The sequence below is a fragment of the Geobacillus jurassicus NBRC 107829 genome, assembly GCF_001544315.1.
GTDB lineage: Bacteria > Bacillota > Bacilli > Bacillales > Anoxybacillaceae > Geobacillus > Geobacillus jurassicus.
In genome coordinates this window covers 1-57,671 of the sequence record NZ_BCQG01000014.1, presented here as the reverse complement: position 1 = coordinate 57,671, position 57,671 = coordinate 1, and the positions used below count along the sequence as shown (strand labels likewise).

Annotated in this window: 49 protein-coding genes, 11 tRNA genes, 3 pseudogenes and 1 riboswitch (1 of these 64 running past the window's edge); of the genes and pseudogenes, 54 read left to right on the top strand and 9 right to left on the bottom strand. The window is 52.6% G+C overall.

Annotation, left to right across the window (positions count from 1 at the left end; genetic code table 11):
- The 4 genes from GJ1_RS05590 to GJ1_RS05575 all read left to right on the top strand — a co-directional run.
- Positions 1-831, top strand: the 3' portion of a protein-coding gene (locus GJ1_RS05590) for an amino acid permease (RefSeq protein WP_066229576.1). Its footprint begins 582 nt before the window's first position; the window shows 831 of its 1,413 coding nt (coding positions 583-1,413); its start codon lies beyond the left edge, outside the window; the stop codon is at positions 829-831.
- A 98-nt stretch (positions 832-929) separates the two neighbouring features.
- The gene (pruA, locus tag GJ1_RS05585; RefSeq protein WP_066229574.1) at positions 930-2,477 is read left to right on the top strand and encodes an L-glutamate gamma-semialdehyde dehydrogenase; all 1,548 of its coding nucleotides are present in this window, start codon (positions 930-932) and stop codon (positions 2,475-2,477) included.
- A gap of 58 nt (positions 2,478-2,535) precedes the next feature.
- On the top strand, positions 2,536-3,735 hold the full coding sequence (locus tag GJ1_RS05580) for an ornithine--oxo-acid transaminase (protein WP_066229571.1): 1,200 nt from the start codon (positions 2,536-2,538) through the stop codon (positions 3,733-3,735).
- A 244-nt stretch (positions 3,736-3,979) separates the two neighbouring features.
- Positions 3,980-4,588, top strand: a complete 609-nt coding sequence (locus GJ1_RS05575) for a DedA family protein (RefSeq protein ID WP_066229568.1) — start codon at positions 3,980-3,982, stop codon at positions 4,586-4,588.
- 22 nt (positions 4,589-4,610) lie between these two features.
- On the opposite strand, the gene GJ1_RS05570 is transcribed toward GJ1_RS05575, so the two are convergent.
- The gene (locus GJ1_RS05570) at positions 4,611-5,600 is read right to left on the bottom strand and encodes a FecCD family ABC transporter permease (protein WP_066229566.1); all 990 of its coding nucleotides are present in this window, start codon (positions 5,598-5,600) and stop codon (positions 4,611-4,613) included.
- 246 nt (positions 5,601-5,846) lie between these two features.
- Here GJ1_RS05570 and GJ1_RS05565 point away from each other — a divergent pair, with 246 nt between their 5' ends.
- From GJ1_RS05565 to GJ1_RS05545, 5 genes are all read left to right on the top strand, one after another.
- Positions 5,847-7,910, top strand: a complete 2,064-nt coding sequence (locus tag GJ1_RS05565) for a sigma-54-dependent Fis family transcriptional regulator (RefSeq protein WP_066229620.1) — start codon at positions 5,847-5,849, stop codon at positions 7,908-7,910.
- A complete protein-coding gene (locus tag GJ1_RS05560) occupies positions 7,882-9,042 on the top strand; it encodes an acyl-CoA dehydrogenase family protein (RefSeq protein ID WP_066229563.1) in 1,161 nt (386 codons plus the stop codon). The genes GJ1_RS05565 and GJ1_RS05560 overlap by 29 nt, the downstream gene beginning before the upstream one ends.
- A gap of 515 nt (positions 9,043-9,557) precedes the next feature.
- A complete protein-coding gene (locus GJ1_RS05555) occupies positions 9,558-10,454 on the top strand; it encodes a R2-like ligand-binding oxidase (RefSeq protein WP_167346093.1) in 897 nt (298 codons plus the stop codon).
- A 36-nt stretch (positions 10,455-10,490) separates the two neighbouring features.
- Positions 10,491-12,032 (top strand): aldehyde dehydrogenase family protein, encoded by a 1,542-nt coding sequence (locus tag GJ1_RS05550; RefSeq protein ID WP_066229558.1) that lies wholly within the window; start codon positions 10,491-10,493, stop codon positions 12,030-12,032.
- Between the two features lie 15 nt (positions 12,033-12,047).
- The gene (locus GJ1_RS05545; protein WP_066229556.1) at positions 12,048-13,259 is read left to right on the top strand and encodes an iron-containing alcohol dehydrogenase; all 1,212 of its coding nucleotides are present in this window, start codon (positions 12,048-12,050) and stop codon (positions 13,257-13,259) included.
- Positions 13,260-13,374: 115 nt separating this feature from the next.
- On the opposite strand, the pseudogene GJ1_RS05540 reads toward GJ1_RS05545, so the two are convergent.
- Positions 13,375-13,777: pseudogene (locus tag GJ1_RS05540) on the bottom strand (DoxX family protein).
- Positions 13,778-13,932: 155 nt separating this feature from the next.
- Between GJ1_RS05540 and GJ1_RS05535 the strand changes: the two are divergent.
- Positions 13,933-14,640: a DsbA family oxidoreductase gene (locus GJ1_RS05535; RefSeq protein ID WP_066229553.1), complete on the top strand. Its 708-nt coding sequence runs from the start codon at positions 13,933-13,935 to the stop codon at positions 14,638-14,640.
- Positions 14,641-14,748: 108 nt separating this feature from the next.
- On the opposite strand, the gene GJ1_RS05530 is transcribed toward GJ1_RS05535, so the two are convergent.
- On the bottom strand, positions 14,749-15,213 hold the full coding sequence (locus GJ1_RS05530; RefSeq protein ID WP_066229551.1) for a DinB family protein: 465 nt from the start codon (positions 15,211-15,213) through the stop codon (positions 14,749-14,751).
- A gap of 244 nt (positions 15,214-15,457) precedes the next feature.
- Here GJ1_RS05530 and GJ1_RS19340 point away from each other — a divergent pair.
- The 4 genes and pseudogenes from GJ1_RS19340 to GJ1_RS05515 all read left to right on the top strand — a co-directional run.
- Positions 15,458-15,642: pseudogene (locus GJ1_RS19340) on the top strand (response regulator transcription factor); the annotation flags it as partial.
- Positions 15,623-15,976, top strand: a complete 354-nt coding sequence (locus GJ1_RS18990; protein WP_306302406.1) for an ABC transporter permease — start codon at positions 15,623-15,625, stop codon at positions 15,974-15,976. The pseudogene GJ1_RS19340 and the gene GJ1_RS18990, both read left to right, overlap by 20 nt.
- 229 nt (positions 15,977-16,205) lie before the next feature.
- On the top strand, positions 16,206-16,877 hold the full coding sequence (locus tag GJ1_RS05520; protein ID WP_066229545.1) for an N-acetylmuramoyl-L-alanine amidase family protein: 672 nt from the start codon (positions 16,206-16,208) through the stop codon (positions 16,875-16,877).
- A 127-nt stretch (positions 16,878-17,004) separates the two neighbouring features.
- Positions 17,005-18,333 (top strand): S8 family peptidase, encoded by a 1,329-nt coding sequence (locus tag GJ1_RS05515; RefSeq protein ID WP_066229541.1) that lies wholly within the window; start codon positions 17,005-17,007, stop codon positions 18,331-18,333.
- An 18-nt stretch (positions 18,334-18,351) separates the two neighbouring features.
- Here the strand turns inward: GJ1_RS05515 and ltaS are convergent, their stop codons facing one another.
- Complete coding sequence (ltaS, locus tag GJ1_RS05510) at positions 18,352-20,307, bottom strand: lipoteichoic acid synthase (RefSeq protein WP_066229537.1); 1,956 nt, start codon at positions 20,305-20,307, stop codon at positions 18,352-18,354.
- 423 nt (positions 20,308-20,730) lie between these two features.
- On the opposite strand from ltaS, the gene GJ1_RS05505 reads away from it, so the two are divergent.
- From GJ1_RS05505 to GJ1_RS05475, 7 genes are all read left to right on the top strand, one after another.
- Positions 20,731-22,068 (top strand): TrkH family potassium uptake protein, encoded by a 1,338-nt coding sequence (locus GJ1_RS05505; RefSeq protein ID WP_066229534.1) that lies wholly within the window; start codon positions 20,731-20,733, stop codon positions 22,066-22,068.
- A gap of 159 nt (positions 22,069-22,227) precedes the next feature.
- Positions 22,228-22,367, top strand: a riboswitch (cyclic di-AMP (ydaO/yuaA leader).
- 361 nt (positions 22,368-22,728) lie between these two features.
- Positions 22,729-24,564 (top strand): APC family permease, encoded by a 1,836-nt coding sequence (locus GJ1_RS05500; protein WP_066229530.1) that lies wholly within the window; start codon positions 22,729-22,731, stop codon positions 24,562-24,564.
- A gap of 107 nt (positions 24,565-24,671) precedes the next feature.
- Positions 24,672-25,310 carry a sporulation membrane protein YtaF gene (ytaF, locus tag GJ1_RS05495; RefSeq protein WP_066229528.1) on the top strand — a complete coding sequence of 213 codons (639 nt, stop codon included), beginning with the start codon at positions 24,672-24,674 and terminating at the stop codon, positions 25,308-25,310.
- 67 nt (positions 25,311-25,377) lie between these two features.
- Entirely contained in the window at positions 25,378-26,361 is a 984-nt protein-coding gene (locus GJ1_RS05490; protein ID WP_066229525.1) for a sporulation protein, read from the top strand.
- A 147-nt stretch (positions 26,362-26,508) separates the two neighbouring features.
- Positions 26,509-27,015: a spore coat protein gene (locus GJ1_RS05485; protein ID WP_083509951.1), complete on the top strand. Its 507-nt coding sequence runs from the start codon at positions 26,509-26,511 to the stop codon at positions 27,013-27,015.
- 219 nt (positions 27,016-27,234) lie between these two features.
- On the top strand, positions 27,235-28,173 hold the full coding sequence (locus GJ1_RS05480) for an ROK family protein (RefSeq protein WP_066229522.1): 939 nt from the start codon (positions 27,235-27,237) through the stop codon (positions 28,171-28,173).
- 183 nt (positions 28,174-28,356) lie between these two features.
- Complete coding sequence (locus tag GJ1_RS05475) at positions 28,357-29,178, top strand: undecaprenyl-diphosphate phosphatase (protein ID WP_066229519.1); 822 nt, start codon at positions 28,357-28,359, stop codon at positions 29,176-29,178.
- Positions 29,179-29,484: 306 nt separating this feature from the next.
- Here GJ1_RS05475 and GJ1_RS05470 read toward each other — a convergent pair whose 3' ends face one another.
- Positions 29,485-30,087 carry a response regulator transcription factor gene (locus tag GJ1_RS05470; protein WP_083509949.1) on the bottom strand — a complete coding sequence of 201 codons (603 nt, stop codon included), beginning with the start codon at positions 30,085-30,087 and terminating at the stop codon, positions 29,485-29,487.
- Positions 30,088-30,436: 349 nt separating this feature from the next.
- On the opposite strand from GJ1_RS05470, the gene GJ1_RS05465 reads away from it, so the two are divergent.
- The 4 genes from GJ1_RS05465 (at position 30,437) to GJ1_RS05450 (ending at position 33,961) form a co-directional block, all read left to right on the top strand.
- Positions 30,437-30,808, top strand: coding sequence for a lactococcin 972 family bacteriocin (locus GJ1_RS05465; protein ID WP_066229515.1), 372 nt, complete (start codon positions 30,437-30,439; stop codon positions 30,806-30,808).
- Between the two features lie 115 nt (positions 30,809-30,923).
- Positions 30,924-32,891: a bacteriocin-associated integral membrane family protein gene (locus tag GJ1_RS05460; protein ID WP_245629339.1), complete on the top strand. Its 1,968-nt coding sequence runs from the start codon at positions 30,924-30,926 to the stop codon at positions 32,889-32,891.
- Positions 32,892-32,916: 25 nt separating this feature from the next.
- Complete coding sequence (locus GJ1_RS05455; RefSeq protein WP_044736529.1) at positions 32,917-33,570, top strand: ABC transporter ATP-binding protein; 654 nt, start codon at positions 32,917-32,919, stop codon at positions 33,568-33,570.
- A 22-nt stretch (positions 33,571-33,592) separates the two neighbouring features.
- Entirely contained in the window at positions 33,593-33,961 is a 369-nt protein-coding gene (locus GJ1_RS05450; RefSeq protein WP_066229606.1) for a hypothetical protein, read from the top strand.
- A gap of 490 nt (positions 33,962-34,451) precedes the next feature.
- Here the strand turns inward: GJ1_RS05450 and murG are convergent, their stop codons facing one another.
- The gene (gene murG / locus GJ1_RS05445; protein WP_066229507.1) at positions 34,452-35,525 is read right to left on the bottom strand and encodes an undecaprenyldiphospho-muramoylpentapeptide beta-N-acetylglucosaminyltransferase; all 1,074 of its coding nucleotides are present in this window, start codon (positions 35,523-35,525) and stop codon (positions 34,452-34,454) included.
- Positions 35,526-35,964: 439 nt separating this feature from the next.
- Between murG and GJ1_RS05440 the strand changes: the two genes are divergently transcribed.
- The 8 genes and pseudogenes from GJ1_RS05440 (at position 35,965) to GJ1_RS05405 (ending at position 44,578) form a co-directional block, all read left to right on the top strand.
- The gene (locus GJ1_RS05440; protein ID WP_066229503.1) at positions 35,965-36,693 is read left to right on the top strand and encodes a polysaccharide deacetylase family protein; all 729 of its coding nucleotides are present in this window, start codon (positions 35,965-35,967) and stop codon (positions 36,691-36,693) included.
- Between the two features lie 10 nt (positions 36,694-36,703).
- A complete protein-coding gene (locus GJ1_RS05435; RefSeq protein ID WP_066229500.1) occupies positions 36,704-37,300 on the top strand; it encodes a DedA family protein in 597 nt (198 codons plus the stop codon).
- 12 nt (positions 37,301-37,312) lie between these two features.
- Positions 37,313-38,455, top strand: a complete 1,143-nt coding sequence (locus GJ1_RS05430) for an MGDG synthase family glycosyltransferase (RefSeq protein WP_066229497.1) — start codon at positions 37,313-37,315, stop codon at positions 38,453-38,455.
- 253 nt (positions 38,456-38,708) lie between these two features.
- Positions 38,709-39,812 carry a D-alanine--D-alanine ligase gene (locus tag GJ1_RS05425; protein ID WP_066229495.1) on the top strand — a complete coding sequence of 368 codons (1,104 nt, stop codon included), beginning with the start codon at positions 38,709-38,711 and terminating at the stop codon, positions 39,810-39,812.
- A 6-nt stretch (positions 39,813-39,818) separates the two neighbouring features.
- Entirely contained in the window at positions 39,819-41,201 is a 1,383-nt protein-coding gene (locus GJ1_RS05420) for a UDP-N-acetylmuramoyl-tripeptide--D-alanyl-D-alanine ligase (protein WP_066229492.1), read from the top strand.
- 65 nt (positions 41,202-41,266) lie between these two features.
- Positions 41,267-41,359: pseudogene (locus GJ1_RS17685) on the top strand (carboxylesterase); the annotation flags it as partial.
- A 99-nt stretch (positions 41,360-41,458) separates the two neighbouring features.
- Positions 41,459-43,117: an IS1634 family transposase gene (locus GJ1_RS05410; RefSeq protein ID WP_066229486.1), complete on the top strand. Its 1,659-nt coding sequence runs from the start codon at positions 41,459-41,461 to the stop codon at positions 43,115-43,117.
- A gap of 405 nt (positions 43,118-43,522) precedes the next feature.
- Positions 43,523-44,578 carry an RNA-guided endonuclease TnpB family protein gene (locus GJ1_RS05405; RefSeq protein WP_066229483.1) on the top strand — a complete coding sequence of 352 codons (1,056 nt, stop codon included), beginning with the start codon at positions 43,523-43,525 and terminating at the stop codon, positions 44,576-44,578.
- Position 44,579: 1 nt separating this feature from the next.
- On the opposite strand, the gene GJ1_RS05400 is transcribed toward GJ1_RS05405, so the two are convergent.
- Positions 44,580-46,043 carry a transposase gene (locus tag GJ1_RS05400; RefSeq protein ID WP_083509948.1) on the bottom strand — a complete coding sequence of 488 codons (1,464 nt, stop codon included), beginning with the start codon at positions 46,041-46,043 and terminating at the stop codon, positions 44,580-44,582.
- Between the two features lie 222 nt (positions 46,044-46,265).
- Between GJ1_RS05400 and GJ1_RS17680 the strand changes: the two genes are divergently transcribed.
- The 3 genes from GJ1_RS17680 (at position 46,266) to cshA (ending at position 48,451) form a co-directional block, all read left to right on the top strand.
- Positions 46,266-46,496 (top strand): alpha/beta hydrolase, encoded by a 231-nt coding sequence (locus tag GJ1_RS17680; RefSeq protein ID WP_373278028.1) that lies wholly within the window; start codon positions 46,266-46,268, stop codon positions 46,494-46,496.
- 93 nt (positions 46,497-46,589) lie between these two features.
- Complete coding sequence (locus GJ1_RS05395) at positions 46,590-47,048, top strand: helix-turn-helix domain-containing protein (RefSeq protein ID WP_245629338.1); 459 nt, start codon at positions 46,590-46,592, stop codon at positions 47,046-47,048.
- A 2-nt stretch (positions 47,049-47,050) separates the two neighbouring features.
- On the top strand, positions 47,051-48,451 hold the full coding sequence (gene cshA / locus GJ1_RS05390; RefSeq protein ID WP_066229480.1) for a degradosome RNA helicase CshA: 1,401 nt from the start codon (positions 47,051-47,053) through the stop codon (positions 48,449-48,451).
- An 11-nt stretch (positions 48,452-48,462) separates the two neighbouring features.
- Here the strand turns inward: cshA and GJ1_RS05385 are convergent, their stop codons facing one another.
- Positions 48,463-49,080 carry a rhomboid family intramembrane serine protease gene (locus GJ1_RS05385; protein ID WP_066229476.1) on the bottom strand — a complete coding sequence of 206 codons (618 nt, stop codon included), beginning with the start codon at positions 49,078-49,080 and terminating at the stop codon, positions 48,463-48,465.
- A gap of 112 nt (positions 49,081-49,192) precedes the next feature.
- On the opposite strand from GJ1_RS05385, the gene acpS reads away from it, so the two are divergent.
- The 6 genes from acpS to GJ1_RS05355 all read left to right on the top strand — a co-directional run bounded on the left by acpS (position 49,193) and on the right by GJ1_RS05355 (position 55,274).
- Complete coding sequence (gene acpS / locus GJ1_RS05380) at positions 49,193-49,582, top strand: holo-ACP synthase (protein WP_066229473.1); 390 nt, start codon at positions 49,193-49,195, stop codon at positions 49,580-49,582.
- Between the two features lie 79 nt (positions 49,583-49,661).
- Complete coding sequence (locus tag GJ1_RS05375) at positions 49,662-50,675, top strand: LolA family protein (protein WP_066229470.1); 1,014 nt, start codon at positions 49,662-49,664, stop codon at positions 50,673-50,675.
- 246 nt (positions 50,676-50,921) lie between these two features.
- Positions 50,922-52,076: an alanine racemase gene (gene alr, locus GJ1_RS05370; protein WP_066229468.1), complete on the top strand. Its 1,155-nt coding sequence runs from the start codon at positions 50,922-50,924 to the stop codon at positions 52,074-52,076.
- Between the two features lie 126 nt (positions 52,077-52,202).
- Positions 52,203-52,484 (top strand): CopG family ribbon-helix-helix protein, encoded by a 282-nt coding sequence (locus GJ1_RS05365; RefSeq protein WP_013144044.1) that lies wholly within the window; start codon positions 52,203-52,205, stop codon positions 52,482-52,484.
- A 4-nt stretch (positions 52,485-52,488) separates the two neighbouring features.
- Complete coding sequence (gene ndoA / locus GJ1_RS05360; RefSeq protein ID WP_003253417.1) at positions 52,489-52,839, top strand: type II toxin-antitoxin system endoribonuclease NdoA; 351 nt, start codon at positions 52,489-52,491, stop codon at positions 52,837-52,839.
- A gap of 269 nt (positions 52,840-53,108) precedes the next feature.
- On the top strand, positions 53,109-55,274 hold the full coding sequence (locus GJ1_RS05355) for a Tex family protein (RefSeq protein WP_066229466.1): 2,166 nt from the start codon (positions 53,109-53,111) through the stop codon (positions 55,272-55,274).
- Positions 55,275-55,292: 18 nt separating this feature from the next.
- Here the strand turns inward: GJ1_RS05355 and cmpA are convergent, their stop codons facing one another.
- Positions 55,293-55,406 (bottom strand): cortex morphogenetic protein CmpA, encoded by a 114-nt coding sequence (gene cmpA, locus GJ1_RS18290; protein WP_157068359.1) that lies wholly within the window; start codon positions 55,404-55,406, stop codon positions 55,293-55,295.
- Positions 55,407-55,500: 94 nt separating this feature from the next.
- On the opposite strand from cmpA, the gene GJ1_RS05350 reads away from it, so the two are divergent.
- From GJ1_RS05350 to GJ1_RS05295, 12 genes are all read left to right on the top strand, one after another.
- Entirely contained in the window at positions 55,501-55,965 is a 465-nt protein-coding gene (locus GJ1_RS05350) for a SprT family protein (RefSeq protein ID WP_066229462.1), read from the top strand.
- Positions 55,966-56,239: 274 nt separating this feature from the next.
- Positions 56,240-56,314: transfer RNA gene (locus GJ1_RS05345), tRNA-Asn, on the top strand.
- A gap of 7 nt (positions 56,315-56,321) precedes the next feature.
- Positions 56,322-56,414 (top strand) — tRNA-Ser (locus tag GJ1_RS05340).
- A 16-nt stretch (positions 56,415-56,430) separates the two neighbouring features.
- Positions 56,431-56,502, top strand: a tRNA-Glu gene (locus GJ1_RS05335).
- A gap of 30 nt (positions 56,503-56,532) precedes the next feature.
- Positions 56,533-56,608, top strand: a tRNA-Asp gene (locus GJ1_RS05330).
- Between the two features lie 14 nt (positions 56,609-56,622).
- Positions 56,623-56,697: transfer RNA gene (locus tag GJ1_RS05325), tRNA-Gln, on the top strand.
- A 142-nt stretch (positions 56,698-56,839) separates the two neighbouring features.
- A tRNA-Lys gene (locus GJ1_RS05320) sits at positions 56,840-56,915 on the top strand.
- Positions 56,916-56,920: 5 nt separating this feature from the next.
- Positions 56,921-57,002, top strand: a tRNA-Leu gene (locus GJ1_RS05315).
- A 14-nt stretch (positions 57,003-57,016) separates the two neighbouring features.
- Positions 57,017-57,099 (top strand) — tRNA-Leu (locus tag GJ1_RS05310).
- Between the two features lie 78 nt (positions 57,100-57,177).
- Positions 57,178-57,254, top strand: a tRNA-Arg gene (locus tag GJ1_RS05305).
- Positions 57,255-57,258: 4 nt separating this feature from the next.
- A tRNA-Pro gene (locus GJ1_RS05300) sits at positions 57,259-57,332 on the top strand.
- Between the two features lie 167 nt (positions 57,333-57,499).
- A tRNA-Gly gene (locus GJ1_RS05295) sits at positions 57,500-57,573 on the top strand.
- The last annotated feature ends 98 nt before the right edge of the window (positions 57,574-57,671 follow it).

The following is a 57,671-nucleotide window of genomic DNA, read 5'->3' as shown; positions in this document are numbered from 1 at the left end:
GGCTTGTTTCCAAACGGGTTTTGGGCGATCTTTACGACGATGATCCTCGTGAACTTTTCGTTCCAGGGGACGGAATTGGTCGGCGTGGCGGCAGGGGAAAGCCGCGAGCCGGAAAAAACGGTGCCGGTTGCGTTGCGCAACACCGTATGGCGCATTTTGATCTTCTTTATTTTGGCCATTTTTGTGCTGGCTGGTTTGTTTCCGTGGGAGAAAGCCGGCGTTGTTGAAAGTCCGTTTGTGGTGGTGTTTGACAATATCGGCATTCCGTATGCGGCCGATATCATGAACTTTGTGATTATTACCGCGGTGCTGTCGGTGGCCAACTCGGGCTTATATGCGACATCGCGCGTCCTCTGGTCGATGTCGCGCCAAGGCATGGTCACTCCGTTTTTCAGCAAGCTATCGAAACGCGGCGTGCCCATCAATGCGCTTATTGCCAGCATTGCCATCGGCTGCTTGTCTCTGTTGTGCAGCGTGTATGCGGAAGATACGGTGTACGTCTGGCTGACGGCGATCGCTGGGTTTGGCGCCGTGACCGTTTGGGCTTCGATCGCGCTGTCAAGCTATTTCGGCCGGAAAGCGTTTTTGCGCGAAGGCGGCGATGTGCGCGATCTGAAATACCGGACGCCGTTGTATCCGTTCGTGCCGCTGGCCGCGTTTGCCTTAAATATGGCGACGATTGTCGGACTAGCGTTTATCCCGGATCAACGGATCGCCCTTTACTGCGGCATTCCGTTTTTGCTCGCTTGCTACGGGTACTACCACCTTGTGGCGAAAAAGCGGGTTCAGCCTTTGCATGTGGAAAAAAGGGAGATGGAGGCCGCCAAGTAAAAACAATTGAAAAATGCCATAATCATTTGCATAATATAAATATGAAACCGTTTTATAACGAAAAATTTTTTTGCTTTTTAAAAAAGGAGGATGACAAAATGGTGCAGCCGTACAGACACGAACCGCTCACCGACTTTACCGTGGAAGCGAACCGCGAAGCGTTTTTAGCGGCGCTCGAAAAAGTGGAATCGGAGCTTGGGCGCGACTATCCGCTTGTGATCGGCGGCGAGCGCATCATGACCGAAGACAAAATCATTTCGATCAATCCGGCGAACAAAACGGAAGTGGTCGGCCGGGTGGCGAAGGCGAACAAAGAGCTGGCTGAACGGGCGATGAAAACGGCCGATGAAGCGTTCCGCACCTGGAGCCGGACGAGTCCGGAAGCGCGGGCCGATATTTTGTTCCGGGCGGCAGCGATCGTGCGCCGGCGCAAGCACGAGTTTTCCGCTTGGATGGTGAAAGAAGCGGGCAAGCCGTGGCGCGAAGCGGACGCCGATACCGCGGAAGCGATTGACTTTATGGAATATTACGGCCGGCAAATGTTGAAGTTGAAAGACGGCATTCCGGTCGAAAGCCGTCCGGGGGAAACGAACCGGTTCTTCTACATTCCGCTTGGAGTCGGCGTTGTCATTTCCCCATGGAACTTCCCGTTTGCCATTATGGCGGGGACAACCGTCGCCTCTCTCGTGACCGGCAACACCGTGCTGTTAAAACCAGCGAGCGCAACGCCGGTCGTGGCGTATAAATTTGTCGAAGTGTTGGAAGAAGCGGGGCTTCCGGCTGGTGTATTGAACTACATTCCGGGCAGCGGCGCAGAAGTCGGCGACTATTTGGTCGATCATCCGCGCACGCGGTTTATCAGCTTCACCGGTTCGCGCGATGTCGGCATCCGCATTTACGAACGCGCGGCGAAAGTGCACCCAGGGCAAATTTGGCTGAAACGCGTCATCGCGGAAATGGGCGGCAAAGATGCCATCGTCGTCGATAAAGAAGCCGATCTCGAACTGGCGGCGCAATCGATCGTCGCGTCGGCGTTTGGATTCTCGGGGCAAAAATGCTCGGCGTGCTCGCGCGCGATCGTTGTTCAAGATGTCTACGACCAAGTGTTGAACCGCGTCGTCGAGCTGACGAAGCAGCTCAACGTCGGCGACCCGGCGGAGCAAGCGACGTTTATGGGCCCGGTCATCGACCAAGGGGCGTACAACAAAATTATGGAGTATATCGAAATCGGCAAACAAGAAGGCCGTCTCATGACGGGCGGAGAAGGAAACGATTCGAAAGGGTTTTTCATCCAGCCGACCGTGTTTGCTGATGTTGACCCGAACGCGCGCATCATGCAAGAAGAAATTTTTGGACCGGTCGTGGCATTTGCGAAAGCGCGAGACTTTGACCATGCGCTTGAGATTGCGAACAATACGGAATACGGATTGACAGGCGCCGTCATTTCGCGCAACCGGGCGAACCTCGAGAAAGCGCGGCACGAGTTCCATGTCGGCAACTTGTACTTCAACCGCGGCTGCACGGGTGCGATCGTCGGGTATCAGCCGTTTGGCGGCTTCAACATGTCGGGCACTGACTCGAAAGCAGGCGGCCCGGACTATTTAATCCTTCACATGCAAGCCAAAACGGTATCGGAAATGTTTTAATGCCGGGGCGGCCGCGGCCGCCCTTTTCCATCAGGAAGAAAACGAAGGGGGGACTGGCATGGCGACAAAATCGCAACAGCTGATTGAACAGACGGAGCGATATGGAGCGCATAATTACCATCCGCTGCCGATCGTTATTTCGGAAGCCGAAGGGGTATGGGTGAAAGACCCGGAAGGCAACCGTTATATGGACATGTTAAGCGCGTATTCAGCCGTCAACCAAGGACACCGCCATCCAAAAATCATTGAGGCGTTGAAAAAGCAGGCTGACCGGGTGACGCTCACATCGCGCGCTTTCCATAACGACCAGCTCGGCCCGTGGTACGAAAAAGTGTGCCGGTTGACGAAAAAAGAGATGGTGTTGCCGATGAACACCGGCGCCGAGGCGGTCGAAACGGCGCTCAAGGCGGCGCGCCGCTGGGCGTATGATGTAAAAGGCGTTCCGGACAACGAAGCGGAAATCATCGTTTGTGAAGGCAATTTCCACGGCCGGACGCTCGCCGCGGTGTCATTGTCGTCCGAACCGGCGTACAAACGCGGATTTGGACCGCTTTTGCCAGGGGTGAAAATCATCCCGTACGGCGATATAGAAGCGCTGAAAGCGGCCATCACGCCGAATACGGCGGCGTTTCTTGTCGAGCCGATCCAAGGGGAAGCCGGCATCCGCATTCCGCCGCAAGGCTTTTTAAAAGCCGCGTATGACGTGTGCAAGGCAAACAACGTCTTGTTCATCGCTGATGAAATCCAAACGGGATTGGGACGGACTGGAAAACTGTTTGCCTGCGATTGGGAAGATGTCGTGCCTGACATGTATATTTTAGGGAAAGCGTTGGGCGGCGGGGTGTTCCCGATTTCCTGCGTCGTCGCCAACCGCGATATTTTGTCGGTGTTTGAACCCGGCTCGCACGGATCGACGTTCGGCGGCAATCCGCTCGCTTGCGCGGTGTCGATCGCAGCGCTCGAAGTTATCGAAGAAGAAAACTTGCCGGCGCGTTCGCTTGAGCTTGGCGAATACTTCTTGGCGAAACTAAAACAAATTCAAAACGACGATATTAAAGAAATCCGCGGCCGCGGCTTATTTATCGGCGTTGAGCTGCATGTGCCGGCGCGCCCGTACTGTGAGGCGCTGAAAGAGCAAGGGCTGCTTTGCAAGGAAACGCATGAAACGGTCATCCGTTTCGCGCCGCCGCTCATCATTACGAAAGAGGAATTGGATTGGGCGTTTGAACGGATTGCCAGCGTATTATCCCGATCATAAATCCAATTATTGTAAAGAAATAGAATAGTTCCCCAAAAGAGGATGCCTTGGCCGTTTGGCGGCTTCTAGGCCATCCTCTTTTTGTTAGACTTTCAGATAAAGGTGTGAGAAGGGGGCCACTACTTTCTTTGCCTTCAATGATGTTTTGTATTACCATAAAAAATCATGATCACATACATAAGCAAAAAGAGACACGCATACATACACAACATGCGGGCGATGTGGAAGGAGGAGGAACGGCGTCATGCCGGCGTGGATGAGTGATTTTATGGAGCAATTTGGGTACATAGGCATTTTTCTCATGATCGCTTTGGAAAATATCTTCCCGCCCATTCCATCGGAAGTGATTTTGCCGTTTGGTGGGTTTATGACAACGTACACGTCATTGACCGTCCCTGGCGTGATTGCGGCGGCGACCGCCGGTTCGGTTGCCGGGGCATTGGTGCTGTACGGAATCGGGCGGCTGTTGTCTGTTGAGCGGCTTGAACGGATGGTCGACCGTTGGGGGGGATGGCTGCGGGTGAAGCCGGAAGACATCGCCAAGGCGAACCGGACGTTTCAGCGCTATGGGGTATGGGCCGTCTTTCTTGGCCGCATGATTCCGCTCGTGCGCAGCTTGATTTCCATTCCGGCTGGCATGGCGAAGATGAACATTGGGCTGTTTGTCTGGCTGTCAGTGCTCGGCACATTGATTTGGAATACAGCGTTAGTCTCAATCGGCGCGGCGCTTGGCCAATCGTGGGGGAAAGTGTCTGAAGTGATTGGAATGTACGCTGAAGTGGTTTACATCGTGATAGCCATTGCGCTTGCAGCATCCGCTGTGCGTTTATGGAAAAGACGCCGGACATCATAAGATGCCCCGGCGTCTTTTGTCTTCATCGTTTTAGCAGCAAATAGATGAAATACGGTGCGCCGATCAACGAGACGACCACCCCCGCCGGAAGCGGTTCGGCGAGAACGTTGCGCCCGATCGTATCGGCCGTGAGAAGCAGCCAGCCGCCGATGAGCATCGCCGCCGGAATGGCCCGCTCATGGCGCGGTCCGACGATCATCTTGGCAATATGCGGCGCCATCAAGCCGATAAATGAGATGCCCCCGGTCACGGAGACGGCGGCGGAGGCGACGGCGACAGCGGTCGCCATGAGCACCAACCGCTCGCGGCGGACACGGACGCCCAACCCGATGGAAACAGGATCGCCTAAATGCAAAATATTTAGCCGTTTGGCCCGGTAAAGAGCGATCAGAGAGCCGACGGCAAGCCACGGCAACATGGCCCAAATAAATGGCCAATCATCGCCCCAAATGTTGCCGGCAAGCCATTTGGCAATAAAATCGACTTTTGTCCGGTCGGTGGAAGAAATCAGCACGATCATCAGTCCGGAAAGTGCTATTGACACCCCGACGCCCGTGAGAACAAACGGCACCGGCTGAAGACCGGCTGTTCTGTTATAGGAAATGGTGTAAATGACGGCAGCCGTCAACAAGCCGCTCACGAAAGCGACAAGCGGAATGGCGTACACGAATGTACCGGCGTCGATTGAAAAAAATAGGAAGAATAAGGCAACTCCCGCCCCGGCCCCAGAGTTGATCCCAAGCACGCCTGGATCGGCGAGGTCATTGCGTGTGATGCCTTGCAAAATTGCGCCGGAAAAGGCAAGCGCCATCCCGGCGAGCAAGGTGATCACGATGCGCGGCAGACGAAGGGAAAACAAAATAAATTCTTCTTGCGTCGAACCGTGACCGAACAATGTTGGGATGATGCGGCCGTAGGAGAGCGGCGCCTCGCCCGTTCCCAATGCGACGGCGGCTGTGGCGGCAATGAGCAAAGCGAGCAATCCTAACACGGATGCCATGCGTCTTCTCATTCAAATCCCCTCCCTTGTTTTAGGGCTAGAGTGTTGTGAAAACGCAACGATGGCTAAGGCATTCATGGCAAAATCACAACATGTTTTGTTTATTTGTTGCGAATTTACAACAGATTGTTGTTGTTCTGCAACGTAAAAGCGGGTAAGATGAATGATGAGAGTTTATTTTTCTGAATAGTAGGAATATATTCACCTGGCATGAAAGTTGCTTGAAATCGAAAATGAGGGGGAACGGTGGGAGAGGAAATGGCGATGACGGTAGAAGACGTAATGATGAAGACAAAGACAGTCATTTTTGAAAGCGATTCCCTTGACCAGGCGGTGCGCACGTTGGCTGAATACGGACTGGATGGAGCGGTCGTATGCCGCTGCAACGGGGAGATCGTCGGCGTGGTGGCGGCCAAAGACGTGTTGTTCGGTCTCGCGCAAGGACAAACAAAGGTGTGCGAGGTGATGCGCCCGTCGCTGCCGTCGCTTTCGGTTCACGACCATGTGGAAGAGATCGAGTTTGGCGACGGTCCGCTCCGGCCTGTTGTCGATGAGGGCGGGCGCCTTGCCGGTGTTTTGACAAAAGAGCAGTATTTGACGGCGTATGCGAAAGCGGCGCAACTCCGCTTAAAACACTTGGACGCCATATTCAACGCCGCTCATAACGGCATTTTATCGATCGACGCCGAAGGGCGGATTACTTCGATCAATCCGCCGGCCGAGAAAATGGCGCGGACGACGAAAGAAAAGGCGATCGGCAAGTTTTTGACCGATGTCGTCATCCCGTCTGGCTTGCTTGACGTTGTGCGCACCGGACAGGGACATACAGAAAAATATCGCGTCGGCAAGCGCACCTATATTACGAACCGCTCGCCGATTATCGACGGCGGGAAGGTCGTTGGGGCGGTCGGGGTGTTTCAAGACATTTCCGAGATCGAATTTATCTCCAACGAGCTTGAGACCGTCAAGCGCATCGTCAACGAGCTCCAGACAGTGATGGAGGCGTCCAGCGACGGCATCGCCATCACGGATCGCAGTGGGATGATCGCGCGGCGAAACAAAAAGTGGGATGCGCTGTTTCTAGGAACGGAGCAAGAGCGGGTGACCGCCCCGCTTGATCGAGTCGTTCTACAGGCTCTTGATGGACGTCAGCCATGTTCGATGCTTCATCAAAGGATGGGAACCGGAAACGTTTGGATCGTATCGGCGGTGCCGATCATCGGGGAAACCGAGCGGGTTGTTCTCTACGTCAAAGATATGACCGAGATGGAACAGCTGCGCTCGGAGTTGGAGGAAACGAAACGGCTCCTTCATATGTTGGGCCGTCAGGAAGAAGATCATCTCATTTACCGCGCTCCAGCGATGGCGCATGTTGTCAATATCGCTCGCCAAGCGGCGGCTGTCGATGTGACGGTGTTGTTGACTGGAGAATCGGGCACCGGCAAGGAAGAACTGGCGAACTTCATCTGGAGGCAGAGCGCCCGCAGCCAAAAACCGTTTGTCAAAGTGAACTGTGGGGCGATCCCGGAGACGTTGATGGAGTCCGAGTTGTTCGGCTACGAGCCGGGCGCGTTCACCGGCGCGGCGAAAAAAGGAAAAAAAGGCTACTTTGAGCAGGCCGACGGCGGGACGATTTTCCTCGATGAAATTAGCGAAATTCCGCTCCACTTGCAAGTGAAGCTCCTTCGTGTGCTCCAGTCAATGGAAATCATGAGGTTGGGGGCGGAGGCGCCGAAGCGGATCGACGTGCGCATCATCGCTGCGACGAACAAGCCGCTTGAGGAGCTTGTTGCTGCCGGGCAGTTTCGCGCCGATTTGTTTTACCGGCTGAACGTGATGCCGATTGCCATCCCGCCGTTGCGCGACCGGAAAGAAGACATCCCGCTCTTGGTCGACTATTATCGAAAGCGGTTTGCCGAAAAGTATCAAAAGCCGCTTGTCTTTACTGACGGGGCGCTGGCGGCGATGATGGACTATCACTGGCCCGGCAACGTCCGCGAGCTCGTCAACGCCATAGAACGAATGTTTGTAACCGCCCTCTCGCCGGTCGTTGACGATGACCACGTAGCGAAATGGCTCCACCTTGAGCCGCTGCCGGCTGCAAGCCCGGTGGCGGTTGGAGAGATCATCCCGCTCAAACAGGCAACGGCGGAAGTGGAGCGCCAGCTGATCATCAAGGCGCTTCACAAGGCGAGGACGTATCGGCGGGCCGCGAAACTGCTTGGTGTCGATGCGTCCACACTGGTGCGCAAGTCGCAAAAATACGGAATTCAATCATGGGGAGGGGAAGAAGATGGATTTCACGTTGCCAGCCGAGATTGAATTTTTAAAAGAAAACGTACGCAAGTTTGTGAGAGACGTCGTGGAACCGGTGGCGATGGACATTGAAGAAAACGACCAAATTCCGGAGAATATTATCGAAAAATCGAAAGAAATGGGGTTGTTCGGACTAAGCATTCCTGAAGAATACGGCGGCCTCGGCTTGTCGATGGTCGGCAAATGCGCCATTTACGAAGAGCTCGGCAAAACGCACAACGGCTATACGACATTAATCGGCGCCCATACCGGCATCGGCACGGTCGGCATCGTCGAGCTCGGCACTGAGGAACAAAAGCGGCGCTACTTGCCGAAAATGGCGACCGGTGAATGGATCGGCGCCTTCGCCTTAACCGAGCCGAACGCCGGCTCGAACGCCGCCGCGATCAAAACGACCGCCGTCCGCAAAGGCGACCGCTACATCATTAACGGCTCGAAACATTACATTACTAACGCCGTCGACGCCCATGTCTTTACCGTCATGGCCGTGACCGACCCGTCGAAAGGTCCGAAAGGCATCACCTCGTTTATCGTCGAAAAAGATTTTCCCGGTTTTATCGTAGGAAAAGTGGAGCGGAAAATGGGGCTGCGCGGTTCGCACTCGGCCGAGCTGTTTTTTGACAACTTGGAAGTACCGGTCGAAAACGTGCTCGGAAAGGAAGGAGAAGGCTATGTCAATGCCTTGAAAATTTTAGCGAACGGCCGCGCTGGTCTTGCCGCCCGCAACCTCGGCTCATGCATCCGCTTGCTTGAGTATTGCATGGAATACGCTGAGCAGCGCGAACAGTTCGGCAAGCCGATCATCGAGCAGCAAGCCATCCAGCATATGCTGGCGGACATGAGCATGTTGATCGAAGTGCTTCGCTCGACCGTCTATCGCGTCGCCTGGATGGTCGATCAAAAGATGCGCGTCGTCAAAGAAGCGGCCATCGCCAAACTGTTCGGCTCGGAAGTGTACAACAAAATCGCCGATATGGCCGTACAAATCCACGGCGGCCTCGGCTACATGAAAGACTACCCGATCGAACGCTACTTCCGCGACGCCCGCATCACGAAAATTTACGAAGGCACCTCGGAAATCCAGCGCAACATCATTGCGAGCGAACTGCGGAGAGAATACGGAAAAGTGCAGGTGTAACTGAAACGCCGTCTGCTGACAGCAGGCGGCGTTTTTGCGCAGCGATTGTCGGAAAATGTCATCCGCTTTTTGTTGACGGAAGGAAGGGAAGATTGCTAGAATGAGAGAAAATGAGTGACTATTCACAACATTTCGGTCATTTATACAACTTGCCTCTTGCTAGCAACCTGCCTGTTGTCGCAACAGCATGTTTGTAAGCCCTTGCAAGAATTGCTGTCCCCGCGGTCATCCATCTATATAGATGCAATTTGAAGCTTTAACATTTGCAGCTTTTACCAAGCATTTGCTCGACTGTCGGGCGACCGAACAACGCCGCTTCCAGACCCATGTATGGGTCTGTTGAAGCGGGTGGTTGTTCGGTCTTCCGTCACGCCAGGGCGTGACGGAGGCAAGCCACAGGCTTGCCTTCGACAGTCGAAAAAATGGACAAACAACTTTTCCGTCAAGGATATGTTAAACTTTTTCGTTGCCTCTATATAGAAGTGCAACATCCAGCAAGCAATAGAAAAGGAGTGGTGAGCGTGCGGCGGGCTCAGCCGTTGGTCACAACGGGCAGCCGTGGGCTGCAGGAAGATTCGTTCCCGTTTCGGCTTTACCAAAAGGCAAAGCGGTTGGGGGTGTGGAATCCGGCGGACATTGACTTGACGCAAGATGTGAAAGATTGGGAGACGCTCCCTGTTCAGATGAAGGACGGAATTTTGCGGCTCATTGCCCAGTTTCAGGCGGGCGAAGAGGCGGTGACGCGCGATTTGTTGCCGCTTTTGATGGTCGTCGCCAAAGAGGGGCGGATCGAGGAGGAGATGTACTTAACCACCTTTTTGTTTGAGGAGGCGAAACATACCGAGTTTTTCCGCCTTGTGCTCAATGCGCTCGGCGTCAAAGAAGATTTGTCCCATTACCATTCCGAGACATACCATACGATTTTTAACGAGATTTTGCCGTCAGCGATGGGGCGGCTTGAACATGATTCGTCCCCAGAGGCCATTGCCGAGGCCTCGGTCGTGTACAACATGTTTGTCGAAGGGGTGCTGGCGGAAACGGGGTATTACGGCTTTTACAAATCGCTTGAGCAAATGGGCGCCATGCCTGGGCTGTTGAAAGGGATCGGCTATTTGAAAAAAGACGAGTCGCGCCACATCGCCTACGGGACGTTTTTGCTTCAGCGGCTGATCCGTGAGCATCCGTATCTTCTGGAAGTTGTGATGAAAAAGATGGAGCAGCTCGCACCGCTTGCAGTAAAACTCAACGAGGAAGCGGCGGCCCACGATTCCATTTTCGGCCCTGACTACTACGCTGACATTATGAATTTCACCGCCCGCCAACTGGCAGCGAGGATGGACGTGCTGAAAAAGGCGCAGGAGAAGTCGTTTGAGGAGCTGTTCGGTCTTGAGGAAAGCGAAAACGTTGGCTAGATGTTGAGAGTCGAAAAAAGGAAGGGAGAAATCGTCATGACCACTCACGTGCAAGTGCAACATTTCCCACTCTTTATTAACGGCGAATGGCAGCCGTCAACAAGCGGGGAAACGTTTAACGTATACAATCCGGCGACCGGAGAGGTGGTGGCGACCGTCGCAAAGGCGACAGCGGACGATGTCGACCGGGCGGTTCGAGCGGCGCGCAAGGCGTTTGATGAGACCGATTGGAAGGCGATGAAACCGAAAGAACGGGCGCGCGTGCTGAACGCGATCGCCCAGTCCATTGCCGCCAACGCCCAAGAGCTCGCCTATTTGGAAGCGATCTCGAGCGGGGGGACGATCCGTCGCATCAGCTCGATCGATATTTTGCAGACGATCGATCTGTTCCAAACGATGGCGAACATCGTTGAAGAGTACCCGTTTTCGGAAACGCTGCCGATTCCGCCGTTTCCCGGCCCGGCGCATAACTTTGTTTGGCGCGAGCCGATCGGGGTTTGTGCGGCGATTACGCCGTGGAACTTGCCGCTCATGATCGCCTCGTGGAAAATTGCACCGGCGCTGGCGGCGGGCAATACGATCGTCGTGAAACCGGCGAGCTACACACCGCTGTCAGCGCTGAAGCTGGCGGAAATCATTTCGTCCTTCGTGCCGCCGGGGGTCATCAACGTGGTGGCCGGCTCGGGCGCCGACGTCGGTGAGGCGCTTGTCCGCCATCCGCAAGTCGATAAAGTGGCGTTTACCGGTTCAACCGAGGTCGGCCGCCGCATTATGGCGCTGGCGGCGGAAACGGTGAAAAACGTGACGCTTGAACTCGGCGGCAAGTCGCCGAACATTTTGCTCGAGGATGCCGATTTGGAGCTTGCCGTTCCCGGCAGTTTGTTTGGCGTCTTTTTGCACTCCGGCCAGCTGTGCGAATCGGGAACAAGGCTGTTTGTGCCCGATCGGCTCCATGATGAAGTGGTCGAGCGGCTTGTCGCGCTGACAAAAACACTTCGCATCGGCCATCCGCTCGACCCGGCGACCGATGTCGGACCGGTCATCTCCCGCCGGCAAAAAGAGACGGTGCTCTCCTATATTGAAACCGGGAAGCAAGAAGGAGCGGCCGTTGTATGCGGCGGCCATGAAGTGGAAGTGCCTGGCTGTGAAGGCGGCCATTTTGTCGCGCCGACGATTTTTACGAATGTCACGAATGACATGAAAATCGCCCAAGAAGAGATTTTCGGCCCGGTGTTGTCGGTCATTCGCTACCATGACGTGGAAGAGGCGGTGGCGATGGCGAACGATACGATCTACGGGCTTGCGGCCGGCGTCTGGACGCGCGACGTCAACAAGGCGTACGCCATCGCCGGACGCCTGCGGGCTGGCGTCGTCTGGATCAATGACTGGCATATGCTTCGCAATGACGCGCCATTTGGCGGTTACAAGCAAAGCGGCATCGGGCGCGAAATGGGCAAATATTCGCTTGATGCCTACACGCAGCTGAAGCATGTGCATACATCGATGGTGCCGGAGCTTGAGAAGCGGAAATGGTATCAAGTGCTGTTTTCTCGCCTGCACGCCATGATGAAAAAGTAAAGGGGGATTCGGAACATGACGACGTTAGCGAACTTTTGGCTGCGCACCGCCATTTATACCGGCTCGAACGCTCGGGCGCTCGTGCCGGACTTGTTCCGCGGGTTGGGGGCGAAACGGGTGCTATTGCTTTCCGACCGTGGGCTTGAGCAGGCTGGGATCGTTGAGAAAGTGGCTGACATCTTTCGGCTGACAACGCACGGGATGGGACCGGAGCTCGCCGGCATCTTTTTAGATATTCGCCAGGATGCGGAGAGCGAATGCGTCAATGAAGCGGTGCGCTATGCACGCGAGGTCGGGGCGGACGCCTTGTTGGCCGTCGGCGGCGGCAGCGTGCTTGATACGGCCAAAGGGGTGAAATACGCCCTGTTTAAAGGATTGCGTGATATTAAAGAGGCGATTCCAGGCGGGCTGCGGTACGAGTCGTTCCCGCAGGCGCAATTCATGCCGATCCCGCACATCGCCATCCCGACGACAGCCGGCACGGGGTCGGAAGTGTCACCGATTGCAGTCATTTATAATGAAGAGTTGCGGTTGAAAACGAACATCATCAATCCGTTTATCAATGCCGACGTCGCCGTCTTGGATCCTGATTTAACGGTCGGGCTGCCGCCGAAGGTGACGGCGTTTACCGGCATGGATGCGCTCACCCATGCCATTGAGGCGCTCGCCTCGCCGACGGCGACCGCCATTACCGATGCGTGCGCCTTGCAGGCGATCCGCCTGATTCGCGACTACTTGCCGATAGCGGTTCACGACGGCGGGAACATTCGCGCCCGCTCGGAGATGCTGCAGGCGAGTTTGCTTGGCATTACCGCATTCAGCTTTGCGTTAAACGCCATCCCGGTGCATAATTTCGCCCATGCGTACGGGGCGATGTTCCGCATCCCGCATGGATTGGCGAACGCCGTCTTTTTGCCGGTCGTGATGGAAGCGATTCCGGATTTGTATTTGCCAAAGGCAAAGTTGTTGGCCGAAGCGCTTGGCATTCACGATCACGGTCAAGGGGCCGATGTGCTGCTGGCCAAAGCGATCGAGCGCATTCGTGGGTTGCGCGATGACATCGGGCTGCCGGCCGATTTTGCCGACTATCCAATCACGGCGGAGCAATTTGCGGCCACCATCCCAGCGGTGGCCTCTGACCCGGCCGCGGTCAGCTTCCCGATGCCGCCTGAGTTGATTCAGGCCATCGGCGAGCGCGTCGTCAAGCTGGCAGTGGAAAAAGGATGAAGCAACATGTCGAAAAGCAGGAATGGGATTTGGCGCTATAAACAGATTCCCTTTCATCTATAGGTAGAAAAAGGTGTCCCGCTCCTTGTGGGACACCCGCTTTTGTGTCGATCGTTCAGCCCCGTGGCCGCCCGATGACAGTGTCTAACGACCAAAGCCGGCTGCCGTTTAACCATAAATAAATCGACATGGCGAGCAAGGCGAGGTTGAATTCATAGCCCGTTTCCCGGCCGTTGCCGAGCAAGCCGGCGTCAGCTTTTACCGTCACGATCGCTCCGATCATCATGACTGCAAATCCGGCCGCAATCCAGCGCGTGCCAAGGCCCAGCATCATCGCCCAGCCGCCAGCGAGCTCCACGATCGTCACGATGTAGGCAAGCAGGCTGGGGATACCCATGGTGATGAATGATTCCGCCGCTTCTTCAAGCCCCCGCTGCCATTTCACCCAGCCATGGGCGAAAAAAGATGAATCCGGTGACGATTCGCAAAAGGAACGCTCCTAGTTCACGGGAGTACATGAATCATATCCTCCTTGTCCAAGCGACATAAGTAGTACAATGTATGCGAAGCGTCCTTCCTAAATTCCTTTTGTTGGTGATTGGGACGGAAATCAGCTACAATGGAAGGGAAGGTTCGCCACCAGAGCCGTAGGCCGAAAATGAGGAGGATGGACATGAAAATTGAAGTATGGTCCGACTTTGTCTGCCCGTTTTGCTATATCGGCAAACGCCGCCTAGAACAAGCGCTTGCACAGTTTCCGCACCGGGAAGACGTTGAGGTCGTATTTCGCAGCTTTGAGTTGGATCCGAATGCGAAAAAAGAGACGCCGTTGACCATTCACGAAATCATTGCGCAAAAATACGGCATTTCGCTTGAAGATGCGAAGCGGGCGAACGACGATATTGGACGGCAGGCGGAGGCGGTCGGGCTTACGTTTCGCTTTGAAACGATGAAGCCGACGAATACGTTTGACGCCCACCGTTTGGCGCAATACGCCAAAGAAAAAGGGAAGCTCCATGACGTTGTCGAGCAGCTGTTTTTTGCGTATTTCACCGAATCAAAACGGATTAGCGACCGCGAGGTGTTGCTTGCGATTGCTGAAGCGGCTGGACTTGACCGCAAGGAGACGGAAGAAGTACTCAATGACGGTCGTTATGCGGAAGAAGTGCGCAAAGACGAAGCGGAAGCAGCGAAGTTTGGCGTCCGCGGCGTTCCGTTTTTCATCCTGAACCGGAAGTACGCGATTTCCGGCGCCCAACCGGTTGAGGTGTTTCGCCGGGCGCTAGAGAAGGTATGGGAGGAAGAACAACAAGCTTCTCCGATGCGGCTGCTGGCGGGTGAAGGCGGAATGTGCGCAGATGGAAGCTGCTCGATCGACTAGACTGCTCCGGCTCAAAAGCGGAAAGCCAGCTAGGGGTCTCCTAGCCGGCTTTTTTTGTTATCTTCACAGAGAAGCCTCCCATTTAGACGAAACAAAAAATGGGGAAGATTAACCGCGTTTCACAAACAGCGGCAAGTCTGTATGCCCCATGCCGCGGACGTAGACGAACAGCTGGCCTTTATGATGGATTTCGTGGTCCATCGCCAATTGCAGGAACTGCGCCGCGGACATTTGCGTGCCAAAGATGGCGGTTAAATCGAGCGTCCGATCGAAATCGTCATCGCTCATCGATTCGAGCAGCTGTTTCGTTTTTTCCGTATACGTTTCCGCCAGCTTGGCCAAATTCGTCTCTGGATCCTCGATTTTTTGCCGGAACAGCGCCGGGTCGCCGTGTTTCGCGGTGTTGGCGAAGTTGTAAAAGCTGAACAGCATATGCGTCGCCAGCTGTTTCGCTGTCATCGACGTCGGCGTCGGCTTGTAATCATAATGCGCTTCATCGATTTTGTTGATCAGTTCCATCGTGACAAGGCGATGCGAAAGGAAATATTGCACCCATTTCTCTGCGTGGGACATGGTTATTCCTCCTTTTGGTTATTGATTTCTGTTTTCCATTCTACCATAAAAATCTTCTCTATCGTCAGCGGGGAAGTTTGACCAGAAATTTGGTTTCCTGTGACAATGGAAAACCATGACGATGTTCATTTACAATGAAGGTGCAGCAATAAAGATTATTTATTATCAACTTCATACATCAAGGCAGACGGTATGGGAGTTGACCGGTGCCGTTTGGCGAAAGCAAAGGTGGGATCATGGAAAGATGAAACATGTTTCTTCGCCTAATCCGCCACGAATCAAAGTACTCATCGCCGATGACAATCCCTTTGTCCGCGAAGGAATGCGGATTATCTTAAGCACGTACGACGAGTTTGACGTAGTAGCGACCGTAAGCGACGGGAAAGAGGCAGTCGACATTGTCAACAGCATGATGTCGATATTGCGCTTTTTCTCTTTATCAGCGATCGGTTTGGCTTTGATTACGGTCATGTTTGCGAACAGCTCCGCTTCCGCGGGAGCGCTGCAGCCATTGATTACGGTGCCGACATGTATGTTGGCCGGCTGTTTTTGGCCCGTCGAGCTGATGCCGGCGTTTTTGCAAAGAGCGGCGTACTTTATGCCGCAGCGGTGGGCGCTCGATCTATTGGTGAAGCTGCAGGAGGGGCGCTCTTTTGGCAGTTTGTATTTGCATCTGTTGATTCTTCTCGCCTTTGCGCTTGCCTTTTTCCTTCTTGCTGTTTACAAGTTCAGCCGAAATCAACAGAGCGGACAATTTGTATAATGATTCCCAGCAGTTGCTGGCCCCGTGTTTCCAAGATGTTGTTTTGGAGGAGCATCCTGATGGTGACCACAAGGGGATATGACTGCGGGAAGCGGTCGGTCTTATGGAGCGCAATCGAAGAGAACGGTTGCGTTTTTTTGTTGGTGATGGGGAAGTATCTATAGCATTTTGGAGTGACATGCTTATGCTAATAGTGTCACATTCCTAAACGACGGAAAGGAGAAGATGGATGACTAAAATTTTCCTTGACCCAGGGCACGGCGGGAATGACACTGGCGCGGTCGGCAACGGATTGTTGGAAAAAGACATTACGTTGTTTATCGCTTTAGAGATGAGCCGCCTGCTGCAAAACGAGTATGAAGGAGTTTCCGTGCAGTTGAGTCGGACAAACGATGAAACAGTGTCGCTTGATGAGCGGACGGACCGGGCCAACCGCTGGGGGGCGGACTTGTATGTGGCCATTCACGTGAATGCGGGCGGCGGCACCGGATATGAAGATTACATTTATAACCGGCTCGATGATGATTCTCCAACAGCCCGCATTCGCAATGCCATTCATGAAGAAGTCGTCAATGCAACGGGATTTCGCGATCGCGGGAAAAAGAAAGCGAATTTTCATGTGCTGAGGGAAACGACGATGCCAGCCGTGCTCACCGAGAACGGGTTTATTGACCGGGAAGAAGATGCGAGAAGACTGAATGATACCCGTTTTTTGCGAATGGTCGCCCGAGGGCATGTGAACGGACTTGAGCGAGCGCTTGGTCTGCAGAAAAAGCGAAAAACAGCATTGACGCGCGTCATTGTCGATGGGACGCAAGTCGGCGCTTTTGCCGAACGGAAAAACGTGCTGCGCCATTTAGGAAAGGCAGAGCGAATTGTGCTTGAACAGGTGGAGGAATGAGAGAAAAGCTTGCTCCGTTTCGGCGGGGCAGGCTTTTTTTGTCCGTTCGTCCTAGTGGAAACGCCGCCTCCTTCTTTGTCCGTGCGGCATATGAGTATAGCGACAAACGAAGGGAGGAGGAAGAGCTATGTTTGGCTATTCGATCGTGCAGCTGGCCCGCCGCCATGCAGGGCGGCTTGACCGTCCGCTCCGCCATGCGCTTGTTGGCATGTATCAACCGATGACGCGCATACCGTGCATTTTTCATCGTTGGGTGGAGCGATGGCTGAGGAAATGGCGGACCGTTTCCGTCCTGATTGAGGTAGAAGATGATGAGGGCATCGAAGCGCTCGCCAAAACAGAACGAAACCATTTCCGCATGAAAGTGCGCCATCATTTTCGTCACGTCCCGTTGTGCAGTGCGCAGGTGACGCCGGCGGCGCTTGAGCGGCTGCTTGAACATCCAAAAGTGAAAAAAGTGTATCTCAACCGCACGGTGAAGGCGTTATTAAACAACGCGGTGCCGTCAGCGAATGCAAAGCACGTCACGATCAACGGGACGGAGCTGAGCGGCAAAGGGGTGACGATTGCGATCGTTGACACGGGCATTTACCCGCACCCGGATTTAGAGGGACGGATTGTGGCGTTTGCCGATTTTGTGAATGGCCGCTCGACACCGTATGATGACAACGGGCACGGAACGCACTGCGCCGGTGATGCAGCTGGAAATGGGCGCATGTCGGACGGGCTATACGCCGGACCGGCGTATGAGGCAAACCTCATCGGTGTCAAGGTGCTCGACCGTTCAGGAAGCGGGACGCTGGAGACGATCATGCGCGGCATTGAGTGGTGCATTGATTACAATAAGAAAAACCCGACCAAGCGAATCCATATTATTTCCTTATCGCTTGGAGGGGAGCCGCAACCGTTCCCAGCGGAAAATGACGATCCGCTCGTGCAAGTCGCTGAGCGGGCGTGGGCAAGCGGCATCGTCGTCTGCGCGGCGGCAGGGAATGAAGGGCCGAATTACGGGACGATTGCCAGTCCGGGCATCAGCGATCGCATCATTACCGTCGGCGCCCTCGATGACCGCGATACGTCGGCAACGCGCGCCGACGACGATGTGGCCTCTTTTTCGAGCCGAGGGCCGACCGAATATGGGGTGGTGAAACCGGATCTCGTTGTTCCCGGCGTCAACATCATTTCCCTCCGCGCTCCGCGTTCCTTGCTGGATAAAATGAATAAACAAAGCCGGGTCGGCGATTATTATATGACGATGTCCGGCACATCGATGGCAACGCCGATTTGCGCCGGTATTGTTGCGTTAATGCTACAAGCCAAATCCACTGCCACTCCTGATGAAATTAAGAAGGCGCTAAAGGATGGCGCTGATTTGTGGAAAGGGCGCGATCCAAACGTATACGGAGCGGGCTATGTCAATGCGCAGCGGGCCATCGAACGGCTATTGCAGAGCTGAGAAAAAAGAGGGAGGCGATCATTGATCGCTTCCCTCTTCGCGGTTATTATAATCATATTTCGACGGGTCGATCGGCTTAAAGCCCTTCGGGGTGTAGAATCGAAGCAAGTCGCCGTAGACGACTTTATCGGATAAGTCGAGTTTCGTGCGAACGATTTGTTCAAGGCGTTTGATTTCTGGCGTTTCTTCAAGCGGTTCGCCCGTGTTCGTGTCATAGTACTTGCCGTTGACGGCCGTGACCTTCGGCGTGACAAAGTCGCCGTTGCGGAACGGAACGATTTCCTGGTGATCCGGTGAGAGCAGGTCAGTTCCGAATTGGACGAAGTTTTTCGTATCGATGCCAAGCAAGTGCAAGACTGTCGGCAGCAAGTCGATTTGGCCGCCGAACTCATGGATGACGCCGCCTTTGACGCCCGGCACGTGAATGAACAGCGGCACCCGTTGCAATTGCGCATGGTCATACGGCGTAATTTCTTTGCCTAAAATTTGCGCCATGGCTTTGTCATGGTTTTCGGAAATGCCGTAATGGTCGCCGTACAAAATGATGAGCGAGCGGTCGTACAGACCGGATTTTTTCAAGTAATCAAAGAACTCTTTGACCGCTTCGTCCAAATAGCGTGCCGTTTGGAAATAACGGTCGACCGAGCCGTCGCCTGTCGTCGCCGGCGGGATCGTCGCATCTTCCTCGCTGATCGGGTACGGGAAGTGGTTCGACAGCGTAATAAATTTCACATAGAACGGCTCTTTCAATGTTTCTAAGAGCGGAATCGACTCTCGGAAGAACGGTTTGTCTTTCAGCCCGTAGTTCAAGACGTCCTCGTCGTTCATATCATAGTAGCTGGCGTCAAAGAAATGCTCAAAGCCGAACGACTTGTAAATTTCATCGCGGTTCCAGAACGTTTTGTAGTTGCCGTGGAATACCGCGCTTGTATATCCGTACTGGTGAAGAATGGCTGGAGCCGCATGGTACGTGTTTTGCCCTTTCGTCGTGAATACTGCCCCTTGCGGCAAGCCAAACAGCGAGTTTTCGAGCATAAACTCCGCGTCCGATGTTTTCCCCTGTCCTGTTTGATGGAAGAAGTTATCAAAATAGAACGTGTTCGGATCGCGGGTGAGCGAGTTTAAGAACGGAGTGACTTCTTCACCGTTCAACTTATAGTTGATCACAAAATTTTGCAGCGACTCTAAATGAATGTAAATGACGTTTTTCCCTTTCGCGATGCCGAAATATTTCGGGTTCGGTTTGGCGTAGGTCGCCTGTACATGGTTCAGCACGGTCGTGATGTCGCTTTTGTTCGCGAACGCCCGCTGCGTTGACGATTTCATGCTTTGGATCGCGTCGTAAATCAAATAGTTGTACACGCCTAAATATTTGACGATGTAGTTGCGGTCAAACGTTCTTGTCAACAACTGCGGACGGTCGGCCTCAGCGAGCGCCAAGTTGACGCTGAACATTAAAATGGCCGAGGCAAAAATGGCCCCTTTTTTGAAACGGCCGGCCCGCACTTGCGGAAGCGAGAATCGCTTCGAGAAAACGATCACTGCCAAAATGATCGTGTCCAAGAAATAGAACGCGTCATACCAATGGATCAATTCCCAAATACTTCCGCCGAGGTCGCCAAAGTTTTTCGTTTGCGTCAACGTCGGGAATGTAATAAAATCACTGAAAAAGCGGTAATAGACGATATTGGCGTATAAGATGAACGATAAGATGAAATTAATAATAATGAGCCATCGGTAAACACGCGTCTCCTTGGCTAACAGCGCCAACCCAAGGAAAAACACTGTCGAGCTGATCGGATTGATCAACAACAAAAACTCCTGCATGGAGTTGCTGATGCCAAGATTAAACTCCACCAAATAAGCGGCGTAAGTCTTTGCCCAAAACAAGAGCACGGCAAAAATAAAAAAGCCAATGTATTGGTTAGGGAGAGAACGACATTTCTTCAGCCATTTTTCCCCAATTGCTTTCATGTCTTCTTCTCCTCCTTATGTCTGTCTTAAACGACGTTTATATCAACAACAAACAGCCGTTGCCTAACGCAACGCTTTTCGCGCTCTTACATCATTTTACATTGGAACGTCTCCATGTCAAGTAGCATAATACGTCTTTTGCCAAAAGTCAATGGAATGTTTTTATGGCTGCGCCCCCTTCCCCGCTGGCTTGCCTTTAAGCAGGAATGGACTGCCACTTATATAGACGAACGGCAGGCGAAAAGGTTTCACATGGGGGAATATGCTTTTGCTTATGGCCATGCCCTTTACCCATTTTATTAGACAAACCGGGCGTTATGATAAAAATTGTTGACAGTACTCGAATCTGTTCATTTTTGGTATATTTTCTCTATACATCAATTCACAACTATAAGGAACAAGAGTGAAGGGAAAGGGAGACAGATGAATCCAAAACGTCCATTTTTTGATCCACCAAAAATTCTCGTATTGGGCTTTGCGCTTATTATTTTCGTCGGTGCGCTGCTACTGATGCTTCCGATTGCGACCGTCGATGGAAAAGGACTTCCATTTTTAGACGCCTTGTTTACGGCGACGTCCGCCACGTGCGTGACTGGGCTTGTTGTTGTCGATACGGGGACGACGTTCACCTTGTTCGGCCAGCTCGTCATTTTGGCGCTCATTCAAGTCGGCGGGCTCGGGTTTATGACGTTCGCGACGTTGTTTGCCTTTTTGCTTGGCAAACGCATTTCACTGAGAGAACGGCTTGTGTTGCAAGAGGCGCTGAACAATTTGACGATCGAAGGCATCGTCCGGCTTGTGAAACGCATTTTGATTTTTACCGTCATTATCGAGGGGATTGGCGGGGTGCTGCTTGCCATCCGGTTTGCCTTTGATATGCCGCTTGGCCGAGCGATCTATTTCGGATTTTTCCACGCGATTTCAAATTTTAACAATGCTGGTTTCGATTTAATGGGCGAGTTTCGCAGCTTGACCGGCTATGTGGACGACCCGGTCGTGAGCCTTGTCGTGCCGATTTTGATCATTTTGGGCGGGCTCGGTTTTATCGTCATGAACGAAGTGTACGAATACCGTCATACGCGCCGCCTCTCCCTTCATACGAAAGTGGTGGCCATCACAACGGCATGGCTGCTCCTTGTCAGCATGGGGTTGATTTTATTGCTTGAGTGGAACAATCCGAAGACGATGGGGCCGCTGTCGATCTCAGGCAAGTTTTTGTCCGCGTTTTACCAAGCGGCGACTCCGAGAACAGCAGGCTCGAATACGCTGAACATCCCGGATTTGACGCAGCCGACGCTGTTTCTCATCATTTTCCTGATGTTTGTCGGCGCTTCCCCGGGCTCGACGGGGGGCGGGATTAAAACGACGACGTTCACGACCTTGCTCGGCGCCGTATGGTCGCAAATTCGCGGCAAAGAAGATGTCATTTTGTTTCGGAAACGGATCGTGTACGATACGGTGTACAAGTCGCTGACAGTGACGATGAGCGGGTTGTTTGTCGTCATGTTTGTGACGATGGTGTTGACGATTACCGAAAAGGGAAAAGACTTTTTAATGATTTTATTCGAAGCGACATCGGCGTTTGGGACCGTCGGACTGTCAATGGGGTTGACGCCCGATTTGTCCCCGCTCGGGAAGGTGATCATTGTCTTGACGATGTTTGCCGGCCGCGTCGGCCCGCTGACGATCGCTTATGCCGTTACGCTGCGCCGCCAGCCGGATCCGTTCCGCTATCCGAAGGGGAAAATGATGATTGGATAGAACAATGTCCGAAAGAAAGCAAAATGAAACGAGGATGAGCATATCGGCTGTTCATCGCGAAAAACGGTGAAAAGGCGGGAGAAATCGTCATTTTTTTCGCCTTTTCATCGTTTACAAAGGAAATATCGAGGAGTAATATATGGAAAGCAGGAACAACCTCAGATTTGCGCGCTGAATCCGTCATGGAGCGGGGGACCCAATGCTGCAACGTTTGTTGCTAGGGGTGAATCCGAACAGGAGGGGCATCTCTCCAAGCCCTAACCCGACAGCTAACCTCGCAAGCGCTTTGGGGAGGGACGAGTATGGCCTTAGAACATTTGTAGCCGTTGAGTGCGCCCTCAGCGGTTTTTTTCTTTTTCGTTCGTGCGTCAACTTTGTATTCTAAGAAGACCGGTGGTTGAAAGGAGAAAACGCTCCAGCGAGGAGCTTTTGCCAATGGATCAACGGCTCTTCTGCGCGTTCATGAACCAGTCTTTTTGAAGAAAACGTGGTTTTTCACCGATCTTCTAGAAGGCCGTTGATTTAACGGGAAATGCGGCGCAACCATGGCATTTTTCAAATTGAGAAACCTTATGAATGTTGCTCTTCTCTTCACTCGAGGAACATTGATTGACAGGACAATGATTGTTTTTCACCAGCTTTCTAGGGAGGAACCGAAGCATGGCTTCGCTGAAACGGTTGTTGATTGGAAAACCAATGGAGACGAAACGGTTAAAACATGAAAAATTGCCGAAATGGAAGGCGTTGGCGGTGTTTTCTTCCGATGCGCTGTCATCGGTGGCTTACGCGACGGAAGAAATTTTGCTTGTGCTTGCATTATTAGGGACAAGCGTCTTTTTCTACTCGCTTCCGATTGCCTTGGCGATTTTAGTATTGCTCTTGTTAGTGACGTTATCGTATCGGCAAATTATTTACGCGTTTCCGTCCGGAGGCGGGGCGTATGTTGTCGCCCGCGACCATTTGGGGACGAAAATCAGTTTAGTGGCTGGTGCGGCGCTCATGATCGATTATATTTTGACCGTCGCCGTCAGCATCAGCTCCGGTGTTGCTGCGTTGACGTCTGCGTTCCCAGCGTTGCTGCCGTGGAAGGTGGAGTTGGCTGTCGCTCTTGTCTTGCTTTTGATGGTGCTCAATTTGCGGGGGATTACCGAATCGGCGACCGTCTTCGCCTACCCGACGTATGTGTTCATTGGTTTCGTGCTGGTGATGATCGCTGTCGGCGGGTGGCAGTTGTGGCACGAAGGATGGCATGGCTTTACGATGCATGAGCATGCTTCCACTGCTCACATGTTTGCCTCCGGTTACAGCTTGTTTATTTTGCTGCGCGCCTTTTCGTCAGGATGCTCGGCGATGACCGGTGTCGAAGCCATTAGCAACGGCGTGCCGGCGTTTCGGCCGGACAGCTCGAAAAACGCTGCCATTACCATGGGATGGATGTCGGCGCTGCTTGGCACGATGTTTTTAGGCATCACCGTGTTGGCGGCAGGGTTTGGCGTTGCTCCGGTTGAGCATCAGACGGTCATTTCGCAAATCGGGCGCCATGTGTTTGGGAATGGCTTGTTGTTTTACTTGTTTCAGCTGACGACGATGCTTATTTTAGTGCTTGCAGCCAATACGAGTTTCGCTGGCTTTCCGCAGCTGACGTCGATTATGGCAAGGGATGGGTTTCTGCCGAGAAGTTTAGCGGCTCGCGGGGATCGCCTTGTGTTTTCCAATGGTATTATTTTATTGAGCGTGCTGGCGATTTTGTTGATCATTGTTTTTCATGCGGAAACCCACTCGCTGATCCCGCTTTACGCGGTCGGCGTCTTTCTTTCCTTCACTATCGGCCAGAGCGGGCTGATTAAAAAATTATGGCAACGGGAAGAAGGACCGAAAATCGGTGTGCTGCTTACCGTTGGAATGGGAGCGGCTGTCACCGGGATGGTCACGCTCGTCACGATGGTCGCTAAATTTACGCAAGGAGCGTGGGTCGTCATTGTGGCGATTCCGCTGTTCGTCTGGATGTTCATCCGAATCCATGAACATTACAAAAAACTTGGTGAGCAGCTGCGGCTTGACGAACGGGAGTGGCAACAGCGCGAAAAAATGCTAAAGCCAAAAGTCATTATTCCAATTTCCGGCGTCAGCAAAGTGGTCGCCCAATCCGTCCAGTACGCCCGCAGCATTTCCGACGACATTACCGCGGTGTCGATTATTTTCGACGAAAAGGACGAACAAAAGCTGCGACAAAAGTGGGAGAAGTTTTATCCGGACATCCCGTTGAAAGTCATCTATTCACCGTACCGAACCATTTTGTCGCCATTGTTAGAATACATCACGAAAGCGGAAAAAGAAGCAGACCGTTTGCCGGTGACGGTGCTCTTGCCTCAATTTATCGTGAAAAAGTGGTGGCATACGTTTTTGCATAACCAAACGGCGATCATTTTGCGCTTTTTCTTGATCATGAAAAAAGATGTCGTCATCGCCACGTTGCCGTATCATTTACGGGAATAATGTCGAGAAAAGAAGAAACATTTCCCCGGAAATCGATGTGTGTCGAATGGGGAAAAAGTCCCCTCTCCGTACGAAATTGCATATCGTACGGCAGAGGGGGAATGAAGATGTGGCTATGGGCATCAATGATTTTATTGGCTTTCAGCGTAAGCGTGGATGGTTTTAGTGTCGGGATGACCTATGGGATGGGGGGCGTCCGTTTTTCCCTCTTTTCGCTGGCGCTTATCGCATGCATGTCTGGGGTGGTAGTGTTTGTATCCATGAGCATTGGGAGCTTGTTGGCGCTCGTTTTGCCTGTGCAAGTCGAGAAGGGAATCGCTTCATTCATCCTCATAGCTCTCGGCGGTTGGGCGATGTACAACGTTTATAAGCCAAAGGGAGACGGAAGCGAGTTTTCCGCGGAGCTCGATGAAACAGGGGAGACTGACCGACTGAGCGGTGCTGTTCAAGTATTGAGACGGCCCGAACTTGGCGATCTTGATCGTTCAGGCACAATCAGCCGGAAAGAAGCATTGTTAATCGGACTCGCCTTGTCGATGGATGCGTTTGGCGCCGGGATCAGTTCGTCCCTTTTGCATTTTCCGCCGCTTTCGTTTGCTTTGTTGGTTGGCGTGTTTAATCTCATGTTCATCCGCGTTGGCTTATCATTTGGGTGTATGGTGTCGAAAACGGGAATCATGAAAAAAGCGACTATGTTGCCTGGGGTTGTGTTGATTGTCCTAGGGTTGGTCAAATTATTTCGGTGACACCTTTTGGGCGGCTCGTTCGTAATGCAAATGTGAAAATAGGTTGATGAAAAAGGAGAGAGGTCCGATGTGGAAAAAGTTTTTATCGAAACTCGGCATTGGCGCTGCGAAAGTGGATCTCGTGCTTCATCGCCCCCATGTGCGGCTTGGTGAAACGTTGGAAGGGGAATTTTTGCTGGAAGGCGGTTCGGTCGCTCAACAAATTCGAAAATTGGATGTCCTGCTGCAATTGGAAGTGCAAGCGGAAGGAAAGGTATATCGCCGAACCGCGGCGGTGATCCCGGTCGCTTCCTCGTTTACGATTCAGCCCGGTGAGCGGAAAGTGCTCCCGTTTTCGTATACACTGCCGCTCCATTTGCCGATCAGCCGCCCGACCGTGCGCTATACGTTCGTGACGCATCTCGATATTGCGGATGGAGCCGACGCGTACGATCAAGATGCCATTCACATTTTGCCGCCGATGGCCCTAGAGCAAGTGTTTTCCGTTTTGAGCGCCTTGGGATTCCGGGAGAAAGCGACATCCGGAAGCATTACGCCGCATGGACAGGAATTTGCGTTCTTCCCGGCGGGCGAATTTCAAGGGGTTGTCCAAGAAGTTGAGTTTTTTGCCCTCGTCGAGGAAGAAGGGGTGCGTTTGTATATGGAGATCGACGTCCGCCACGGCTTTGGCGGGGAACGCGAAATGAAACGGGAGCTGTTCATTTCGAACGAGCAGCTTCGCGACCCGGCGGCCTCGGCTCGCTTGTTGAAAGAAGCAATCGACGAGGCAGTGCATGCAGCGGGATCGTTTGCCCAGCCATCCGGGCATTCCTGGGCAACACCGCATTCCCCCATTTATGGACATCCAGCCGGCCATTATCCGTCCATCCACCATTCGCACCATGGCGGACATGGATGGGCCGGCGCCATTGGCGGATTTGCGGCGGGAATGTTGGCGGGAATGGTGGCCGAAGAGCTGCTTGACGATGTCGTTGATGATATCGCCGACGGGCTCGATGTTGATGATTGGTTTGATGGCGGCGATGGATTTGACGGCGGGGATCTGTTGTAACAGTGGCTGAGGAAGGCGTTTCGCTTTTCGCGGGACGCCTTTTTTGCTGGTGCAGGAAGCTCGGACAATAGTGACCATTTCCTTTTGGCAGGCATATACAGTAAATGGAAATCAACCAATGAAAAACAAGGGGAGAACGTGATCCATATGCATGGACAGATGCACGGCCATCGCCATTTGGCTTGGCATGAAACGTTGGAGTTGCATGAACTGATCGCTTTTCAAGCAAACGGGCTCATAAAAATGAAAAAGGCGGTCGGCAAAATCGACTGTCCTGAATTAAAAGGATTGTACCTTGAGACGATTCAAGGGCTGGAAACGAATTTGCGCGAGCTGCTTGCCTTCATTCCGGCGGCACCTATGATGGAAGAAAGCCGCGACCATGATGAGGGCGACCGCGCCTTGCATGCGGGTGATTTGCTTGGCTTTGCAAAAACATCGATGCGCAACTATGCGGCTGCCATTACGGAAACGGCTACGCCTGTATTGCGGAAAACGTTTGTCAAGCATTTGCTGAAGGCGATTGAAACGCACGAAAAAGCATTCAACTACATGCACGAACGCGGCTATTACCCGGCCTATGACCTCGCCCAGCTTCTTCATAACGATGTCCGAAATGCGCAAAAAGCTCTGTCAATGCGATATGAACAGTAACGGAACGCGCCGTCCCCTAGTGGGGCGGAATTTTTTATCCCCGTCACATAGGAGATGGAGGCAGGTGCATTCATACAAACGGCGAATATAGACTCCCATGAAGAAAAATTCGTCACCAATGGAAGGATGAAAATGCCCTCTGTTGAATATTATGGTTTTACATATTTTGGGCATTTTAAAAATAGGCATCAAACATCGCGAGGACAGGAGTGAACACCTATGCGTCATTACATTGTGTTCGATATCGGCGGCACCTATATTAAACATGTGGTCATGAACGGGCAAGGGAATTTTTTGGAAAAAGGAAAATATCCGTCAGAGCGGCACGATTTCGCCAAGTTTCGAGATGACTTGCTTGCTGTTGTCCGCCAGGCGCAGAAACGCTATAACATCGCGGGCATTGCCATCAGCTCAGCAGGCAGCGTCGACAGCGACATCGGCGTCATCGGCGGAAGCAGCGCCTTGCCTTGTATTCACGGTCCCAACTTTAAAGAAGTATTCGGCGGGGCGACGGGCCTGCCGGTGGAACTGGAAAATGACGCGAACTGCGCGGCGCTCGGTGAATTATGGAAAGGAGCGGGGCGGCACTGCCGCGACATCGCCTTTGTCATCGTCGGCACCGGCATTGGCGGGGCGATCGTGAAAGACGGACGCATCCATAAAGGGGCGCATTTGCACGGCGGGGAATTTGGCTATATGTTGATGGACGTCCGCTATGAGAACGGAAGGATCGAATGCAAAACATGGAGCGAACTGGCGGCGACAAGCGCGCTGATCCGGATGGCGGCTGAGGAAAAGGGGATGCCGGAGAGGGAGCTGGACGGAGAAAAAGTATTTGCGTTGGCCGAGAGCGGCGATGAAGCCGCGCAAAAGGCCATTGACCGGTTTTATTTTTCATTGGCCCAAGGGATTTTTAACTTGCAGTACGCATACGACCCGGAAAAAATCATTGTCGGCGGAGGCATTAGCAGCCGCCCCGATTTCGTCGACGAAATCAACAAGCGGCTTTCGGTGTTCTTGTCGCTCGTTCCGATCGCGAAAATCCGACCGGTCGTGGAGACGTGCCAATTCAAAAACGATGCGAACTTGCTCGGCGCTTTGTATCATTACTTGCAACGGCACGGGGAGTTAGGGGAAGCGTCCGGCCCGTCCCATTGAGCAGCAACAGGAAGTCGACGGTTCTGTCTCGAAAACAAGGCCGCTGCCCAGAAAAAGCGCGGGTAGTACAAGACAAAGATTTGTAGTACAATAGAGCAGGCGCGGCCAAATGCGAAGTGTTATTCCACCCGCTTGGCCCATATGTATAAAAAGGACGACCCCGCGCAGAAAGGATGGAAGGACATGCACTGGATGGAATTATGGAAGGCGATCATTTTAGGGATGGTCGAAGGGCTGACCGAGTTCGCCCCTGTTTCCTCGACCGGCCATATGATTATTGTCGACGATCTTTGGTTGAAGTCCACGGAGTTTTTAGGCAAGTACGCGGCGAATACATTTAAAGTCGTCATTCAGCTCGGCTCGATTTTAGCCGCTGTGGTCGTGTTTAAAGACCGATTTCTCGACTTGCTTGGTGTTCGCGGCCGCCATCCGGGCGGACATCCGCGGCTGACGCTCATTCACGTCATCATTGGCCTGCTGCCGGCTGGGGTGCTCGGCGTCTTGTTTGAAGATTACATCGATGAACATTTGTTTTCGACAAAAACGGTGCTGATCGGCCTTGTGCTCGGCGCGTTGTTGATGATCGCCGCCGACAAATTCGCCAAAAAAGCAGCGCGGGCGCAGACGGTCGACCAAATTACGTACAAGCAGGCGTTTCTCGTCGGGTTGATGCAATGTTTATCCCTGTGGCCCGGTTTTTCCCGCTCCGGTTCCACGATCGCCGGCGGGGTGCTTGTCGGCATGAGCCATCGCGCCGCCGCTGATTTCACGTTCATTATGGCCGTTCCGATCATGGCGGGGGCGAGCGGGCTGTCGCTGTTAAAAAACTGGCAATACGTCACCGCAGCCGATATCCCGTTTTTCATCGCCGGCTTCTTGAGCGCCTTTGTCTTCGCCTTGCTCGCGATCCGCTTTTTCCTTGAGCTCATCAACCGCATCCGCCTCGTGCCGTTTGCGGTGTATCGGATCGTGCTGGCCGTTGTCATTTATGTTTTGTACTTCTAATCGCACCGCCTGGCGGATTTGTTCCGCCGGGCGGTTTTCATTTGACGGGAAGTGAACACGGGAAGGCAGCAGCAAACAAACATGAACGCATGTTACACTTCAGCCTTGAAAATGACTGCTTGTATATACATCCATATTTATAAGGGAGATCATTTAACTGAAAAATCCTGTTCTCCAGCAGTGTTTTTTTAAATTGAAAAACCTTCTAAATCCGGTGTTCCGTTTTCGTAGAGAACCATCGATGGAAAAGGACAGGTTTTTTTAACCACTCTTTTAGAAGAAAAATTAGCGTTTTCCACAATTCAATCATCCAAACAATCCGAGTTCGATGGCTTTTCCCACCGCTCCCGCCCGCGACTTTACATCAAGTTTTCGCAAAATGGAAGATACGTGGTGCTCCACGGTTCGTTTGCTGATGTTTAATTGTTCGCTAATTTCGATATTCGTTTTGTCTTGGGCAATGAGCTCGAGAACAGCCAACTCCATTTCGGTTAGGGACGAACGATCATGGAAAACGAGATGGGTCGGAAATGATTTCACCCCTCGATGGCTTTCCCGAATGGCGTGAATAAGTGTTTCGACAGAGTCTTGTTTGGATACAAAGGCATAGGCGCCTGCCTCGTAGGCGGCGTTCATGTACTCCAGACAATGAGATCGAGACAAAATCACGACTTTGCATGCAGGAAATAATGATGAGATTTTCCTTGTCCAAAGGAGGCCGTTTTTCCCTTTGAAGCGAATGTCCATGACAATAATGTCAGGCTGATGTTGAGCGATTTTCTGCTCCAAGTCGGTCGGAGAGGAAACGGCGCCCACCACTTCCAAGTCTAGCTCACGTTCCAGCAACTGACGGATGCCATCCATGACAAGACAATGATCATCCACTAGCAGGACTTTGATCTTCACAATTTCTTCCCCCCCCCCCCGTAAAACATTGTGAGTGGCTGTTTATTTGGTTGAAACACGAGTTGCTGTGGAAAACGATGGAGTTTTGCAGGGGGATGAACGATGTGCCGTTTTGTCCAATGAGGCCGTCTCTCTCAGCCTAATCCATGAAAATTTTACAATATATATCAATCTCTGTAAACTAAATTTCAAAAAATAGGTATTTTTCGCAATGAAATTTGTGGAAAATACGGATGTTTTCGGGGAGTAATTTTGCTAAAGTAAAATGTGAAGCCGGCCGGCTATTCGTATATCATCAATCATTGGCGCTTTGTGTTGGATCAAAGCATGAAGTATAAAAGGGGGATTACTTATGTTTGGGATTCTTGCTTCGCCTAAAACCGTCCATATACTTCTGCGAAAGGTCATGACATTGGCTGGTGTGTTGATGCTTTCCATCATCGCTTTTGGCTTAGTAAACCCAAATCAAGCTGCAGCGTGGTTGCATCCAGGTCCTACCGTCCAATATCCAATTGAGGGAGGAAAATGGACATATGGCTTCTGGAATGCTATGGTTCGCTCCTACTACTATCATCCGAATTCGTGCCACGGTTCAACAGTTGTATACAATGGTGAGATGCTACGAAGTGTTGATACCCCACCAGGATTGACCTCTGCTGCTGAGAAAGGGGCTCTTAATTTTCCGTGGTCCGATGACGCCTATTATTATAGAATTTGCAAATAGTGAATCTGTTTGACTGGAAGCTTTTCTTTCACCCCTTCCCGAGCAGGATGGGGGTCTTTCTCTTCCGGACGGATGATGGATTAGGGAAGGGATGAGGCTCATGCATAAAAAAATCGTGATCGCTGTTTCCGCTGTGCAGTTTCTTCTCTTAGCTTTGGTGGCGGTCATTGTTTCGGATATCCATGACCGATTTTTTTCTGAGCAGCTGGGTGTGAAAGCGAAAGTGACATTGGATTTTAGCCAGTCTGATTTGCGTCAGGAAGATGTGTTTCAACAGTTGGGTGCGATGAGCGATCAATGGGAATTGGGATTGATGAAAGTCGCGCCAGATTTACGGGGGGATCAGTCAGGGCAGATCTTCGTTCAAGTGGGACAGAAAGGGGCATTTCCGAAGCGAATCGAGCGTTTTGGTCATGAGCCGGATGCGGAGATCCGCGATCGCCGCGCGTTGGCCCATTCGTTTGCCAATGGCGATTATTTGGTGACAGGGAAAACCGATCATATAGACGAGTTGAAACATTGGCTGACGTCACATCGAGTCGATCAGAAATGGAACGAAGAAACACTGTTGACCATTCTCCAATTTTTGATCATGCAAAGCGATTTCGGTGTAGCGCTATTGGCCGTTTCGATGTTGATGGTGTCGTTAGCCTTGTATTGGCTGGCGGTCAAGGCGAAAGGGCGTGCGTTGCGTGTGTTGGCGGGAGTTCCGACGTGGCGCATCCAATGTGAGGATTTCAGCCACTTTTTACTGGCTATGGTTCTCGCCGCCGCCATATTGGACGTCTTGGCAGCTCTTTATGTCGGTTTTGTCTATGGATGGGGATTCGTGCCTTACTATAGTAAAGTATTGCTTTTGGCTGAGGCGATGGTGATCTTCTCGACACTGGTTTGCGCGTTGATATTTTCTGTTGCCTCATGGCCGAATCCAGAGATGTTAGCGATGCGCGAGCCCGCTGTCAAGCGTTTGGCCAAAAGTTCGGCCGCGTTGAAACTAGCTGTATTTGCTTTCGTCCTTTCCACTGTCTCACCGGCGGTTTCAGCTTATACAAATGCAAGAAAAACGGCACAGGAACAAGTCATGTGGAAGTCGTTGGCTGATCAAGTGGTGTTGGTGTTCCCGTCCCGTCCGGGGAGCGCCGGGGGAGCGGAAATCGAGCAGTTATTTCAGACGTTGCAACCATCGGTCGGGGACATGGTTCGACAAGCGGAGACCGCCAATCGCGTGGTGTTATCGAAAGCGTGGACGGAAGACGATTTCGCCATCGATGGTATGACCATTGCGCCGTACCGTTACGTTATTATGGTGAATGAGCGATGGCTGGATATCGTTCGCAAGAAGAACAAAGGACTGTCTTTGGTTCCTCTTGCGCTGGAGCAGATTCCAAAGGATGCGAAAAAATTTCTGGAATCCTCAATTCCATTATATGTAAGAAAACAGCAGCAGGCAAGAAACATATGGCATGAGGTCAAGATGTATCGTTTGACCGGATCGTCCCCTTTTCCATTTGTCCGCTTTGGCGGGCAACTTGAGTTTGCCCAGCCGAAGGACGTGTTATTGTTGTTTGCACCTCATGTCCATGCATTATTCAACGACAATTTTTTGATCTCTGTTGCTTCCTCGTCGGAGTTGAGTTTTGTCGGATTAGAGGAAACACAGAAACTCGTATCTGAACGCGGCCTTCAGAACCGGATCCGCGTCAACTATATGGCGGAAGAAGGAATTTTGCGCGCGCAACTTTATGCCTATTTTGTGTGGCTTAGAGCTGGATCGATCGTTGCTCTTTTGGCAGCCTTGGCCATTGCCGCGACCATTAGCGCGTTTATTATGGCCGTGTTAAAAGCAAAGCGCGATTTCCCGCTTCGTCTTGCTGGGGCATCTTGGTGGGCGGTGTCGCGCGGGCGAATCGTGAAAGAGTGGGTTTTAGGGGGGATCGTGGTGATGCTGATTATGCTATTTCAAGGAACAAACGGCTGGTTGCCGGTCGGTCTAACGGGGGCGCTTGTGCTGCTTGCTTTGCCGTTCGTACATATTGGTGCGGCAGCTTGGGTGTTTGCGAAAAATTCCCTGCGTCAGTTGTAGAAAGAAAAAGGAGGAGTCGACTGCAATGAGGATTGAAGCCAATCAAGTGACGATGACCATCAATGAGCGAACGATTATGGAAAATGAAAGTGTCATATGCTCTCCTGGAGCCTTGACGGCGCTTGTCGGTCCAAGCGGAGCGGGCAAAACGACGCTTCTCCATGTGCTTGGATTGCTTTTGCGGCCGACAAGCGGGCGTGTATTGATTGATGGTGTCGATACAACCAGTTGGGGAGCTAAGCAACGTCGTCTGTTTTGGAAAAACCATGCGGCATTCATTCTCCAAGATTACGGAATTATTGAGGAAGAATCTGTCGCGTTTAATGTCACGATGACTTCGAGTTTGTTTCGCTCTAAAGTTGTAGGGGACGAGGAGCGGGTGCGCAAAGTGTTATCGGAAACGGGGTTGGATGGAAGAGAACGAGAATTGGCCGCCCGTCTGAGTGGAGGAGAAAAACGGCGTTTGGCGATTGCACGCGCTCTCTATAAAGATGCACAAGTCATTTTTGCTGATGAGCCGACGGCTTCTCTTGATGAGGCCAATGGCGATCGCGTCATTGAGCTCCTTCAATTATTGGCGAAGCAAGGGAGAACGGTCATTGTCGCGACCCACGATGAGAAAATGATGCGCGCTGCCCATGCCGAGCATGCGCTAAAGGGAATGCGACATGGTAGATGAGGAGAAGGGGGGACGAATCAAGATGGCGAAAAAACGATGGTGGGGCATTGGCGTTGCCATTGTGTTGGTCGGCGGATTTTTAGTAGCGGGAGGGGGGATTGGTTTGTCGCTCATCCCGTTTCCAGGCAAACAGGAATTTGCTCGCCCCGAATGCGGAAAACTGCCGAGCCAATCGGAGGTGAGACGCGCATTGAGTCAGCACCGGGATCTCGTGGCTCGCTTGGAGAACGTGGGGAAGGGAGTAAGCGTGAAGGTGGGGGCACCGTGCGGAGATCATGCAGATGAAGCGCTCATCCGCATTGTTTATCATACAAAGGCGGAACGGGATGCTGTTTCCTCCATTTTGGCTGACCGCAGTTTCGGGGTTCCGGTTGAGCTAATCGAAAGATGAGATGGTGTTGATTTCTCAACTTGAGAAGGGACGTTTTTGAGCTGCTTTTGCTTTTTCATTCAAATCACCGTCCTTCTAGGCACCCGACGATTCGGAGTTCTTTCGCTCCTTGGATCTTTTACGCGTGGGGGCTTTGCTTCGTTTTCGCATTTGATTTCCTCCATGCAGCCCCGTATATCCAGTTCATGAAGAGCCGTTACAAAGGCTCGGCATCGATGTTGAGTCGAGAGAGATGGGGAGGTGAAAGCGCTGCTTTGTCAGCAAAGAAAAAAGATTCTTGCTCTTATTCTGTACTATAAGTTATAATACAGTCAAATCACTTTAGGTGTAGCCCCATCGCATAGACAAGTTATCGAGAAGACATCGTTATTTCTGTGCGGCCTTATTATTTATTCCAAATGAATTGTGATCGGCTTGAGCCGGTGTGAGGAAAAAACGAGGCGATGCCGAAAAACGGACACAGGTTGGCCGCATCAGGCATCGCCTGTTTTTACAAACGGGCGGTGTCTTGAATGATCGCAAGCAGCGTTTGCAGCGGATCGCTCGCGCCGGCTTTATCCATGTTTTTCCGGTAACGGTCTTTTTGGTCGTACAGGCGGCGAATGGCGGCTTGCAGCGATTCGTTCGTTAAATCCTCTTCCATCAGCACTTCCGCATAGCCTGCTTTTTCAAACGAGCGGGCGTTTAGGATTTGGTCGCCGCGGCTCGCCGCTTTGGACAGCGGAATGAGCAGCATCGGCTTGCGCAAGGAGAGCAGTTCGAAAATGGCGTTCGCCCCGGCGCGGGAGACGACGATGTCGGCCAAGGCGAGTAAGTGGGGCAGCTCTTCGTTGACGTATTCGAACTGTTTGTATCCTTTTTGGCCTGCGAGGCTTGGGGCGATGTTCCCTTTGCCGCAAATGTGGATGATGTCAAATTCGGCCAGAAGCGTCGATAGGTTGGCGCGCAAGGCGTCGTTGATTTTTTTCGAGCCTAAGCTGCCGCCCATCGCCAGCAAGACCGGTTTTTTTCCGTCGAACTGGCACATCTTCCTCCCTTGTTCGGCGTTGCCATCCTTCAACTCTTCGCGGACGACGGCGCCGACGTAGACGGCTTTATCGGCATTGACGTATTGCCTCGTTTCCGGGAAGGTGAGGCAGATTTTTGTCGCAAACGGCATGGCGATTTTGTTCGCAAGCCCCGGGGTTAAGTCAGATTCATGGATAATCGACGGCACGCCGTTCAGCCAAGCGCCGAGAATGACGGGAACGGAGACGAATCCGCCTTTTGAGAAGACGACGTCCGGTTTTTCTTTTTGGATAAGGCGGTACGCCTGCCAAACGCCTTTTAACACGTGAAACGGATCTTTAAAGTTTTTCCAGTCAAAATAGCGACGCAGTTTTCCGGTCGAAACCGAATAGTACGGGACGCCGTCGATGCGGCCGATAATCTCCCGTTCGATCCCTTGATGAGATCCGATGTATACGATATCCCACCCAAGCTCTTTCAATTTTGGAATCAGGGCGACGTTGACCATGACATGGCCGGCCGTGCCGCCGCCGGTTAAGACGATTTTCTTTCGCAATGCGGATCACCTGTCTTTTTTCATCACTTGTGTATCGTTATGTATTATAGCAGATTCTACATGGCTTCGGGAGGAAACTGAGCGGTGATGCTTTTCGTACTAGGAAATGAGGAGACCGGATGGTCTGCATGAAATTTTTATCATTTTCTTTTTGATTTCTCATCTGTTTGTTATATGATAAATCATCTAAACTATGATCATATCAAAAATAGAAAGTTCATTTTTCTATTGGTTCATCACCAAAAGATGTACTTGACTTTTAAAGACAAACATGATAGCAATGTTGCTCAAAGAGATGTGTGGTATAAAAAGGAAAAATGCTGTTTTGGTTTTCCTTATCATGATCGTCTTTCTTTGTCAAGTACACTTTGTGGCGAAGAGCCTTTCTATTTTCAGAGAGGAGAAATATTGGTAAAGTACAATTCAAGAGGTGAATGCCATGTGGGCTTGGCTGTTCGTTTGTTTCATTGCGGGAATTGCCATTTATGGGATTGTACCGACGATCATCATTCGCAAAAAGCGGGTGCGTTTGTTTCGGGAAGGAACGGCATCCGATTGCCTTGCATTGACATTTGATGACGGCCCCGACCCGTATTATACGCCAAAACTGCTCGATTTATTAAAGAAATATGGCGTGAAGGCCACGTTTTTTGTTGTCGGGCGCAAAGTCGAGCGCTACCCGCATATTGTGCGGCGGATGGCGGAAGAAGGACATGAAATCGGCATTCATAATTACCGCCACATCAGCAATTGGCTGTTGCCGCCGCTTTGGTTGGATTGGGGGGTGCGCCGAGCGGCCGAGGCGATTGAGCGGGCGACGGGTCAACGCCCGGTGTATTACCGTCCGCCATGGGGCCATTTTAACGCTTGGACGCCAATTGTGCAAAAGCGGTATATGACGGTGTTATGGTCGCATATTCTTGGCGATTGGAACGAAAAAATTGGTACAATGGAATTGTTCCGCCGCTTGCGTTCGGCCATACGCGGCGGGGCGGTGATTGTGCTTCATGACAATGGGGATGCGTTAGGTGCTGACAAACGCGCGCCAGAGCAAATGTTGTCAGCGCTCGAGTTGCTGTTTAAGGATGAAGCAGCGAAAAAGATGCGTTGGGTGACGATTACGGAACTGAGAAATGTGCAAACTAATACACAAATCTCGGCGATGTAGTGGGGGAGCTATGGATACAAGCGTATGGTTGCCGTATGTCCAGTCATACGGATATGTGATGCTGTTTTTATTTTTGTTTTGCGGCATTGTCGGCATTCCGGCGCCGGAGGAAAGCTTGCTCTTTTTGGTCGGCGTGATGGTTGCCAAGGAGCAGTTGCTGCTTGGACCGTCGCTCGCTTCATGCTGGGGCGGGGCGATGGTCGGCATGGTGACGGCATACGGCGCCGGTCGGTGGTGGGGGGCGCCGTTTGTGCAAAAGTACGGCAAGTGCGTCGGAATTACGGCTGAACGTTGGGAGCGGGCTCGCCGCTGGTTTGGCCGCTATGGTAAATGGGGGATTTTGTTCGGCTGCTATGCTCCCGGGGTGCGGCAAATTTGTCCGTATATGGCGGGAGTGAGCCGGTTTCCGTTCGGGCCGTTTTTGCTGTTTGCGGCGTTTGGGACGGCAGGCTGGGCGGTGCCGTTGACCGTGGCTGGGCTTCTGCTCGGCCAGCATATCCGTCTCCCCTTGATTGTTTTTCCGCTTGCCGGATTGGTGCTGTTTTTGCTGTTTTTGCTTGCAGCGTGGATTGGGCAGCGGAGGCGCAAAAAATCTCTCGAAAGCTAAAGGGTGCGATCGATGATGAAAGTATTGTTTTTGCCGCTGTTTCAAATGAATACGGGACATCATAAAGTAGCCGATACGTTGATGGATTTTTTGCGCCGCCAGTTTCCGGCGGTCGAAAGCAAAAAGATCGATTTTTTGAGCTATTGTAATGAACTGATGGAAAAAATGGTGTCAGAGGCCTACTTGCGCTGGATTCGCTCGCATCCTGCTTCGTACCACCGTGTGTACAAAACGCTGATGTACCAAGAGCCGCCCCGGTTTGAGTTCATTTCGTTTGAGCCATGGCTGCCTTATTTTGAAAGCAAAATGAAAAAGATGGTGGAAGAAGAACAGCCGGATTTAATCGTCTGCACCCATTCGTTTCCGTCGCGCATTTTGCAGCGGCTGAAGCGGAAACGGGTGCTGACGGTTCCAGTTGTCAATGTCTACACCGACTTTTTTATGAACAGCATCTGGGGGAAACGGTTTATTGACTATCATTTTGTTCCCCATCAAGAGGCGAAATGGGAGCTGATCACGAAGTACGGGGTTGACAAAGGACGCATCATCGTCACTGGCATCCCAGTGCACGATGTGTTTATGAATCGGTCGGAAGCGAGACGCAAGCGGCAGCCTGCTCATGTGCTTGTCGCCGGTGGAAACCAAGGGCTCGGCAATATGCTGGCGTTTTTGCGGGCGGCCCGCACGTCAACGTTGTTCCGCTATTCGGTGCTGTGCGGCGCCAATCGCCAGCTGTACGAGGAAATCGCCAGCTGGCGGTTGTCTCATATCCGGCCGCTTCCATACATCGCTGACCCGGAAGAGATGAATCGGCTGTATGAAGAGGCGGATGCCGTCATTACGAAACCAGGCGGGGTGACGGTCAGCGAGTTGCTTCATAAGCGCATTCCGATTTTTACGATCGATTGCTTGCCTGGGCAGGAGCGCATCAATTTGCAATATTTGCAGCAAAACGGTCTCATTTATCATTTAGTTGAGCCAGAAAGCGGCGAGCGGCACATGCTTCGCTTGTTGACGGATGATGTGGAGAAAAACCGGTTTTTCCGCCGTGTGTCCGATTATTTTGCCGGCGTGGAAAAAACGGGGCAAGAAGCGCTCGCCGAAGTGGTGGCGGCCATGCCGCAGCGCATGGCTTGGCGCGTGTTGCATCCGTAGCGACAGAAGGTGTCCCAAAACGGTCGGGACACCTTTTCTTATTCCTGTATATATGTGTAAAACAAATGCCGGAAAACGATATGTTGTGCTTTGTTGAAAGAAGAACCACCTTTGGAGACAGCCTCACTTTTTTGTGCCTTATCGCTTATGGGGGGTGGCGAAACAACCTGCATCGTACATATAAAATATCAGACTGTTGGGCGCGAAACGTGTTACAATAGGAACGATGGCCAAGGAAAGAGGAGGAACGATGATGAAAACGAGAGTTGGCGTGCTATACGGCGGCAAATCGCCGGAACACCAAGTATCGTTGTCGACGGCGATGGCGGTGATGAACGCCATTGATCCTCATAAATTCGATGTCATTCCGATTTACATTACACCGGAAGGTCAATGGATCAAGGGCGAACAGCTGACCGGACCGATCGAGGAAATCAAGCAGCTGCAATTCACTTCGGCGGCGACCGCCTTGATTCCGGTTTCCTTGAACCAAGTTCCGGCTGCCGATTCGGCTGCGGAAGGAAACGAGGAAACGATCGATGTCATTTTCCCGCTTTTGCATGGGCCGAACGGCGAAGACGGAACGGTGCAAGGGTTGCTTGAGATATTGAACATTCCGTATGTCGGCAACGGGGTGCTTGCTTCCGCGGTCGGCATGGATAAGGTGATGATGAAAAACTTGTTTGCCCAGGCCGGGTTGCGCCAAGCAAAATATATCGCCGTGACGAAGTACGATTGGCAAAAAAGCGGCGAGACGGTGTATGACCGGATCGAACGAGAGCTTGGCTACCCGTGCTTTGTCAAGCCAGCCAACGCCGGTTCGAGCGTCGGCATTTCCAAATGCAAGCAGCGCGGCGATTTAAAAGCCGCATTTATCGAGGCATTTCAGTATGACCGAAAAATTATTATTGAAGAGGCGATTGTCGGCCGCGAAATTGAAATCGGCGTGATCGGAAATGATGAGCCGATTTGTTCGGTCGTTGGCGAAATTGTTCCCAAAAAGGAATTTTACGACTATGAAGCGAAATACGAAGACGGGCAAACCGAATTGATCATCCCAGCGGACGTAACGAAAGAACAGTATGAGACGATCAAACAAATGGCCATTACGGCGTTTCAGGCGCTGGATTTGTCTGGACTTGCGCGCGTCGATTTTTTCCTCACCGAAGATGGCGCCGTTTATATCAACGAAGTGAACACGATGCCAGGCTTTACGCCATACAGCATGTTCCCGCTTCTTTGGCAGCACAGCGGTGTGCCGTACCCGGAGCTGATTGAACGGCTTATCGCGCTCGCATTGGAACGACATCAAGAAAAGCAGACGATCACGTACATGTTCAAAAAAGAAAAGAGGTGAGAGCCGATGATCAAACGGACAGTGCGGCAAATCGCCGAAATGGCTGACGGACAGTGTTTAAAGCCGGAATGGGAGAATATGGTCGTAAGCGGTGTGTCAACCGACACAAGGACGATCCAAGCCGGCAACTTGTACGTTCCGTTGCGCGGTGCGACCTTTAACGGCCACGATTTCGTGCAAGAAGCGGCGCAAAAAGGAGCCGCCGCCGTACTCTGGGCGGAAAGGGAAGGAACGCCGCCGGAAGGTGTGCCCGTGGTCGTTGTGGATGATACGCTTTTGGCATTGCAGCGGCTCGCCGCCCGCTACCGCGAGCAGCTTAGACTGAAGGTGGTCGGCGTCACTGGCAGCAACGGCAAAACGACGACGAAAGATATGATTGCCGCGCTGCTGGCGACCAACTACCGCGTGCAAAAAACAGAAGGGAACTTCAACAACCATATCGGTGTGCCGTTGACGCTTCTTTCGCTTGACGAAGGGACGGAGATGGCCGTTGTCGAAATGGGGATGAGCGGGTTTGGCGAAATCGAGCGGCTGACCATGATCGCCCGTCCGGACGCAGCGGTCATCACGAATATCGGAGAAGCACACTTGCAGGAGCTCGGGTCGCGGGAAGGCATCGCCAAGGCGAAACTTGAAATTTTAGCCGGTTTGCACCATGATGGTTTATTCGTCTACCACGGCGATGAGCCGCTTTTGACGGAGCGCGTGCCGAAGTTGCCGCTTCCCCGCCATGTCGTGACGTTCGGGGCGGGCGAACAGAACGATTACTATCCGACCGATGTGCGCATTGAAGCGGGAGGAACATCGTTTGTCGTCAATGCGCTCCCCGGACGGACGCTGTTTATGCCGGTATTAGGCAAACATCATGTGTACAACGCGCTTGCCGCCATCGCGGTCGCCCGCTTTTTCGGCATCGGTTGGGAAGACATCGACGCGGCTCTCTCCCGCCTGCAGGTGACGCGCATGCGCACGGAAGTCATCAAAACAAAATGCGGCTTTACGGTCATTAACGATGCTTACAACGCCAGCCCGACATCGATGCGCGCCGCTTTGACGCTGCTTGGGGAATTGAATGGCTACCGGCAAAAAATCGCCGTATTGGGTGATATGCTTGAACTTGGTGACGAAGAAGCGGCGTTTCATCGCGAGATCGGGGAGATGCTGCGGCCGGAAATGGCGGACTACGTGTTCACTTACGGAACATTGGCGCGCCATATCGCCTCGGCGGCTGCCCCATTTTTTGATGATGGGCGGGTGAGGGCGTTCGACGATAAAGCGGCGTTGGCTGAGGCGGTGCGTTCCGTCGCGTCACCGGATGATATCGTGTTATTGAAAGCATCGCGCGGCATGAAGCTCGAAGAATTGCTCTGGTATTGGGGAGAAAATTAAGCGAACGGCAAAAACTAAAAGCGGCGTCATGGGCGCCGCTTTTCATTCGAGCGGGGGTGGGGATGATGATCGGATGTTTGTGCCTTCACGGTTTTACCGGAAGTCCGGAAGAAGTGATGCCGTTGGCCGACTATTTGCGGGAGCGGACCGATTGGATCTCACATTTCGCACCCTCTCAACGAAAATCGGGAGGATTTTTTGCGCCCATCGTCGAATGAATCCTTGACACACAAGGAAAGTGAAGGAGTTTTTCTCTCATGGATGTGCAAGTCAAAGCGGTCTATCGCAATTCTTATTTGAATATCATAAGTGCTCTAGTCAAGGAACTGGGCCTTCCCCCATTGATTGACCATCTCGTTCCCGCCCACCCGCAGTGCCAGACTCGAGCCAGCGATGCCGTTCAGGCCATCCTCTACAATATGTTTGACGGCCGGCAAGCCCTCGTTCATCTGGAGCGATGGGCTCAGGAGATCGATCTGGAGAAACTCATCCGTTCCGGGCTCCATCCTTCCCAGTTGAATGACGATGCCTTGGCTCGTCATCTCGACCGCTTGTATGAGGCCGACATTCACAAGGTCATCAGCACTTGCTTGATTCAGATTTATCGCAAAGAAGGCCTTTCCCTCCGAGCCTTTCACGCCGATACGACGGACAAGACCGTTTACGGCGCCTATGAATCGGCCTCGTTAGAAGTCTTACAGATCACACATGGTTACAACCGCCATCATCGTTGTCAAAAACAGATCGGCTTCGGACTCGTCGGCAACGAGGACGGCATCCCGTTTTACGGCGATGGGCACGACGGCAATCGATCGGATAAGGCGTGGAATCCTGAGGTGCTGTCGCGGATCCACGAACAGTTCAAACAAGCCAAGATCGACGATGAATGGATTTACGTGGCGGATTCCGCTGCGATGACGAAAGACACCTTGGCGCAAACGAAAGCCGCCAACGCCTTTTTGGTCACCAGGGGCCCTTCGTCGCTTCGGATCGTGAAACGAGCATTAGCGGAGGCCGAGGCCGCCAACATCACGTGGAGCGAACCTTTTGCCTTGGCGGAGAGAAACGGCGCGACGCATCGGGTATGGGAAACGGCCTCGACCTATGAAGGCCACCCCGTACGCTTGATCGTCGTCGAATCGAGCGCGCTCGACCAGCGCAAAAGAAAAACGCTCGAAAAAGAACGAGTCAAAGAAGCGGAGCTTCTTCGCGAGGAACAAGAGCGTTGGGAGCGCCATCCCTTCTCCTGCCGGGAAGACGCGGAACAAGCCTTGACATCCCTCAAGGCGTCCCTTCGCCCTCGGTTTCATCGGGTCAAGGCCGCGGTCGAAGAGATCGTGCGTCCGAAAAAACGGCGCGGACGGCCGAAAAAAGGGGCGGAACTGGACATGGAGACGGTGTACGCCCTTCGCTTGAACGTAGAATTCGACCAAGATGCGTGGGAACAGGCGAAACGGAAAGCGTCCCGGTTTGTCCTCGTGACGACCGTTCCGAAGGAATGGAAGGGTCAACCTATGGATGCCCAAGAGATCTTGAAGCTGTATAAAGGGCAAATCTCGGTGGAAATGAACTTCGCGTTTTTGAAAGATCCGTTTTTCACGGATGAGATTTACGTCAAAAAACCAGAACGGGTCGCCGTATTGGGTGATTTGTTTCTGTTGGCCTTGGCGATTTACCGTGTTTTTCAGCGCCGGGTGCGTCCGTTCATCACACCGGAACACCCGTTAAAAGGGGCTGGAGGCCGCAAGCTGACCCGGCCAACCGGACAGGCGATTTTTCAGCTGTTTCAATATGTGAACGTCATCCTGCTGGAGCTGCCGGATGGACGCATTCAACGCGCACTGGATCGCCCCCTCAACCCGGATCAGCGAAGGATTTTGCAGGGATTGGGCATGGATGAGAGCATTTATGTGTAACGTGATACGGAACGACGATCGATGGTAAAAAAAGGATTACTATCGCTCGTCGTGTTGGTCGAAACGTGATTCTGAAAAACGAAATCAAAAATTTTTTCTTTCTACCCTGTTAGGGTGCGAAATGTGAGTTGGATGATCGAAACGCCGACCTTACCGGGACACGGAAGCGAACTGCGGTTGAAAGGAATTACAGAAAAACGTCTGAAAGCCCACGGTTTCAATCGTGGGATGAAAGACGGCGTTGCTCGGTAATCCTTAATCGGATTTGCTTAGAGCAACCATTTTTATCTTTAAGTGTCGCAGTATAATCGTTAAACTGATATAATTTATATATGGGACAAGAATATCGAAGAACGAAAACAACTGAACGCTATGTGGAATCTCAAAAGAAAAGGGGGTGAATCCATGCCCACGATCACACTAAGGCTGGAACTGCACAACCCAACGAAAGTCAAACAAGACATGTATGAACGGATGACAGAAGTGAATACCGCCTTTGCGAATTGGCTGTTGAATCATCCCAAGCTGAATCAAGCGACGAGCAAACTGTTTAAAGAGTTTTCGTCGCAGCGGTTTCCTTCCGCCGTCGTGAATCAAACGATTCGAGAAGTGAAGTCCCAAAAGAAAAAACAAAAGGCAAAGAAGTTCCGAACATTTTGGTGTTGCTTTAACAATCAAAACATAAAGGTGGAAAAGAAAGGAGCGTTCTACACGGTTTCCTTCCCCACACTGGAGAAACGAATTGGCGTGCCTGTCGTCACGCGCCCCTATCAAGAGGCATGGCTGAATCGGCTGATCCATGGAACCGCCAAACAAGGGGCGGCCAAGCTCTACAAAAAGCGAAAGAAATGGTGCTTGGCGATCGCGGTCGCATTTGAAGTCAAGCCGCGGCACGAAACAAAGGTGATGGGGGTTGACGTTGGGCTTCGCTATATCGCCGTTGCCAGCGTAGGGACGAAATCGTGGTTTTTCAAAGGGAACCAATGCGCCTTTGTGCGCCGACGATACGCGGCTTTGCGGCGAACGTTGGGCAAAGCGAAGAAGCTTCATATGATTCGCAAAATCGGCGATAAAGAGTCCCGCTGGATGAAGGATATGAACCATAAAATCAGCCGTCAAATCGTCCGTTTTGCGCTCGCCAACGGTGTTGGCGTGATTCGGATGGAAGATTTGGCGGGGATTCGGAAACGAGCCGCTTCGGCAAAAGAAGCAGGACGAAATCTTCATTCATGGGCGTTTCATCAACTGCAAACGATGATTGCCTACAAAGCCGAAATGGCGGGCATTCGGGTGGAGTGGGTGAATCCGACCTACACCAGTCAAACATGCCGATGCGGGCATCGGGAGAAAGCGAACCGAAACGGCATCCACTTCCGATGCCAAAAGTGCGGATACACCATCCACGCCGACTTGAATGGCGCGATCAACATCGCCAAAGCGATTTCGGGCTTCGCCGCCTAACCTAGAAGGCCGGTGAATTAATGGGGCATAGACTTCCCTCATGTCGAATTTTGGAGGCCATTCTCCCCGCCATTTGGCGCCAAAGGACGGGAGGACGAGCAGGACTTCCTGCTCCAAATTCCGTTTTTGCGCACGCCAAAGAGCCGGTCCCCCCTCGTTTTTTTCGAAACCGGCACAATCGCTTCAGATTTTGCACGACGGCGGTCAACAACGCCTGTTCTTCCATGGCGTCCAGGCCCCGGCTTCGGGCCCGGTCGAGCCCATGACATTCCTTCCCTTCGGCGAACACATGCTCACAACGCGTGCGAAGGGCTTGAATAGATCGATAACCGCCCTGTTGCTGAAGGAGCCTCGCTTGGTTGCGAATCTGAACTTCTCGGACTTTCGCCTGGCGTTGTGCTTCCTGAGCGGGATCCTTTGCCCGGCGCTTCCAGGTTGGAATCTCCTCCATCTCCTTGCGGCGCAGCGACACGAGCGGCGTAATGCCTTGGGCGAAGAGCGCTTCCAAATACTCCGTGGTGCCATATGCTTTGTCCGTAATCGACGGGTGGCGGAATCGAATCGAAGCCAGCTGCTCCAAACTCGTCTCCCGTTCCGCCGTTCCGGTGGCCACGCTCGCTTTTCGAGATAACATGACGCGTGACCGGACATCGATGACATCGTGCACCAAATACCGAGGATACGCTTCCTGCCCTTTGCCTTTCTTGTACAACCGAGCATCCGGATCCGTCACGCTTCGATGGGTTTGATTGGAAAACGTGGTTCCACGGAAGTTTCCTCGTTCTTCGGCATGGGCGCGCTCTCCTGATTGGGGAGACGGAGAAGGCGGATCGTCATCGGGATCCCGGTCAGCCTCCGAGGACTCGGTCTGTTCATCTTCCCGAGCGGTGCGGGCCAGGCAGTCTTCCAACGTCTCCACCGGAGCGAGCTTGACCTCCCGCAAGCTGTGGATCGAAGCATTCGCCCGCACTTGGGTGCCATCAGCCGCCGCATGGACATCCGGAGAGACCAGCCCCGCCGCGATGCACTGGTCCACCACATAGGTCATCAGCCGATCAACGATTCCGTGTTGACGCCAGCGTTTCCGTGTTTTCACGAGCGTCGTTCGATCCGGAAGCGTGGGATGATGCGGGTCGGGATGGAGCACGGATTCAAAGTCAAGACCGCAAAACCACAGGTATCCGGCATGCATCGGGAGGATCTCATACAACTCCCGCTCGGAGTGATCAAACAAATACGAGAGCAGCATCAGGCGAAGCAGCCGTTCCGGATCCGCCGCCGGGCGACCCGTTTTTTCCGTGTACAGGGGAGCCACCCAATCGTGAATGACGGAAAAGTCAACCGCTTCGTTGATTTGGCGCAGGATATGATGTGGGGGAACCAGGTCCTCCATGTCGATGACTTGAAACAGCCGAGGCTGAGTCGAAGGGTTTTTGGGGGCTTTCATGATCCATTCACGCTCCATTCCAACGATTTTTCCTCCTTTTTCGACATAAGCCCCCTAAATCCCTGCCTTAGAGTGTACTTTTTCACCGGCCTTCTAGCGCACTGGTCACAGGTGCGCCGCCCATTGGGGTACAACTTAACCCGATGGGACGGGGTGATGACACACCCCTGAACTTGGGCGTTGTCTGAACCAGAAATGGATGAGGACGCGAACGACCCAAGAATCCCACGCTCTTTAGGTGTGTGGAGTGTCAAATACGACCAATGGATCGCGGCGGCGGAACAAGCGTTTTTAGCGCTCCATCACCGTTGCAGTGCGGTGTATGTCATTGGGTTTTCAATGGGTGGAGTGATCGCCGTCTACTTGGCGGAAAAATACCCGGTCACCAAGCTTGTGTTGTTGAGTGCGGCGTTTTATCATTCCCAACCGAGAAGACCCCCACTTCTACACGTGAGCGGAAGTGGGGGATGAATCGGCATTCGCCATCACTCTCTCTTGCCTTCAACGAACAAAAGGTGTAAAATAGAGGATAGAACAAATGTTCTGTAAGGGGGAGGGAAGGTCATGCACAAAGCCTACCGCTTTCGGTTGTATCCCACCCGAACACAAGCGGAGCTCATCCACCAAACGATCGGGTGCTGCCGGTTTGTGTACAATCACTTTTTGTCCGAATGGAATCAGGCGTATGAAACAACAGGGGCAGGGCTTAGCTATAACGAGTGCTCCAAGCGGTTGACTGCGTTGAAGCAAACGCTCCCGTGGCTGAAAGCGCCCGATTCGACCGCCTTGCAAAATGCATTGCAACAGTTGGCCGAGGTGTTTGACCGATTCTTCGATGGAACGGCGAATGCTCCCCGCTTTAAAAGCAAAAAACACCCGAACCAGTCGTACACCGCCCAGTGCAACTGCCATTTTTGCGCGTTGCCCACGCCCATCATTGCAAATCACCGCATAACATGGTATGATAACTGTCAAACCTTTCTCTCGGATAAAGGGACGATTTTTTATAAGGAGTTTGAATAACATTGACGACATTTCAAGAATTAGGATTAAGCCAAGAAGTGATGAAAGCGATCGAGCGGATGGGGTTTGAAGAAACGACCCCGATTCAAGCGAAAACGATTCCGCTCAGCCTGCAAAATAAAGACGTGATCGGCCAAGCACAAACCGGAACGGGGAAAACGGCGGCGTTTGGCATTCCGATCGTTGAAAAAGTGGATGTGAAAAACAGCGCCGTTCAGGCGCTTGTTGTGGCACCGACGCGTGAGCTCGCCATTCAAGTATCAGAGGAGCTGTATAAAATTGGCGCCGTCAAGCGGGTGCGCGTCTTGCCGATTTACGGAGGTCAAGATATCGAGCGTCAAATCCGTGCTTTGAAAAAGCATCCTCATGTGGTCGTCGGCACGCCGGGCCGCATTATCGACCATATTAACCGTGGGACGCTTCGCCTTGACCATGTGCATACGGTCGTTCTTGATGAGGCTGATGAAATGCTCAATATGGGCTTTATTGAAGATATTGAGGCGATTTTAAGCCATGTGCCGACCGAGCGGCAGACGCTGCTGTTCTCGGCGACGATGCCGGATCCGATTCGCCGCATTGCTGAGCGCTTCATGAATGAGCCGGAGCTTGTCAAAGTGAAGGCGAAGGAAATGACCGTGCCGAACATTCAACAGTACTACTTAGAAGTGCACGAGAAAAAGAAATTCGACATTTTGACCCGGCTTCTTGATATTCAGGCTCCGGAGCTCGCGATCGTGTTCGGTCGCACGAAGCGGCGCGTCGATGAGCTTGCGGAGGCGCTCAACTTGCGCGGCTATGCAGCGGAAGGCATCCACGGCGACTTAAGCCAAGCGAAGCGGTTGTCGGTGCTGCGCAAGTTTAAGGAAGGAACAATTGAAATTTTAGTGGCCACGGATGTCGCGGCGCGCGGCTTGGATATTTCCGGCGTAACGCACGTGTACAACTTTGACATCCCGCAAGACCCGGAAAGCTATGTCCACCGGATTGGGCGCACCGGGCGCGCCGGCAAGACGGGGGTGGCGATGACGTTTGTCACCCCAAGGGAGATCGGCCAGCTCCACCATATTGAGCGGACGACGAAGCGAAAAATGGAGCGGATGAAACCGCCGACGCTCGATGAGGCGCTCGAAGGCCAGCAGCGCATCGCGATCGAAAAGCTTCTCAACGTCGTTGAGACAGAAAACTTGTCGTTTTACCGACGGGCGGCGGAAGAACTGCTTGAGGAACACGACTCGGTGACGATTGTCGCTGCCTGCTTGAAAATGTTGACGCGCGAGCCGGATACGACGCCGGTGAAATTGACGGAAGAGCCGCCTTTAGCGGTCAAGCGGGAGAAAAAGCGGGGCGGCCGCCCGGACTCAGCCCGAAGCCGGACGAAAAAACGGCGGATTACGGCGCATTAAGCGCCGTTTTTTCATGGGCTGAGCATGTAAAACGACGGCCGTTCGGGGCGGATGGACAAAAAAGGGGCAAGCAGTCCGCCGGCAGCGAAGCCAAATAGATGGGCCAATAAATTCCCATCTGGTGTCATGATGCCAAGCAGCAAATGAACCGCCATGACCGAAAGCAACAGCTGGGCGTGGCGGGGGGCGACTAAGTCGCGGCGGAATAGGGCGAGGTAGCTGTACATGCCAAACAAGGCGAAAATGGCGCCCGACGCCCCGACATGGGTGTACAGCGGCGGCAGAAGGAATAAAGTGGCGACATTGGCGCCGATTCCGCCTCCGATATACAGAAACAAAAACTTTCTTTTCCCAAGTGCGCGCTCTAACCAGGGGCCAAACAGCCATAAGGACAAACTGTTGGCGGCCATATGGTGGAAATCGCGATGCAGCACGAGCGGACTGACAAGCCGCCAGTACTCTCCATTGCGAATAGCGCCGTTCGTCCCGACGGCGTATTGCCAAACGGGCTCAAGCGCTGTTAAGGGAAGAGAAAACAACAGCCATACGACGATATGGACCAACAACAAGGCGGCAACGACAGGATAAAGGCGAATAAATGATCGAACATCGCTGGCATATGGAAACACGGGCTGATCTCCCTTCTTCGCGAAAATGGGACGTTTTTATAAACCATCTTATGCGGATCTCTCATGAAAAATTTGTCCGACCATCCGGACGGATAGGATAGGTGAGGAAGCAGTGATCGTCGGCATCGGCATTGATATTGTAGAGTTGGAACGGATCCGCTCCCTTCTCGAGCGGAACTGCAAATTTCCGGAGCGAATTTTGACGCCGCGCGAAAAAGCGCAGTTTGGCGAGTTGCCGCCCGCAAGACAGGCAGAGTTTCTCGCCGGACGATTTGCGGCGAAAGAAGCGTACGCCAAAGCGCTCGGAACGGGGATCGGGCGGCATCTATCGTTTCAAGACATCGAGATCGTTTCCGATGAGCACGGGAAGCCGAGTATTGCTGCCCGCCGCGATGGCGAGGTGGTTCATCTATCCATTTCCCATAGCCGTGATTACGCCGTCGCCCAAGTCATCATTGAGCACCTTGGGCCGATGATGTCGACTGATGCTTGCCATGGCTAGTCTGCATATTCCCGAAAGTTGTCTCATATATTGTAGTGCATGGGCAGAAACCGATATATGAGGCAAAGGGGTTGAAGCGATGGGCAGAAACGTGCTGATGGCATTGGTCGGCATCATTTTTCTGTTTGCTTTGGCTGGCTGCGGGTCGAAGTCGCAGGAAGAGGTGCTTAAGGCGCTTGATGAAAAGATGGATGAGATGACGGGCTATCAGGCCGAAGCGAAAATGACGTTCCGCACCGGTGAGAAGCCGCAAGTGTATCATGTCGAAGTGTGGCACAAGCAGCCGTCCTACTACCGCGTCAGCTTGAAAAACGCCGACAAAAGGCAAAGCCAAATGATTTTGCGCAATGACGAAGGGGTGTTCGTCTTCACGCCGGCCCTCAACAAAAGCTTCAAGTTTGTGAGCGATTGGCCGAAAAACAGCAGCCAAGCGTATTTGTATGAATCGCTCGTCAAAGACATTTTGAGCGATTCCAAGGCCAAGTTTAAGGCGACGAAAGACTACTATGTGTTCGAGACAAAAACGAACTACCCGAACAGCGAAGTTGTTCCAACCCAAGAGATTACGCTGCGCAAAAAAGATTTGGCGCCCGTCTCGGTCAAAGTGATGGATACGGACCGGAAAGCGCTGTTGACGGTCGAGTTTTCCAACGTCGAGTTTAACAAAAAGTTTGATGATGATGCGTTTGATACAAAGAAAAACATGACTGGAGCACGCCTTGAGGTGCCGACGATGGCGGAAGGAAAAGAGCAAGTGATGGCCGTCATGTACCCGAGCCAGCTCCCGAAAGGGGTTCAAGCGCTTGAGGAAAAAGAAGTGAAAGGTGAAAATGGCACGCGCGTCATTATGACCTTTGGCGGCAAAAAATCGTTTACACTCGTGCAGGAAAAAGCGGATGTGCTTCCGGCGACAAGCATGCCAGTGCTTGTCAACGGCGACCCAGTTGATTTAGGATTCACCATTGGCGCCCTCACTGACCGAACGTTGACATGGTCGTACAATGGAGTCGAGTTTACGCTGGCTTCAGACGATTTAACGCCGGAAGAAATGGTGATGGTCGCCAGCTCAGTGCAAGAAAAAGCGGCAAAATGACAGCCCGGTTTTGAGAACAGGCGGCTCTCCGCTTCGAAGCGGAGGAGCTGCTTTTTGTTTTTGAGAGAGCGGTGCGGGCACCCCAGCAGGTGAAATGCAGCGCCGTCCAACTTTTTCCGCCGTTTTTCTCATTTTTCCGCCGCTCATCCTATTCCGTCTTCCCCAGGAACATGGTAAACTAAAAAAGGAATCGAATCGATTCAAGCGCTTTCAAACTGGCTATGACTAGAAAGGCAGCGAGAGAGGATGGATGAGTTTCACCGCGATACATGGGCGGAAATTGATCTGGATGCCATCTACGACAACGTCGCGAATTTGCGCCGCTTTTTGCCGGAAGGCACGCAAATTATGGCCGTTGTCAAGGCGAACGCCTACGGGCACGGCGATGCCCAAGTGGCGGCAACGGCGCTCGAAGCGGGCGCTTCCCGCTTGGCCGTCGCCTTTTTGGACGAGGCGATTGCCTTACGAAAAAAAGGCATCGATGTCCCGATTTTAGTGCTTGGGGCGTCTCGTCCCAAGGATGTGGCGTTGGCCGCCGAACACCGCATCGCCTTAACCGTGTTTCGCTCTGATTGGCTCGAGGAGGCGTCATCGCTGTATAACAGTTCGATCCCGATTCATTTCCATTTAAAGATGGACACGGGAATGGGACGGCTTGGGGTGAAAGACGAAGAGGAGACAAAGCGAATAGCGGCCTTGATCGACCGCCATCCGTCCTTTGTGCTTGAAGGGGTGTATACCCATTTTGCGACCGCTGATGACGTGAATACGGAGTACTTTTCGTATCAATACGCCCGCTTTTTGCATATGCTTGACTGGCTGCCGTCGCGGCCGCCGCTCGTTCATTGCGCCAACAGCGCGGCGGCCCTTCGTTTTTCCGATCGAGCGTTCAACATGGTTCGCTTTGGCATTTCGATGTACGGGCTCGCCCCATCGCCGGACATCAAGCCGCTCCTCCCATACGAATTGAAAGAGGCGTTTTCGCTCCATAGCCGCCTTGTACACGTCAAAAAACTGCAACCAGGCGAAAAGGTGAGCTACGGTGCGACGTACACTGCGCAGACGGAAGAGTGGATCGGCACGATTCCAATCGGTTATGCGGACGGCTGGCTGCGAAGGTTGCAGCACTTTCATGTGCTTGTTGGCGGGCAGCGGGCGCCGATCGTCGGCCGCATCTGCATGGATCAATGCATGATCCGCCTGCCGGGGCCGCTGCCTGTCGGAACGAAGGTGACATTAATCGGCCGCCAAGGGGACGAAGTCATTTCCATCGATGATGTCGCCCGCCATTTGGGCACAATCAATTATGAAGTGCCGTGCACGATCAGCTATCGGGTGCCCCGTATTTTTTTCCGAAATAAGCGTATAATGGAAGTGAGAAACGCCGTTGGTCGCGGATGAAGCGATGCATAATCTGCTTCGGAAGACAAAGGATAGAAAATGGAGAAATGACTTTGCAGCGCCGTTGTTTAATGGTATCATGAAGTGGAAGCAATGAATGGCTGCAGTTCGTGGAGGTGTATATTTGTGTCGGAATCTGGCGCAACAACGGAAATCGTCGTTCGTTTGCCGCAGTCGCTGCTGACGGAACTGGACGTGCTCGTAAAGCAGGAAAACGGCAACCGCAATGAACTCATTTATCAAGCGACGAAAATGTACATTCGCGAGCGGAAGAAACGGCAAATTCGCGAGGCGATGAGACGAGGCTACATGGAAATGGCGAAAATCAATTTATCTATCGCTTCTGAAGCGTTTCATGCTGAATACGAGGCCGACCACACCGTTGAACGCTTAGTTAGCGGGGGGTAATGCCTTGATTGTCAAACGTGGCGACGTGTATTTTGCGGACCTTTCCCCGGTCGTTGGCTCGGAGCAGGGCGGCGTGCGCCCCGTGTTGGTGATCCAAAACGACATCGGCAACCGTTTCAGCCCGACGGTGATCGTAGCGGCAATTACGGCGCAAATTCAAAAAGCGAAGCTGCCGACGCATGTCGAGATTGACGCGAAACGCTACGGGTTTGAACGCGATTCGGTCATTTTGCTTGAGCAAATCCGCACGATCGATAAGCAACGACTGACCGATAAAATCACTCATTTGGACGATGAAATGATGGATAAAGTCGATGAGGCGCTGCAAATTAGTTTAGGACTGATCGACTTTTGATTAGGAGCGAAAAACTTTTGATTTTGGCATAACAGCGAGCGGGAGAAAACAGCGTTTTCGGTTGCCAACGGGCGGACGAGCGGATGGGGAAAGCGGCGTTGACGTGCGGCATCGGTCTTGGTTATGTTCACGCTAATGGCGTGAGATGGGCAGATCGGCCTCACGAAACGGTCTGTCCCTCCATCTTTGTTTATGTATATTGTTTCACAAAGCAGCTGCGCACAAGTAGCGCTTTTTTTATGCCCAATATCATTAAGGGAGGGAAACGCTTGGGTAACGAACAGCGGCTCATTCAGGTCATCGCCGCCGAACAGCAGCTGGCGGCGAAGCAAGTCGAAAACGTCATCGCACTCCATCAAGAAGGAAACACAATCCCGTTTATCGCCCGCTACCGGAAAGAAATGACCGGGGCGCTCGACGAAGTGCAAATTCGCGAAGTGCTTGAGAGATGGGAGTATTTGCAGCATTTAGAACAACGGAAAGAAGAAGTGCTCCGCCTCATTGACGAGCAAGGGAAGTTGACGGAAGAGTTAAAAAACGAAATTATGGCGGCCACGAAGCTGCAGCAAGTCGAAGATTTATACCGCCCATACCGGCAAAAACGGCGCACGAAAGCAGCGATCGCGAAAGAGAAAGGGCTTGAGCCGCTTGCCGACTGGCTCCTTTCATGTCCGTCAGCCCCGACTCCCGAAGAGCAGGCCAAGATGTTCATCAACGAAGAAAAAGGAGTCGCGACCGTTGAAGAGGCGCTGCAAGGAGCGAAAGACATCATCGCTGAAAAAGTGGCCGATGACGCCGCTCTTCGCCAATGGGTGCGCGAACAAACGTGGCGAAAAGGGGCGATCGTTTCCACCGTCAAGGCTGCGGAAAAGGACGAAAAGAACGTGTATGAAATGTACTACGACTACGAGGAGCCGCTCGTCAAAATCGTTCCCCATCGCGTCTTAGCCTTAAACCGCGGTGAAAAGGAAGAGGTGCTGCGCGTCTCGATCAAACCGCCCATCGAGGACATCGTTCGCTATTTGCGGCGAAAAACGATCGCCGATGAATCGTCCCTGGCCGCTCCAATCGTGGCGGAAGCGGTGGAGGATGGGTACAAGCGGCTGATGGAGCCTGCCATTGAACGGGACATCCGCAACGAGTTGACGGAAAAAGCGGAGGAGCGGGCCATCCATATTTTCGCTGAAAACTTGCGCAAACTGCTTCTTCAGCCGCCGCTCAAAGGAAAAACGGTGCTCGGCATCGACCCAGCCTATCGGACTGGGTGCAAGCTCGCCGTTGTCGACGAAACGGGGAAACTGCTTCGCATTGACGTGATCTATCCGCATCCGCCGCAAGAGCGAAAAGAAGAGGCGCGTGCGAAACTTCTTCGCCTGCTTGACGACTATCGTGTTGACATGATCGCCATCGGCAACGGAACGGCATCGCGGGAAACGGAGCAGTTTGTTGCCGACACGCTCAAGCAAGTGCAGCGCGACATCTTTTACTTAATCGTCAACGAGGCCGGAGCGAGCGTCTATTCGGCGTCCGACCTTGCACGCGCCGAGTTTCCTGACCTGCAAGTCGAAGAGCGGAGCGCCGTCTCGATCGCCCGCCGCGTCCAAGATCCGCTCGCCGAACTCGTCAAAATTGATCCAAAATCGGTCGGCGTCGGCCAATACCAGCACGATGTGTCGCAAAAAAAGCTGGCTGAATCGCTCCGTTTTGTCGTTGAGACGGTCGTCAACCAAGTCGGCGTCAATGTCAACACAGCGTCTGTTTCCCTGCTTCAATACGTCTCGGGGCTGACGAAAACCGTTGCGGAAAACATCGTCAAGCGCCGCGAAGAGCAAGGGAAATTCCGCAGCCGTGAAGAGCTGAAAACGATCTCGCGGCTCGGGGCGAAGACATACGAGCAGTGCATCGGTTTTTTGCGCATCGTTGACGGTGATGAACCGCTTGACCGCACGCCGATTCACCCCGAGCGGTATGCGGAAGTGAAGCAACTGTTGCACACGTTAGGCTTTACGACTGCTGCCATCGGCAGCCGCGAGCTGCGCGAGGCGCTGCAAACGCTCGATATCGAAGCGACCGCAGCTGAACTTGGTATTGGTGAACTTACACTCTGCGACATCATCGATGCGTTGTGCCGTCCGGAGCGAGACCCGCGCGACGAGCTGACGAAACCGTTATTGCGCAAAGACGTCTTAAAGATGGAGGACTTGAAGCCAGGCATGGAATTGGAAGGAACCGTGCGCAACGTCGTTGACTTCGGCGCCTTTGTCGACATCGGTGTCAAACAAGACGGGCTTGTGCACATTTCGAAGCTAAGCAAACAATACGTGCGCCATCCGCTTGATGTCGTCTCGGTCGGCGACGTCGTCAAAGTATGGGTCGAACATGTCGATGTGGCGAAGGGGAGAATTTCGCTGTCGATGGTGGCGCCTGAAGAGTGAAACGGAGAAAGCACTGCCTCAAGAGCAGTGTTTTCTCCAATAAAAAAACCAACATTGGTTCAACAATTTAATTTGCTCGCGGTTTTTCTCGTAATAGGCTCGTCTCATCTGATTTTTTAGCCATGTAGGCAAAACAGTCACCTCCTTAACAATGGAAAGGTAGTATATAATTTATGTAGCTCTGCATTGATTGTTCCGTGTCAAAAAGATCAAGGAGAGACCTGCCATGAACCAAACGCAGCTGCAAGCGCTCGTCGAACAAATTTCCATCAACACATTCGGCAAACCGTTCCGCCATACCGCCTCCTTCAACCCGCGGCTTCGCACCGTCGGCGGACGCTACGTACTGCAGACCCACAACATTGAGCTCAACAAAAAACATTATGAGCTGTTCGGCGAAGAAGAGTTGATCGGCATCATCAAGCATGAGTTATGCCATTATCATTTGCACCTCGAAGGGAAAGGCTACCGCCACCGCGACCGCGACTTCCGCGAGTTGCTCAAACAAGTGGGCGCGCCCCGCTATTGCCGTCCGCTTGAACAAAAAGCAGAGACGCAGAAAACGATTCATACATACATGTGCACGTCATGCGGCCTCGCCTACCGCCGCAAAAGACGGATCAACGTAGACCGTTACGTCTGCGGACGTTGCCGCGGCAAGCTCAAACTCATTTCCAGCCAACGCCAATGATCAAAAAACATTTTGCGAAAAAAGGTTGACAAGCAAGATGGCCGTGTGCTAAATTATAAAAGCCTTCGCCAAACGGCGAAACAAGTTGTAGGAAAAACATATTGACAAATGACAAACAGCTCAATATAATAAACAATGTCGATTGTCAGGTGAGATTTCACATAGTTCAGCGACGAGCATCTGCATCGTCGAATATGCTTCGAGTTGCCTCGATGCATCCAACTTCTCTGAATGAACTTGCAGAGGAAGAGGCAGCGAGCGTTTGCGCAACCATTCCGCAATAGCTCAGCGGTAGAGCAACCGGCTGTTAACCGGTAGGTCGTAGGTTCGAATCCTACTTGCGGAGCCATCTCCTTGGAGAAGTACCCAAGCGGCTGAAGGGGACGGTTTGCTAAACCGTTAGGTCGTGGCTTTACGGCGCGCGGGTTCAAATCCCGCCTTCTCCGCCACTTTCGATTTATACGTGGCCCGTTGGTCAAGTGGTTAAGACACCGCCCTTTCACGGCGGTAACACGGGTTCGAATCCCGTACGGGTCACTGACAGCGGGGGGATTCCCCGCGGGTTGCGGTCCCGTAGTGTAGTGGTTAACACGCCTGCCTGTCACGCAGGAGATCGCGGGTTCGAGTCCCGTCGGGACCGCCACACCATTCGGTCGCTGGGCCATAGCCAAGCGGTAAGGCAACGGACTTTGACTCCGTGATGCGCTGGTTCGAATCCAGCTGGCCCAGCCATTCTTATGTTTATATAAGCCATTAGTTCAGTAACGAGGGTTACATCTTCGAATTTGCTTCGAGTTGTCCCGACGCATACGACTTCCTTGAATGGGCTGGTAGAGGAAGGGACATCGTAGGTTGTGAGTGTATACTTAACTATGAGCCATTAGCTCAGTAGGTAGAGCATCTGACTTTTAATCAGAGGGTCGGAGGTTCGAGTCCTCCATGGCTCACCATGTTAGCGGGTGTGGCGGAATTGGCAGACGCACCAGACTTAGGATCTGGCGCCTCACGGCGTGGGGGTTCAAGTCCCTCCACCCGCATGTTCAGTTGATACGCGGTCGTGGCGGAATGGCAGACGCGCTAGGTTGAGGGCCTAGTGGGGGCAACCCCGTGGAGGTTCAAGTCCTCTCGACCGCATCTCGCAAAACTAAAAAGCTGTTGACAACAATAAGAGAAATTGCTATAATAAAGCCTGTCGCTTTGGAGAGCGAATATGCGCTCGTAGCTCAATTGGATAGAGCATCTGACTACGGATCAGAAGGTTAGGGGTTCGAATCCTCTCGAGCGCGCCATAATCGGGAAGTAGCTCAGCTTGGTAGAGCACATGGTTTGGGACCATGGGGTCGCAGGTTCAAATCCTGTCTTCCCGATTTTAATATCCGAATCGTATATGGATGCAGTTTATGGTAAAACTTCAGCCGCGAGCCTTTACTTCGCTGAATAAGTTGCGAGTTGTCTCCATGCATCCAACTTCTTTGAGTAAGCTAGCAGAGAAAGAGGAATGGATTTGGTGTGGCGAGTGTCAATCAAACAATATGCGGGTGTAGTTTAGTGGTAAAACCTCAGCCTTCCAAGCTGATGTCGTGGGTTCGATTCCCATCACCCGCTCCATAAAGAGTTTACATCGTTTTTGTATCGTTCCTTGAAAACTGAACGAAACGAAGCGCGTGCGCCACGGCGTTTTTGGCGTCTGTGGCGTGAAATTAGCC

What these genes read in the sequence shown, in the direction of transcription:
- GJ1_RS05350 (WP_066229462.1), top strand. Translation starts at nt 55,501, where the DNA reads ATGAACCAAACGCAGCTGCAAGCGCTCGTCGAACAAATTTCCATCAAC.
- GJ1_RS05455 (WP_044736529.1), top strand. Translation starts at nt 32,917, where the DNA reads ATGAGGATTGAAGCCAATCAAGTGACGATGACCATCAATGAGCGAACG.
- GJ1_RS05545 (WP_066229556.1), top strand. Translation starts at nt 12,048, where the DNA reads ATGACGACGTTAGCGAACTTTTGGCTGCGCACCGCCATTTATACCGGC.
- GJ1_RS05565 (WP_066229620.1), top strand. Translation starts at nt 5,847, where the DNA reads ATGGCGATGACGGTAGAAGACGTAATGATGAAGACAAAGACAGTCATT.
- GJ1_RS05485 (WP_083509951.1), top strand. Translation starts at nt 26,509, where the DNA reads ATGCATGGACAGATGCACGGCCATCGCCATTTGGCTTGGCATGAAACG.
- alr (WP_066229468.1), top strand. Translation starts at nt 50,922, where the DNA reads ATGGATGAGTTTCACCGCGATACATGGGCGGAAATTGATCTGGATGCC.
- GJ1_RS05435 (WP_066229500.1), top strand. Translation starts at nt 36,704, where the DNA reads ATGGATACAAGCGTATGGTTGCCGTATGTCCAGTCATACGGATATGTG.
- GJ1_RS05425 (WP_066229495.1), top strand. Translation starts at nt 38,709, where the DNA reads ATGAAAACGAGAGTTGGCGTGCTATACGGCGGCAAATCGCCGGAACAC.
- GJ1_RS05400 (WP_083509948.1), bottom strand. Translation starts at nt 46,043, where the DNA reads ATGGAGCGTGAATGGATCATGAAAGCCCCCAAAAACCCTTCGACTCAG.
- GJ1_RS18990 (WP_306302406.1), top strand. Translation starts at nt 15,623, where the DNA reads ATGATGTCGATATTGCGCTTTTTCTCTTTATCAGCGATCGGTTTGGCT.
- GJ1_RS05535 (WP_066229553.1), top strand. Translation starts at nt 13,933, where the DNA reads ATGAAAATTGAAGTATGGTCCGACTTTGTCTGCCCGTTTTGCTATATC.
- GJ1_RS05450 (WP_066229606.1), top strand. Translation starts at nt 33,593, where the DNA reads ATGGCGAAAAAACGATGGTGGGGCATTGGCGTTGCCATTGTGTTGGTC.
- ytaF (WP_066229528.1), top strand. Translation starts at nt 24,672, where the DNA reads ATGTGGCTATGGGCATCAATGATTTTATTGGCTTTCAGCGTAAGCGTG.
- GJ1_RS05395 (WP_245629338.1), top strand. Translation starts at nt 46,590, where the DNA reads ATGCACAAAGCCTACCGCTTTCGGTTGTATCCCACCCGAACACAAGCG.
- GJ1_RS05575 (WP_066229568.1), top strand. Translation starts at nt 3,980, where the DNA reads ATGCCGGCGTGGATGAGTGATTTTATGGAGCAATTTGGGTACATAGGC.
- GJ1_RS05550 (WP_066229558.1), top strand. Translation starts at nt 10,491, where the DNA reads ATGACCACTCACGTGCAAGTGCAACATTTCCCACTCTTTATTAACGGC.
- GJ1_RS05405 (WP_066229483.1), top strand. Translation starts at nt 43,523, where the DNA reads ATGCCCACGATCACACTAAGGCTGGAACTGCACAACCCAACGAAAGTC.
- GJ1_RS05440 (WP_066229503.1), top strand. Translation starts at nt 35,965, where the DNA reads ATGTGGGCTTGGCTGTTCGTTTGTTTCATTGCGGGAATTGCCATTTAT.
- pruA (WP_066229574.1), top strand. Translation starts at nt 930, where the DNA reads ATGGTGCAGCCGTACAGACACGAACCGCTCACCGACTTTACCGTGGAA.
- GJ1_RS05465 (WP_066229515.1), top strand. Translation starts at nt 30,437, where the DNA reads ATGTTTGGGATTCTTGCTTCGCCTAAAACCGTCCATATACTTCTGCGA.
- GJ1_RS05530 (WP_066229551.1), bottom strand. Translation starts at nt 15,213, where the DNA reads ATGTCCCACGCAGAGAAATGGGTGCAATATTTCCTTTCGCATCGCCTT.
- GJ1_RS05580 (WP_066229571.1), top strand. Translation starts at nt 2,536, where the DNA reads ATGGCGACAAAATCGCAACAGCTGATTGAACAGACGGAGCGATATGGA.
- GJ1_RS05560 (WP_066229563.1), top strand. Translation starts at nt 7,882, where the DNA reads ATGGATTTCACGTTGCCAGCCGAGATTGAATTTTTAAAAGAAAACGTA.
- GJ1_RS05420 (WP_066229492.1), top strand. Translation starts at nt 39,819, where the DNA reads ATGATCAAACGGACAGTGCGGCAAATCGCCGAAATGGCTGACGGACAG.
- GJ1_RS05520 (WP_066229545.1), top strand. Translation starts at nt 16,206, where the DNA reads ATGACTAAAATTTTCCTTGACCCAGGGCACGGCGGGAATGACACTGGC.
- GJ1_RS05515 (WP_066229541.1), top strand. Translation starts at nt 17,005, where the DNA reads ATGTTTGGCTATTCGATCGTGCAGCTGGCCCGCCGCCATGCAGGGCGG.
- GJ1_RS05410 (WP_066229486.1), top strand. Translation starts at nt 41,459, where the DNA reads ATGGATGTGCAAGTCAAAGCGGTCTATCGCAATTCTTATTTGAATATC.
- GJ1_RS05475 (WP_066229519.1), top strand. Translation starts at nt 28,357, where the DNA reads ATGCACTGGATGGAATTATGGAAGGCGATCATTTTAGGGATGGTCGAA.
- GJ1_RS05430 (WP_066229497.1), top strand. Translation starts at nt 37,313, where the DNA reads ATGATGAAAGTATTGTTTTTGCCGCTGTTTCAAATGAATACGGGACAT.
- GJ1_RS05490 (WP_066229525.1), top strand. Translation starts at nt 25,378, where the DNA reads ATGTGGAAAAAGTTTTTATCGAAACTCGGCATTGGCGCTGCGAAAGTG.
- GJ1_RS05500 (WP_066229530.1), top strand. Translation starts at nt 22,729, where the DNA reads ATGGCTTCGCTGAAACGGTTGTTGATTGGAAAACCAATGGAGACGAAA.
- ltaS (WP_066229537.1), bottom strand. Translation starts at nt 20,307, where the DNA reads ATGAAAGCAATTGGGGAAAAATGGCTGAAGAAATGTCGTTCTCTCCCT.
- GJ1_RS05570 (WP_066229566.1), bottom strand. Translation starts at nt 5,600, where the DNA reads ATGAGAAGACGCATGGCATCCGTGTTAGGATTGCTCGCTTTGCTCATT.
- GJ1_RS05505 (WP_066229534.1), top strand. Translation starts at nt 20,731, where the DNA reads ATGAATCCAAAACGTCCATTTTTTGATCCACCAAAAATTCTCGTATTG.
- GJ1_RS05375 (WP_066229470.1), top strand. Translation starts at nt 49,662, where the DNA reads ATGGGCAGAAACGTGCTGATGGCATTGGTCGGCATCATTTTTCTGTTT.
- GJ1_RS05480 (WP_066229522.1), top strand. Translation starts at nt 27,235, where the DNA reads ATGCGTCATTACATTGTGTTCGATATCGGCGGCACCTATATTAAACAT.